Origin of the sequence: Nonomuraea rhodomycinica (assembly GCF_013363995.1) — a bacterium.
Taxonomy (GTDB): domain Bacteria; phylum Actinomycetota; class Actinomycetes; order Streptosporangiales; family Streptosporangiaceae; genus Nonomuraea; species Nonomuraea rhodomycinica.
In genome coordinates this window covers 226858-283031 of record NZ_JABWGO010000002.1, presented here as the reverse complement: position 1 = coordinate 283031, position 56174 = coordinate 226858, and the positions used below count along the sequence as shown (strand labels likewise).

At 72.5% G+C, this 56174-nt stretch carries 50 protein-coding genes (2 of these 50 only partly in view); 15 read left to right on the top strand and 35 right to left on the bottom strand.

Annotated features, from left to right (window positions below; genetic code table 11):
• Together HT134_RS12415 and HT134_RS12410 are read left to right on the top strand one after the other, a co-directional pair.
• Window positions 1–822, top strand: partial view of a sensor histidine kinase gene (locus HT134_RS12415; protein WP_175600516.1) — the 3' portion only. It extends 207 nt beyond the left edge of the window; the window shows 822 of its 1029 coding nt (coding positions 208–1029); its start codon lies beyond the left edge, outside the window; its stop codon occupies window positions 820–822.
• Window positions 819–1457: a response regulator gene (locus HT134_RS12410; protein WP_175600515.1), complete on the top strand. Its 639-nt coding sequence runs from the start codon at window positions 819–821 to the stop codon at window positions 1455–1457. The genes HT134_RS12415 and HT134_RS12410 overlap by 4 nt, the downstream gene beginning before the upstream one ends.
• 129 nt (window positions 1458–1586) lie before the next feature.
• Here the strand turns inward: HT134_RS12410 and HT134_RS12405 are convergent, their stop codons facing one another.
• The 9 genes from HT134_RS12405 to HT134_RS12365 all read right to left on the bottom strand — a co-directional run bounded on the left by HT134_RS12405 (window position 1587) and on the right by HT134_RS12365 (window position 11796).
• The gene (locus HT134_RS12405; protein WP_175600514.1) at window positions 1587–2888 is read right to left on the bottom strand and encodes a hypothetical protein; all 1302 of its coding nucleotides are present in this window, start codon (window positions 2886–2888) and stop codon (window positions 1587–1589) included.
• 119 nt (window positions 2889–3007) lie between these two features.
• A complete protein-coding gene (locus HT134_RS12400) occupies window positions 3008–3640 on the bottom strand; it encodes a response regulator (protein WP_175600513.1) in 633 nt (210 codons plus the stop codon).
• Window positions 3637–4749, bottom strand: coding sequence for a sensor histidine kinase (locus HT134_RS12395; protein ID WP_175600512.1), 1113 nt, complete (start codon window positions 4747–4749; stop codon window positions 3637–3639). The genes HT134_RS12400 and HT134_RS12395 overlap by 4 nt, the downstream gene beginning before the upstream one ends.
• A gap of 3 nt (window positions 4750–4752) precedes the next feature.
• Window positions 4753–4947 carry a hypothetical protein gene (locus tag HT134_RS12390; RefSeq protein ID WP_175600511.1) on the bottom strand — a complete coding sequence of 65 codons (195 nt, stop codon included), beginning with the start codon at window positions 4945–4947 and terminating at the stop codon, window positions 4753–4755.
• 92 nt (window positions 4948–5039) lie between these two features.
• On the bottom strand, window positions 5040–5837 hold the full coding sequence (locus tag HT134_RS12385) for an alpha/beta fold hydrolase (RefSeq protein ID WP_175600510.1): 798 nt from the start codon (window positions 5835–5837) through the stop codon (window positions 5040–5042).
• The gene (locus tag HT134_RS12380; protein ID WP_175600509.1) at window positions 5834–6442 is read right to left on the bottom strand and encodes a PadR family transcriptional regulator; all 609 of its coding nucleotides are present in this window, start codon (window positions 6440–6442) and stop codon (window positions 5834–5836) included. Before HT134_RS12380 ends, HT134_RS12385 begins: the two co-directional genes overlap by 4 nt.
• Before the next feature lie 67 nt (window positions 6443–6509).
• Window positions 6510–7514 (bottom strand): LacI family DNA-binding transcriptional regulator, encoded by a 1005-nt coding sequence (locus tag HT134_RS12375; RefSeq protein ID WP_175600508.1) that lies wholly within the window; start codon window positions 7512–7514, stop codon window positions 6510–6512.
• Complete coding sequence (locus HT134_RS12370) at window positions 7511–10468, bottom strand: glycoside hydrolase family 3 C-terminal domain-containing protein (protein ID WP_376768086.1); 2958 nt, start codon at window positions 10466–10468, stop codon at window positions 7511–7513. The genes HT134_RS12375 and HT134_RS12370 overlap by 4 nt, the downstream gene beginning before the upstream one ends.
• 116 nt (window positions 10469–10584) lie before the next feature.
• Window positions 10585–11796, bottom strand: a complete 1212-nt coding sequence (locus tag HT134_RS12365) for an ROK family transcriptional regulator (RefSeq protein WP_175600506.1) — start codon at window positions 11794–11796, stop codon at window positions 10585–10587.
• A 268-nt stretch (window positions 11797–12064) separates the two neighbouring features.
• Here HT134_RS12365 and HT134_RS12360 point away from each other — a divergent pair, with 268 nt between their 5' ends.
• The 3 genes from HT134_RS12360 to HT134_RS12350 are packed head-to-tail and all read left to right on the top strand — an operon-like array spanning window position 12065 to window position 15583.
• Window positions 12065–13693, top strand: coding sequence for a type 2 periplasmic-binding domain-containing protein (locus tag HT134_RS12360; protein WP_312888093.1), 1629 nt, complete (start codon window positions 12065–12067; stop codon window positions 13691–13693).
• On the top strand, window positions 13686–14690 hold the full coding sequence (locus HT134_RS12355; protein WP_175600504.1) for an ABC transporter permease: 1005 nt from the start codon (window positions 13686–13688) through the stop codon (window positions 14688–14690). Before HT134_RS12360 ends, HT134_RS12355 begins: the two co-directional genes overlap by 8 nt.
• Window positions 14687–15583: a carbohydrate ABC transporter permease gene (locus tag HT134_RS12350; RefSeq protein ID WP_175600503.1), complete on the top strand. Its 897-nt coding sequence runs from the start codon at window positions 14687–14689 to the stop codon at window positions 15581–15583. The genes HT134_RS12355 and HT134_RS12350 overlap by 4 nt, the downstream gene beginning before the upstream one ends.
• Before the next feature lie 29 nt (window positions 15584–15612).
• Here the strand turns inward: HT134_RS12350 and HT134_RS12345 are convergent, their stop codons facing one another.
• The 6 genes from HT134_RS12345 to HT134_RS12320 form a co-directional block, all read right to left on the bottom strand.
• Window positions 15613–18267 carry a cellulose-binding domain-containing protein gene (locus HT134_RS12345; protein WP_175600502.1) on the bottom strand — a complete coding sequence of 885 codons (2655 nt, stop codon included), beginning with the start codon at window positions 18265–18267 and terminating at the stop codon, window positions 15613–15615.
• A 172-nt stretch (window positions 18268–18439) separates the two neighbouring features.
• Window positions 18440–21331 carry a glycoside hydrolase family 3 C-terminal domain-containing protein gene (locus HT134_RS12340; protein WP_175600501.1) on the bottom strand — a complete coding sequence of 964 codons (2892 nt, stop codon included), beginning with the start codon at window positions 21329–21331 and terminating at the stop codon, window positions 18440–18442.
• A 21-nt stretch (window positions 21332–21352) separates the two neighbouring features.
• The gene (locus HT134_RS12335) at window positions 21353–22177 is read right to left on the bottom strand and encodes a carbohydrate ABC transporter permease (RefSeq protein WP_175600500.1); all 825 of its coding nucleotides are present in this window, start codon (window positions 22175–22177) and stop codon (window positions 21353–21355) included.
• Window positions 22174–23037 carry a carbohydrate ABC transporter permease gene (locus tag HT134_RS12330; RefSeq protein ID WP_175600499.1) on the bottom strand — a complete coding sequence of 288 codons (864 nt, stop codon included), beginning with the start codon at window positions 23035–23037 and terminating at the stop codon, window positions 22174–22176. Before HT134_RS12330 ends, HT134_RS12335 begins: the two co-directional genes overlap by 4 nt.
• Window positions 23038–24357 (bottom strand): extracellular solute-binding protein, encoded by a 1320-nt coding sequence (locus HT134_RS12325; RefSeq protein ID WP_175600498.1) that lies wholly within the window; start codon window positions 24355–24357, stop codon window positions 23038–23040.
• Window positions 24354–26651, bottom strand: a complete 2298-nt coding sequence (locus HT134_RS12320; RefSeq protein ID WP_175600497.1) for a TIM-barrel domain-containing protein — start codon at window positions 26649–26651, stop codon at window positions 24354–24356. The genes HT134_RS12325 and HT134_RS12320 overlap by 4 nt, the downstream gene beginning before the upstream one ends.
• A 377-nt stretch (window positions 26652–27028) precedes the next feature.
• Here HT134_RS12320 and HT134_RS12315 point away from each other — a divergent pair, with 377 nt between their 5' ends.
• Complete coding sequence (locus tag HT134_RS12315) at window positions 27029–27364, top strand: hypothetical protein (RefSeq protein ID WP_175600496.1); 336 nt, start codon at window positions 27029–27031, stop codon at window positions 27362–27364.
• On the opposite strand, the gene HT134_RS45455 is transcribed toward HT134_RS12315, so the two are convergent.
• Entirely contained in the window at window positions 27319–27876 is a 558-nt protein-coding gene (locus tag HT134_RS45455; RefSeq protein WP_175600495.1) for a CGNR zinc finger domain-containing protein, read from the bottom strand. The genes HT134_RS12315 and HT134_RS45455 overlap by 46 nt on opposite strands.
• 93 nt (window positions 27877–27969) lie before the next feature.
• Between HT134_RS45455 and HT134_RS12305 the strand changes: the two genes are divergently transcribed.
• Both HT134_RS12305 and HT134_RS12300 read left to right on the top strand, forming a co-directional pair.
• The gene (locus HT134_RS12305) at window positions 27970–28458 is read left to right on the top strand and encodes a DinB family protein (RefSeq protein WP_175600494.1); all 489 of its coding nucleotides are present in this window, start codon (window positions 27970–27972) and stop codon (window positions 28456–28458) included.
• Window positions 28455–29645 carry a MalY/PatB family protein gene (locus HT134_RS12300; protein WP_312888092.1) on the top strand — a complete coding sequence of 397 codons (1191 nt, stop codon included), beginning with the start codon at window positions 28455–28457 and terminating at the stop codon, window positions 29643–29645. The genes HT134_RS12305 and HT134_RS12300 overlap by 4 nt, the downstream gene beginning before the upstream one ends.
• Here the strand turns inward: HT134_RS12300 and HT134_RS12295 are convergent.
• A complete protein-coding gene (locus HT134_RS12295; protein WP_175600493.1) occupies window positions 29642–31036 on the bottom strand; it encodes an NAD(P)H-quinone dehydrogenase in 1395 nt (464 codons plus the stop codon). The genes HT134_RS12300 and HT134_RS12295 overlap by 4 nt on opposite strands.
• Before the next feature lie 72 nt (window positions 31037–31108).
• Between HT134_RS12295 and HT134_RS12290 the strand changes: the two genes are divergently transcribed.
• Complete coding sequence (locus HT134_RS12290) at window positions 31109–31561, top strand: gamma-glutamylcyclotransferase family protein (protein WP_175600492.1); 453 nt, start codon at window positions 31109–31111, stop codon at window positions 31559–31561.
• Window positions 31562–31571: 10 nt separating this feature from the next.
• Here the strand turns inward: HT134_RS12290 and HT134_RS12285 are convergent, their stop codons facing one another.
• A complete protein-coding gene (locus HT134_RS12285; RefSeq protein WP_312888091.1) occupies window positions 31572–32873 on the bottom strand; it encodes an MFS transporter in 1302 nt (433 codons plus the stop codon).
• A gap of 109 nt (window positions 32874–32982) precedes the next feature.
• Here HT134_RS12285 and HT134_RS12280 point away from each other — a divergent pair, with 109 nt between their 5' ends.
• From HT134_RS12280 to HT134_RS12265, 4 genes are read left to right on the top strand one after another with little or no spacing between them, the layout of a single operon-like run.
• A complete protein-coding gene (locus HT134_RS12280; RefSeq protein WP_175600491.1) occupies window positions 32983–33963 on the top strand; it encodes an Lrp/AsnC family transcriptional regulator in 981 nt (326 codons plus the stop codon).
• Window positions 33960–35288 carry a M20/M25/M40 family metallo-hydrolase gene (locus HT134_RS12275; RefSeq protein ID WP_175600490.1) on the top strand — a complete coding sequence of 443 codons (1329 nt, stop codon included), beginning with the start codon at window positions 33960–33962 and terminating at the stop codon, window positions 35286–35288. Before HT134_RS12280 ends, HT134_RS12275 begins: the two co-directional genes overlap by 4 nt.
• 1 nt (window position 35289) lies before the next feature.
• Window positions 35290–36093, top strand: a complete 804-nt coding sequence (locus tag HT134_RS12270; protein ID WP_175600489.1) for a purine-nucleoside phosphorylase — start codon at window positions 35290–35292, stop codon at window positions 36091–36093.
• Window positions 36090–37742: a phospho-sugar mutase gene (locus tag HT134_RS12265; RefSeq protein WP_175600488.1), complete on the top strand. Its 1653-nt coding sequence runs from the start codon at window positions 36090–36092 to the stop codon at window positions 37740–37742. The genes HT134_RS12270 and HT134_RS12265 overlap by 4 nt, the downstream gene beginning before the upstream one ends.
• Window positions 37743–37895: 153 nt before the next feature.
• Here the strand turns inward: HT134_RS12265 and HT134_RS12260 are convergent, their stop codons facing one another.
• The 11 genes from HT134_RS12260 to HT134_RS12210 form a co-directional block, all read right to left on the bottom strand.
• Window positions 37896–38735 (bottom strand): NAD(P)H-binding protein, encoded by an 840-nt coding sequence (locus tag HT134_RS12260; RefSeq protein WP_175600487.1) that lies wholly within the window; start codon window positions 38733–38735, stop codon window positions 37896–37898.
• A 22-nt stretch (window positions 38736–38757) separates the two neighbouring features.
• On the bottom strand, window positions 38758–39681 hold the full coding sequence (locus tag HT134_RS12255; RefSeq protein ID WP_175600486.1) for an RNA polymerase sigma-70 factor: 924 nt from the start codon (window positions 39679–39681) through the stop codon (window positions 38758–38760).
• Window positions 39678–40589: an NAD-dependent epimerase/dehydratase family protein gene (locus HT134_RS12250; RefSeq protein WP_175600485.1), complete on the bottom strand. Its 912-nt coding sequence runs from the start codon at window positions 40587–40589 to the stop codon at window positions 39678–39680. Before HT134_RS12250 ends, HT134_RS12255 begins: the two co-directional genes overlap by 4 nt.
• 306 nt (window positions 40590–40895) lie before the next feature.
• Complete coding sequence (locus HT134_RS12245) at window positions 40896–41399, bottom strand: GyrI-like domain-containing protein (RefSeq protein WP_175600484.1); 504 nt, start codon at window positions 41397–41399, stop codon at window positions 40896–40898.
• Between the two features lie 14 nt (window positions 41400–41413).
• Entirely contained in the window at window positions 41414–42421 is a 1008-nt protein-coding gene (locus HT134_RS12240) for an RNA polymerase subunit sigma-70 (protein ID WP_175600483.1), read from the bottom strand.
• Window positions 42370–43200, bottom strand: a complete 831-nt coding sequence (locus tag HT134_RS12235) for a MerR family transcriptional regulator (RefSeq protein ID WP_175600482.1) — start codon at window positions 43198–43200, stop codon at window positions 42370–42372. Before HT134_RS12235 ends, HT134_RS12240 begins: the two co-directional genes overlap by 52 nt.
• Before the next feature lie 81 nt (window positions 43201–43281).
• Window positions 43282–43893 (bottom strand): hypothetical protein, encoded by a 612-nt coding sequence (locus HT134_RS12230; RefSeq protein ID WP_175600481.1) that lies wholly within the window; start codon window positions 43891–43893, stop codon window positions 43282–43284.
• Entirely contained in the window at window positions 43890–44963 is a 1074-nt protein-coding gene (locus tag HT134_RS12225) for an adenosine deaminase (RefSeq protein ID WP_175600480.1), read from the bottom strand. The genes HT134_RS12230 and HT134_RS12225 overlap by 4 nt, the downstream gene beginning before the upstream one ends.
• A 59-nt stretch (window positions 44964–45022) precedes the next feature.
• The gene (locus tag HT134_RS12220) at window positions 45023–45373 is read right to left on the bottom strand and encodes a cupin domain-containing protein (RefSeq protein WP_175600479.1); all 351 of its coding nucleotides are present in this window, start codon (window positions 45371–45373) and stop codon (window positions 45023–45025) included.
• A gap of 4 nt (window positions 45374–45377) precedes the next feature.
• Window positions 45378–46073 carry an AMIN-like domain-containing (lipo)protein gene (locus tag HT134_RS12215; RefSeq protein ID WP_175600478.1) on the bottom strand — a complete coding sequence of 232 codons (696 nt, stop codon included), beginning with the start codon at window positions 46071–46073 and terminating at the stop codon, window positions 45378–45380.
• Between the two features lie 169 nt (window positions 46074–46242).
• Window positions 46243–47652: an MFS transporter gene (locus HT134_RS12210; RefSeq protein ID WP_246364370.1), complete on the bottom strand. Its 1410-nt coding sequence runs from the start codon at window positions 47650–47652 to the stop codon at window positions 46243–46245.
• A gap of 87 nt (window positions 47653–47739) precedes the next feature.
• On the opposite strand from HT134_RS12210, the gene HT134_RS12205 reads away from it, so the two are divergent.
• Entirely contained in the window at window positions 47740–48123 is a 384-nt protein-coding gene (locus HT134_RS12205; protein ID WP_175600477.1) for a MarR family winged helix-turn-helix transcriptional regulator, read from the top strand.
• Between the two features lie 69 nt (window positions 48124–48192).
• Here HT134_RS12205 and HT134_RS12200 read toward each other — a convergent pair whose 3' ends face one another.
• From HT134_RS12200 to HT134_RS12175, 6 genes are all read right to left on the bottom strand, one after another.
• A complete protein-coding gene (locus HT134_RS12200) occupies window positions 48193–49467 on the bottom strand; it encodes a thymidine phosphorylase (protein ID WP_175600476.1) in 1275 nt (424 codons plus the stop codon).
• Window positions 49467–49874, bottom strand: coding sequence for a cytidine deaminase (locus HT134_RS12195; protein ID WP_175600475.1), 408 nt, complete (start codon window positions 49872–49874; stop codon window positions 49467–49469). Before HT134_RS12195 ends, HT134_RS12200 begins: the two co-directional genes overlap by 1 nt.
• Window positions 49874–51181 (bottom strand): ABC transporter permease, encoded by a 1308-nt coding sequence (locus HT134_RS12190; RefSeq protein ID WP_175600474.1) that lies wholly within the window; start codon window positions 51179–51181, stop codon window positions 49874–49876. The genes HT134_RS12195 and HT134_RS12190 overlap by 1 nt, the downstream gene beginning before the upstream one ends.
• Entirely contained in the window at window positions 51178–52317 is a 1140-nt protein-coding gene (locus HT134_RS12185) for an ABC transporter permease (protein ID WP_175600473.1), read from the bottom strand. Before HT134_RS12185 ends, HT134_RS12190 begins: the two co-directional genes overlap by 4 nt.
• Window positions 52317–53942 (bottom strand): ABC transporter ATP-binding protein, encoded by a 1626-nt coding sequence (locus HT134_RS12180; RefSeq protein WP_175600472.1) that lies wholly within the window; start codon window positions 53940–53942, stop codon window positions 52317–52319. Before HT134_RS12180 ends, HT134_RS12185 begins: the two co-directional genes overlap by 1 nt.
• Window positions 53943–54081: 139 nt before the next feature.
• Window positions 54082–55155: a BMP family lipoprotein gene (locus tag HT134_RS12175; RefSeq protein ID WP_175600471.1), complete on the bottom strand. Its 1074-nt coding sequence runs from the start codon at window positions 55153–55155 to the stop codon at window positions 54082–54084.
• Window positions 55156–55444: 289 nt separating this feature from the next.
• On the opposite strand from HT134_RS12175, the gene HT134_RS12170 reads away from it, so the two are divergent.
• Window positions 55445–56174: the 5' portion of a Xaa-Pro dipeptidyl-peptidase gene (locus tag HT134_RS12170; RefSeq protein WP_175600470.1), read on the top strand. Its footprint extends 1190 nt past the window's final position; only the first 730 of its 1920 coding nucleotides appear in the window; it begins with the start codon at window positions 55445–55447; its stop codon lies beyond the right edge, outside the window.

The following is a 56174-nucleotide window of genomic DNA, read 5'->3' as shown; positions in this document are numbered from 1 at the left end:
CCGTTGACGCTTCTCGCCATCGCCAACGTGGCGTTCGTCTTCGGCATGCGCATGGCCGCCGCCATCCTCGCGGGGCAGGCGGCGCTGATGAGCGCGATTCCCCTGGCCGTGGGCAGGCCGATGGCCGATGTGCTGAGGGAGGTGGGGTTCCTCGTGGTGTTCGCCGCGTTCGTGCTGGGCATGGTGGCGTCCGTCCTGAGGGCCCGGCAGCTCGCCGAGCGGGTCAGGGAGCTGACCGTCGCCCAGGAGCGCGGGCGGATGGCCGCCGAGATGCACGACTCGATCGGCCATCACCTCACCGTCATCAAGATGGGCCTGGAGAACGCCGAGCGCTTCCGCGACCGCCGTCCTGAAGCCGCCTGGGACGAGGTGCGCCAGGCCAAGGAGCTCACGGCGGCGGCGCTCGCCGACGCCCGCCGTTGGGTGCGCGCCCTGCGGCCCCTCGCGCTCGACGGGCACCTCGGGAGCGCCGCGCTCGAACGGCTCGCCGACTCCTTCAGCGGCACCGGGGTCGCGGTCAGCTTCGACGTGACGGGCACCGAACGCCTGCTCGGGCCCGACACCGAACTGGTCCTGTACCGCGTGTTGCAGGAAGGGCTCACCAACGCGCTCCGCCATGCCGGGGCCCGGTTCGTGCGCGGCTCGCTGGCGTTCGAGAAGGGAAAGGTGGTGCTCGTGGTCGCCGACGACGGCAAGGGCCACGGCCAGGGCCGGGGATTCGGGCTGAGCTCGCTGGCCGAGCGGGTCGAGGCCCTCGGCGGCACGCTGTCCAGCGGCAACGCGGCCAGGGGCTTCGAGCTGCGCGCGGAGCTGCCGGCATGATCCGCGTCCTGCTGGTGGACGACCAGGAGCTGATGCGGCGGGGGCTGCGCAAGATGCTGGAGGTCGAGGAGGGCATCGAGGTCGTCGGCGAGGCCGCCGACGGGGTGGCCGCCCTGGCGCAGGTGCCCGTGACGCGTCCCGACGTGGCGCTCGTGGACGCCCGGATGCCGCGCATGGACGGGGTCGAGCTGATCACGCGCCTGTCGGCCGAGCACCCGTCGGTGGCGGCGATCGTGCTCACCACCTTCGACGAGGACGCGTACATCTTCGGCGCCCTGCGCGGCGGCGCCGTCGGGTACCTGCTCAAGGACTGCTCGCCCGACGACGTGGTCGAGGCCATCCGCCGGACGAGCCGCGGCGAGACCGTGCTGGGGAGTCCCGCCGCCGCCCGGCTGGTCGCCCATGTGCGCCGCACGCCCGTGCCGTACGGGACCGGTGGCGTCCGCGAGGCGGAGTCGCTGTCGGCGCGGGAGCTCGACGTGGCCCGGATGGTGGCCGCCGGCGCCAGCAACCGGGAGATCGCCACGCGGCTGGTCATCTCCGAGGGCACGGTGCGGAACCACGTCTCCAGCGTCCTGCGCAAGCTGGGCCTGCGCGACCGCATCCAGCTCGCGCTGTACCTGACGAGACGGTAGCGCCGGCGGGCGGACCGTCGCCCGCCGATCGCCGGTGCCGGGTCCGGCGGGTCCGGCCGGTGTCGGGTCCGGCGGGTCCGGCCGGTGTCGGGTCCGGCCGGTCCGGCCGGTGCCGGGCCGGTCGTCGTGTCACTGCTGCCGTGCGGTGTATCCGAGCTGGAAGTTCGCGTGGTCCCACAGCGTCCCGGTGACGCGGTCGCCGCAGACGAACCGGACCTTCCGCGCCGGCACGCCGGTCAGCGGGTCGGTCGCGTCGACGTCGTCGGCCACGCCGCACACCTTGTTCGCCGAGCCGTTGCCCAGCGGGACCACCGACACGGCGCCGAGGCGGCCGCGCTGGAGGTTCTGGTTCTCCAGGAAGACCTGGAAGTGCCCCTTGGCGAGCTTCTCGAAGGTCACGCGCCCGGACACGCCCCTGAACACGTCGCGCTGCTGCGCGGCCGGGACGGCCACCGGTGTGTCGGCGCCGTCACCCGCGCTGAACGGGGGCGGGGTCAGGTAGGCGTACGAGAGGGCGCCGCCCTTGCCGAGGGTGCCGACCTCCTCGGCGTACGAGAGGTTCAGCGGGGTGTCCACCGCGGTGCCGTTGCTGTTGTGGCACGCGACCCGCACCTTCTCGACCTTGTCGTCCTGCGGGTCGGGGGCCGCGCCGGTGACGTTGCAGAGCACGCCCGGGGTGCCGCCCGCGGCGCTGACGTCGACGACGTGCGGCCGGGCGCCGGTGTCGCGCGGGATCGCGAAGTTGAAGAACCCGGGGTTCGCGTTCGGCAGCGGGTCCCGCTTGACCGTGATCGCCGTGCCGGCGCTGAACTGCTCGGCGGGCGTGACCGTGGCGGTCGGCGTGGTGGCGAGCTGGGTGACGTCGTCCTGGGACAGGCGTACGGTGCCGAGCCGGCCGGTCTCGGTGCCGCCGCGCGTGTACGTGACGGTGAACGAGAACGGGTCGGCGAGTTTGCCCGTACCGTCGAAGCACTTGACGGTCAGCCACAACACTCCGCTGAGCAGGTTCGACGGCGCGCCCGAGGGCACGCAGGCGGTGAGCCCGGACAGGGTGGAGTGGGCGTGGACGACGCCGGGCACCACCGCCCCAGGGCTGGCGCCGGTGCCGAGGCCGGGGAACTGCACCGCGTAGAGGCCCTGTCCGGATCGCATGGCGGAGACGCCCTGTCCCGCGCTGGTGTAGACGTCGCCGGCGGCGAGCGGGGTCCACGACCCGGTGGGCAGGGTGCCGTTGACGTTGGCGTAGCCGGCGGCGACGGGCGCGGCGAAGGTCGCCGGCGCCGGTCCGGGGGCCGCCGCGGGGGCGGGAGCCAGGGTGGGAACGGGAACCGCGGTCCGCGCGGCGGCCGGTGCGGTGATCGCGGCTAACGAGCAGACGACGCCGGCGAAGGCCGTCGCGGCGGCCGCGAGCCCTCCTTTTTCGAATCGCATGACCTCTCCTCTGTGATGGGTGCGATGTCCGACTGGTGGACGTGCACCATGATGAGAGTCACGCGACGTGCGCACCGCGTCCTTTTACGTGATCACGAGAAGCGGTCGGGGCGGCCGGCTCAGAGCAGCTTGTCGCGGGCGTAGGCGGCGGCCTCGGTGCGGTTGCGGACGCCGATCTTGGCGAAGGCGTTGTTGATGTGCGTCTTGACCGTCGTCTCCGCGATGAAGAGCGCCGAGCCGATCTCGGCGTTGCTCAGCCCCCCGGCGACCAGCCGCAGCACCTCGACCTCGCGTACCGTCAGCCCGTCGGGACAGGCCGAGACCGGCGGCGGGGCGGCCCGGGACAGCGCCTCGACCAGCCGGCGCGACACCGCGGCCGAGAACGTCGACTGACCGGCGGCGGCCGAGCGCAGGGCGGCGGCGATCTCGGCGCGCCCGGCGTCCTTGGTGAGGTAGCCGCAGGCTCCGGCCAGCAGGGCCGAGTCCACGGACCGGTCGTCGTCGTAGGTCGTCAGCACCACGACCGCCACGTCCGGATGGTCGCGGGCGATGCGCCGGGTGGCCTCGACGCCGTCCATGACGGGCATGCGCAGGTCCATGAGCACGACGTCCGGACGCAGCTCGGCCACCAGGCGCAGGGCCTGCTCGCCGTCGCCGGCGTCGCCCGCCACCTCCACGCCGTCGACCAGGTCGAGCAGCGCCACCAGGCCCTCGCGCATGAGCTGCTGGTCGTCCACGACCACGACCCTCATTCCGGCACCTCCGCCCGCACCTGCCAGCAGCCGCCGACCGGCCCGGCGCTCAGGGTCCCGCCCGCGAGCGCCAGCCGCTCGCGCATGCCCTGCAGGCCGTGCCCGGACGGGATCTCCGCCGGCCCGCCTCCCGTCGCGTACGGGTTGCGCACCAGCAGCCGCACCCCGGCGTCACCGTAGCCGATCTCGACCGTGACCGGCTCGCCCGGAGCGTGCCTGGCGGCGTTGGTGAGCGCCTCGCGCGCCGTGCGCAGCAGGCAGACCTCCGCCGCCGGGGTGATCGGCCGCCGCGTGCCCGTGGTGCGCAGCTCGGCGGCCACGTCATGGTCCCTGCGGTGCTCGGCGACCATCAGGCTCAGCGCGTCCGGCAGCGGCGGCACGTCCTCGCGCAAGGCCGCGACCGCCGAGCGCGCCTCGACCAGCCCTTCCCTGGCCAGAGCCCGCGACCTGCGGATGCGCGCCACGGCCTGCTCCACGTCGCCCCGCTCGGTGAGCATCGCCTCGGCGACCTCCAGCTGCACGCCGAGCGCGCCGAGGGAGTGCGCGAGCACGTCGTGGAGCTCCCTGGCGATGCGGGCCCGCTCGTCGAGCGCCATGGCCCTGGCCCGGTCCTGCTGGGCCCGGCGGTACTGGCGCCGGTGCAGCGCGAACAGCACCGTGCACACCACGACCGCCCCGCGGACCACGATGGCCGAGCGCGGCTGCCCCCACCACACCATGCCGGCGGCCATGGCCGCCATGTCGGCCGCCGTGACCGCGACGATCGCCCCCATGCCCGGCGTCCCGTGCGCCGCGAACAGCAGCAGCATCGCGAACACGAACACCGGAGGCCCCGCCTCGCCCGACCCCGACACCAGCGCCGCGATCACCGAACCGGCCGCGAGCAGGGCCACGGCCACGCGCGGGAACCGGCCGTCGAGCACGACGAAGGCGAGCCAGCAGGCCATCGACGCGCCGAGCGCCGCCCACACCAGGGCGGGTGCGCGCTCAGGCGACGTGGTGGCGAGCGACCAGGCGAGGACCAGGGTGATCAGCAGCCTGACCAGGCGGCCGGTCTCCGGGTCGTCGGCCGCCAGCAGCCGCACGACCCGTCCCCATACCTCCCGCATCGCCTAGTGCGAGTCCCGCAAGGACAGAATCATGTCCACCAAGATAAGCCGGAAGGCCACGAAGCCGGCGACCACCAGCAGTGCCACGACCACGACCGCGAGCAGGAACTTGCCGTTCATCTTCCCCCCGTTGGCGTCCAGGAGCCGGTGCAGCACGTCGAGCCAGAGCCGGCCCGACGGTCCAGAGCGTTTGTCCATGGCTTGGACGGTAGGGATCGGGCGGGGTGGAACGGCACCTCCGAAGGGTGGAGCGCGGGGTGGAGCCGCGGGAGGACCGGCGCGTCGGCCGGTCAGTCCAGGACGTCGCGGAGCCGGCGGGCGAAGGCCGTCGGGTGGGTGACGAAGCCCGCGTGCCCGCCCGGCACCGTGAGCGGTTCGACGCCCAGCCGTGCGGCCAGCGCCAGGGCCGCGTCGTGGGCCAGCTGCCCGCGCGACTGCTCGCCGACCGCGACCACGACCCGGGTGGAGGGAGGCACGACCGGCTCGTACGCCAGGTACGCCGACGCCGCCTGCCCGAAGAAGAAGTCCAGGTTGGTGTGCATCCGGGCGAGCTTGGCCTGCATCTGCGCCATCGCCTCCGGCGACTCGGCGATCCCGCCGGGCGGGTCGGGGTCCCACGTGTCGAGACCGGCGCCGGCCGCGAAGACCTTCATCGCCGCCTCCACCCCGCCGCTCCGGTACGCCTCGTCCACCTCGCGGCCCAGCGCGCGGCGGGGATCGCCGGCGGGGAGCAGGCGGACGGCGGGCGGTTCGTGGGTGACGACCGTACGCACCAGGTCGGGATGGCCGGCGGCCAGGGCGAGGGCGGTCAGGCCGCCGCTGCTGGTGCCGAAGACGTGCGCCGGTCCGCCGCCGGCGGCTTCCAGGACCCGGCGGGCGTCCTCCACCTGCGTCTCCATCGACACGTCCGCGGGCGGGCCGGCGAACCGGCTGCGGGAGACGCCGCGGCAGTCGTAGGCGACCACCGTGTGGTCGCCGGACAGCAGCGGGATCATCCCGGTGAAGTCCCTGGCGTCGTCGGTGCCGCCGGCGATCAGCAGCAGTAACGGGCCCGATCCCGTCACCTCGTGGTACAGCTCCTCGCTCATGTCTCTTCCTCCGGTGGTTCGTGGGCGGCGGCGATCGCGCGCCGCCAGGGTTCGTCCCAGGTCAGCCGGCCCTGCCGCAGGTCCTCGACCACGCCGCGGACCCACTCCAGCTCGGCGGTGAGCACGGCGCGGCGGTACTCCTCCTCCAGCAGGAACAGCCGGGGCGCCGTGCCCGAGGACCGCAGCGTCGACTCCACCTCCGCCAGCGACGCGGCCAGCGCGCGGGCGCGGGTCTCCAGCTCCTCCCGCGCGGCGTCCGGCGGCAGCCCGACCAGCACGGAGACGGCCGCGACGAACTCGGGGAACTCGCCGCCCGTGGTGCGCAGCATCTCGCGCAGCCAGCGCTCGGCGGTCTCGCGGCCCAGGTCGGTGATGGCGTAGACGGTGCGGTCCGGGTGGTTGTCGGTGCTCTCCCGCTGCCGGACCTCCACCAGGCCGAGGCGGGTGAGCCGGTCGATGGCCTGGTAGAGGCTCGCCCGGCGCCTGACGTTCACCACGCGGTCCTTGCCGTACCGCTCGATGAGCTTCTGCATGCGGTAGACGTGCATGGGCTCCTCGGTGAGCAGCCCCAGCACGATGAGCCCGAGGGGAGAACGTTGCGCCATAGTCATACTCTAACTAGTCATATTATGACTAGCAAGGCCGGCGGCCCTCGGACCTCTCCACGTGTCTCTACGTGCTGGCGCGGACGGCCAGGTGGGGCGTGAGCAAGGTGGCGTCCGGGACGTCCAGGCCCTCCAGCTTCCGCATCACCAGCCGGACCGCCTCCCGGCCCACCTCCTCCGCCGGGATCAGCACCGACGTGAGCGGCGGGCCCGCGCGTTCGGCCACGTCGTCCGGGCAGATGGCCACCACCGCGACGTCCCGCGGCACCCGGCGGCCGAGCTGGCGCAGCGAGCCGAGGACGTGGTTGACGGCCGCCTCGTTGTGCACGACCAGGCCCGACAGCGCCGGGCGGGCGGCGAGCAGGCCGGCGACCGTCGCGTGGACCTCGTCGAAGGTCTCCTCGCACGGCAGCGCCACCCCCTCCAGCCCGTGCTCGGCGACCGCCGCCGTGAAGCCTTCCCGGGTACGGCGGGCGAAGCCGGTCCCCCGCTCGTACACCACGGCCGGGGCGCCCAGCAGGGCGACCTGCCGGTGCCCGCGCTCGGCGAGGTGGGCGACGCAGCGCGCGCCGGCGGCGGCGAAGTCCAGGTCGACGCAGGTGAGGCCGGCGGGCTCGGCGGGGAAGCCGATGAGCACGCTCGGCTCGGCGAGCTCGCGCAGCAGGGGTACGCGGCGGTCGTGCAGTTCGACGTCCATGAGGACGAGAGCGTCCACGAGCGCGCTGGCCGCCACCCGCCGGATGCCCTCGGGGCCCTCGTCGGCCGTCAGCAGCAGCACGTCGTGGTCGAAGCGGCGCGCGGCGGTCACCACGGCGGTGGCGAAGCGCATGAGCACCGGCACGTGCATGCCGGCCCGCAGGGGCAGCACCAGGGCGATCACGTTGGACCGCTTGCTGGCCAGCGAGCGGGCCCCGGCGTGCGGGTGGTAGCCGAGCGCGCTGATGCTGTCGAGCACGCGCCTGCGGGTGTCGGCCGAGATCGTCCGCTTGCCGCTGAGCACGTACGAGACCGTGCTGACCGCGACGCCGGCGTGGCGGGCGACCTCGGCGATGGTGACCGCGCGCCCGCTCAAGCGCCCGCTCCCCCGGTGGAGGAGGTCGGGGCGCCCCAGGTGAGGTCGGCGAGCGTGACGCCGTCGTTCTCGAACACGACATAAACATCGTGGACCCCGCCGGCGCGCGCAAGCCGGCCGGTGACGTCCCGCGTGAGGGTCTGCAGGGCGTGGCGGCCGGTGCGGGGCACGGGGAAGGCGGCCAGGACCTCGCCGTGGAGCGGGTCGCCGAGCCGCAGGGTGATCATCCCGCCGTCGGCCGAGCCGGCCGTGACCGCGCACGAGCCGACGCCCGACAGGTCCACCTGCCGGAACGCGATCCACGCGCCCTCGGCCTCCGACCGGACGGCCTCGCCCGCCACCGGGTCGGCGTCCACGAACGCGACCGCGTCGTACTCGTCGTGGTCCATGGCCCGCAGCGGCCCGGCGCGCGGCGGGATCGTCTCGCCGGGCACGTCGAAGCGGGCGCACAGCCGCAGGTCGGCGGCGCTGCGGCCGACCATGAGCTGGTGCGGCGCGCTCTCCACGACGAACCTGCCGCGCGTCACGTCCCAGAACGCCAGCTCCTCCACCGGCAGCCGGAGCGTGACGACGCGGCTCTGGCCGGGCGCGAGCCGCACCTTCTCGAAGCCGCGCAGCCGGCGCAGCGGCTGCTTGACGCGGGAGCGCCGCTGGCGCGTGTAGAACTGGACGACCTCGACACCCTCGCGGGCGCCGGTGTTGGTGACCGTGACCTCGGCCGTCACCACCCCGTCCGCGAGCCCGACGCGCAGCCCGGCGAAGTCGAACGTGGTGTAGCTGAGCCCGTGCCCGAACGGGAAGAGCGGCGTGCCGCGGAAGTACAGGTACGTGGCGTCGGCGGTGATGATGTCGTAGTCGAGCAGGTCGGGCAGCTCCTGGGCCGAGCGGTACCACGTCTGGGTGAGCCGCCCCTCGGGGTCGGCGTCGCCGAACAGCACCTCGGCCAGCGCGTGGCCGTACTCCTGGCCGCCGTGCGCCGACCAGAGGACGGCGGGCACGTCCGGGGTGCTCCAGGTGAGGGGGTAGCCGCTGGTGATCACCATGACGGTACGCGGGTTGGCGGCGAGCACGGCGGCCACGACCGCGTCCTGGGCGGGGGCCAGGGCCAGGCTCGTGCGGTCCTCGGTCTCGCGGCCGTTGACGAGCGGGTGGTCGCCGACCACGACCACGGCGACGTCCGCGTCGGCGGCCAGCTCGGCCGCCCGCGCGGCGCCGCTCCTGACGACGTCCATGGCCAGCCAGACGGCCCGGTCGGCGTCGTCCACGAGACGCAGGACGCCGTCGTCGCCGCGGCCGACGTAGCAGCCGGTGGAGATGTGCCGCAGGACGGTCAGGCCGCGGGGCCGCTCCTCGACGCGGAACGTCTGGCGCACCTCCCAGCCGTTCGGGCCGGGCTGGTCGTTGACGAGCACCCCGTCGTCCACGGACACGAAGCGACCGGTGGCGGCGGCCCGCAGCGCGTAGGCGCCGCCGCCCCAGTCGAAGAGGTCGAACAGGTCAGGGGAGCCCGCCGCGCCGTCACCGCGTGGGACGGATGGGCCCTCACGGAGCGGGCCGGCGTCCGGCGGGCCGGCGCTCAGCGGGCCGCCCGCCGGGTCGGCCGTCACGGGACCGGCCTCGGCGGTGAGCGTCACCCGGTCCACGGCCTCGCAGAACACGGTCGCGCACCGCTCGGCCAGCCCCGCGCGGGCGGTGACGGAGTACGGCAGCGTGCCGCTGTACCAGTCCTCCATGAGCGTGTCGCCGAGCTGCCCGATGACCGCGACCTTGGTGACGGGGCCGAGCGGCAGCAGCCCGTCGTTGGCCAGCAGCACGACGGAGCGCCGCGCGGCCTCCCGGGCGAGGTCCTGGTGCGCGGGGCAGTTGACGACCTCCTCGGTGACGTCGTCGTACGGCGTGGCGGGGTCGAACTCCCCGAGCCGGAACCGGATCGACAGCACGTGCCGGACGGCCCGGTCCACGTCGGCCTCGGCGAGCAGCCCGAGCCGCAGCGCCTCGCGCAGGTGGCCGAGCGTGGCGTCGGGCCGGTCGTCGTCCTGGGTGAAGCTGTCGAGCCCGGTCTTGAGGGCGTGCGCGTACGCCTCCGGCAGGGTGTCGTGGTAGCCCTGGACGCCGGTCAGGTTGGCGGGGGCGTAGGCGTCGCTGACGACGAGGAGCTCACCGGGGGCCCAGGCGCGCAGCGCGCTCTCGATCAGCGGGCTGAGGTGCGCGGGCCGGCCGTTGACCAGGTTGTACGAGGGCATGACGGCGACGGCCGCGCCGCTCTCGACGGCGGGCCGGAAGGCGGGCAGCTCGTACTCGTGCAGGACGCGCGGCGGCAGGTTGCTGGAGGTGGTGCAGCGGTCGGTCTCGTTGTTGTAGGCGAGGAAGTGCTTGAGCGTGGGGGCCGTGCGCAACACTGTGGGATCGCTCCCACGAAGCCCGCGGGCGTACGCCTCGCCCATGACGCCGGTCAGCCACGGGTCCTCGGAGTAGCCTTCCTCGTTGCGTCCCCAGCGGGGGTCGCGCAGCGGGTTGACCACCGGCGCCCAGACGTTGCGGCCGGCGCCGGCCGGGTCCTTGTGGTGGAAGGCGAGCACCTCGTCGCCGGTGGCCGCGCCGACCCGGCGCACCAGCTCGGGGTCCCAGGTGGAGGCGAGGCCGACGGCCTGGGGGAAGACGGTGGCGGGGCCGAGCCAGGCGAGCCCGTGCAGCGCCTCGGTGCCGGTGCGGAACGGGCCGACGCCGAGCCGTCCGACCGGCGCCTGGTACTGGTGCAGCAGCCCGAGCTTCTCGTCGAGGGTGAGCCTGCCCAGCAGGTCGGCCACCCGGCCGGCGAGCGGCGCGCCCGGGTCGAGGTAGGAGTCCCGAGAGGGGTTGGGGTCCCGAGAGGGGTTGGGATCCCGCGAGGGGAGCGGCTCGGGAGAGGGGGCGAGGTCCTGGAGCGGGGCGCGGAACGGGTCGGGCATGGCCATCCCTCTGAGACTCTGAGACTGTCGAAGCGCTTCGACGACCGGCCGGGAGGTTACGCGGGGATTTCGGTGGGTTCCCTGAAGGGTGCCCGTCCCGGTGACCGAGGTCAAGAGCTAAGTCAGGAGATTCGCGATATTCCCCCCGGGAGCCGGCCCGAGTCGACCGAGTCGAGCACCCGGGCCGCCCCTCCCAGCGCCGCCGCGTCGAGGCCGAGGGTCGAGGCCACGACCTCGCAGCCGCCCCCCTCCGGCGCGATCGCCCGGCCCGACACCTCCTCCCGCACCGCCGGCAGCAGCCACGGCGCGAGCGGCACGTAGTAGCCGCCCAGCACGACGACCTCCGGGTTGAGCAGGTTGGCCAGCACCGACACGCCCCGGCCGAGGCTGCGGCCCGCCGCGTCGAGGGCGGCCAGGACGGCCGCGTCGCCGGCGCGGGCGGCGCGCACGGTGTCCTCGATCTCGACCGGGATCTCGGCCGGCGACAGGTCGCGCCCCAGGACGGCGCCGATGCCGGCCACGGCCTCCAGGCAGCCGCGCCGCCCGCAGCGGCACGCGGGCCCGTCGGGGTCGAGCTGCACGTGGCCGATCTCCCCGCTGTAGCCGAGCGCGCCGCGCCGCAGCCGCCCGTCGAGGATGATGCCCGCGCCCACCCCGATCTCCCCGGTCAGGTAGACGAGGTCGGCGGCCCCGGCCCGGGCGCCGAAGCGCTGCTCGGCCAGGGCCGCGAGGTTGGCGTCGTTGTCCACCTGGACGGTGAAGCCGGGGTCGCGCAGCGCCTTGGCCAGGTCGCCGCCGATGTCGGCGTCGCGCCAGCCGAGGTTCGGCGCGAGGCGCACCACGCCCTGCACGTCGACCAGGCCGGGCACGGCCACGGCCAGTCCGAGCACCTGCCGCTCGTCGCGGGCCATGCGGCCGACGACGCGCCGGACGATGGCGGCGACGGCGGCCACGTCCTGGCCGGCCGACCCGCCGGCGGAGAAGGCGCGCCGCCAGGTGAGCAGCCGCTCCCCCGCCAGTCCCGTGGCGACGGCGGAGACGTGGTCCACGTTGATCTCCACGCCGATGGCCGCGTACGGGGAGCCGTCGAGGACGAGCATCGTGGCCGGGCGGCCGACGCGGTTCTCGGTGAGGCCGGTCTCGCGCACCAGCCGGCGGTCGATGAGGTCGGCGACGAGGCTGGAGACGGTCGCCTTGTTCAGCCCCGTCGAGGCCGCGATGTCGGCGCGCGAGCACGGCGCGTGCTCGCGCACGAAGCGCAGCACCACCGCGAGGTTGGTGGCGCGCACATCGGCGAAGTCGGCCGGCTGCGGGCCGGTCGTGGATGTGATCAATGAAGCCCCGTTCCCGCCAAGGAGGTGTCCCCAGCATGCCGCATCGCGGGCGCCCTTCACCAACCTGTGACCCGGGCGCTCCCTTGTGGCCGCGGTCACCCTCCATTAATTTGTTTGGTTGGAAGACGAACTAATTGTACCCGCGATGTCACCTGCCTCGACAACCCCCGAACAGGCGAAGGAGCGCGCCGTGACACCTCCCCCTCAAGGCGCTTCGACCGCTCGGCCTTCCACCCAGGCGACCACCCGGCGCGGATTCCTCGGGCTCGTGGGACTCACCGCGGCGGCCGGCGTGCTGTCGGCCTGCAGCCCGCCCGGCACCCCCCGGCCCGGCACGGGCGGCGCCACCGCCGCCGCCGGCGACAAGCTCAAGGCCCTCACGCCGGCGTTCGTCCCGTTCGACGCGATCAAGCCCGACCTGCCCGGCACCAGGTCCACCCTCCCCGGCGTCCCCGACATCAGCGGCGGGTTCAGCTCCTACCCGGCCGACCCCGTCCCCGCGCTCACGCGGAAGGCCGGCAGGGGCGGCAGCTACAAGGCCATGACCCCGCTCTGGGGCCCGCCGCCGCCCGGCCTGGCGAGCAACTCCTACTTCCAGGCCGTCAACGCCGACATCGGCGCCACCCTGGAGTTCCAGATCACCGACGGCGTCACGTACGTCGACAAGGCCATCGCCCGGCTCGCGGCCCGCGACATCCCGGACCTCATGTGCATCCCGAACTGGGAGATCGACAAGATGGCCGACTTCAACAAGGCCGTCGACCAGGCGTTCGAGGACCTCACCCCGTACCTGCAGGGCGACCGGGTCAAGGCGTACCCGCTGCTCGCCAACCTCCCCACAGCCGCCTGGCAGTGGTCGATCTGGAACGGCAAGCTCATGGGCGTCCCGTACCCCACCGAGCCGTTCCCGTACGCGCTGCTCTACCGCAAGGACCTGTTCGACGAGAACGGCTGGAACCAGAACCCCAGGACCGCCGACGAGCTCTACCGGCTCGGCAAGGAGATCACCGACGCCAAGGCCAAGCGGTGGGCGTTCGGCGACATCCACGAGATGGCCTGGCCGATCTTCAAGGTCCCGCAGGAGTGGCGCTACGAGGGCGGCAAGCTGATCCACAAGTACGAGACCCCCGAGTGGGAGCTCATGCTGGAGTGGATGCGCAAGCTCTTCGCCGAGGGGCTCATCCACCCGAGCGTCGCCGGCAGCAAGGGCGCCAACGAGAAGGAGCTGATCGGCGCCGGGCAGATCCTCGTCTACCGGGACGGCCTGGGCGGCTGGAAGGAACTGCTCCAGCAGCACCGGCCGAAGAACCCCGGCTTCGCGCTGGGCGTCCTCCCGGTCTTCGCCCACGACGGCGGCACGCCGATCATGTACCACAACACCGCCGCCGGCCTGTTCACCTTCATCCGCAAGGGCACGCCCAAGGCCCAGGTGGAGGAGCTGCTGTCGATCCTCGACTGGTGCGCGGCGCCGTACGGCACCAAGGAGTACGAGCTGGCCAACTACGGCGTCAAGGGCAAGCACTTCACGCTCGGCTCCGACGGCGTGCCCAAGCTCACCGACCTCGGCACCAAGGAGGTCGCCTACACCTACGGCTTCCTCGGCGGCCGGCCGCTGTACGTGGACTGGCCGTTCCCCGACGCCGCCAAGGCCAACCTGGCCTGGCAGAACGCCACGTTCCCGTACATCGAGAAGACGCCGTTCGACGGGATCAGGATCCAGCGGCCGGGCAAGTACGCGGGGCTCCAGGTGCCGACGGAGGACAAGTTCACCGACATCATGCGCGGGCGGCGGCCCGTGAGCGACGCCAAGCAGATCGCGGCGGAGTGGCGGCGCGACGGCGGTGACGAGGCCCGCGCGTTCTACCTGAAGGTCCTGCGGGACAACGGCCGTGCTTGAGCGCTCCGCGGACTCCGGGGCGGCGGGTGACCTGACCGCGCCCGCCGTCCCGGACACCACCCGGGGCGCGGGCGGACGGGTCCGGCGCGTGAGCTTGCGGGCCAGGCTGCGGCGCGACTGGCAGCTCCTGCTGATGACGGTCCCGGCGATCGGGCTGCTGCTGGTCTTCCACTACGTGCCGCTGCTCGGCAACGTGATCGCCTTCCAGGACTACTCGCCGTACGTGGGGATCAAGGACAGCCCGTGGGTGGGCTTGGCGAACTTCCAGTGGCTCGTGCTGGACGAGAGCTTCTGGGACGCGACGCTGAACACGCTGACCATCACCGCGTTCCAGCTCGTCTTCTACTTCCCGGTGCCGATCGTGCTCGCGATCCTGCTGGACAGCGTGGTCCGGCCCCGGCTGCGGCTGCTGATCCAGAGCGTCGTCTACATGCCGCACTTCTTCTCGTGGGTGCTGGTCGTGACGCTGTTCCAGCAGATGTTCGGCGGGGCGGGCCTGCTGTCGCAGACCCTGCGCGACCACGGCTACTCGGGCCTCGACATCATGACGAATCCGGATACGTTCTTGCTGCTCGTCACCGGCGAGACGATCTGGAAGGACGCCGGCTGGGGCGCGATCATCTTCCTGGCCGCGCTCGCCGCGATCGACCAGAACCTCTACGAGGCGGCGGCCGTGGACGGCGCGGGCCGCCGGCGCCGCCTGTGGCACGTCACGCTGCCCGGCCTGCGGCCGGTGGTCGTCCTGCTGCTCATCCTGCGGCTGGGCGACGCGCTCAACGTCGGCTTCGAGCAGTTCTTCATCCAGCGCGACGCGGTCGGCCGCGACGCCGCCGAGGTGCTCGACACGTTCGTCTACTGGCGCACGCTGCTGACCGGCGAGTGGAGCTACGGCGCGGCGGCCGGCCTGGTCAAGGGCGTGGTCGGGCTCATCCTCATCCTGGTGGCCAACAAGGTCGCCCACCGGTTCGGCGAGCAGGGGATCTACAAGAGATCATGAACGCGGCATCCTGGGCGGAACGGCCCTCGCTGATCGGGCGCACGGGCAAGGCGGTCGTGCTGACCGCGATCGTCGTCGCCGTCGTCTTCCCCGTGTACATGGTGGTGCTGACCAGCCTGTCGACGCAGGAGGCGGTCACCCGGGCGGGCGGGCTCGTCACCGTGCCCGGCGAGATGTCGTTCGCCGCCTACGAGGAGCTGTTCGCGGGCGGCGTGGTGACGCGGGCCGTGCTGGTGAGCCTGGGCGTGACCGTGGCCGGCACGTTCATCAGCCTGACCGTGACCACGCTGGCCGCGTACGGGCTGTCGCGGCCCGGCTCGCTGCTGCACCGGCCGCTGCTGTTCCTGGTGCTGCTGACGTTCCTGTTCGGGCCGGGGCTGATCCCGAAGTACCTGGTGGTGAGCGGGCTCGGGCTGATCGACTCGTACTGGTCGCTGATCCTGCCGGTGGCGGTCACCGCCTTCAACCTGGTGGTGACCCGGGCGTTCTTCCTGAGCATCCCGGGCGAGGTCACCGACAGCGCGCGCGTCGACGGGGCGAGCGAGTTCACGATCCTGCGGCGGATCGTCCTGCCGATGTCGCGGGGCGTGATCGCGGTGATCGGGCTGCTGTACGCCGTCGGGTACTGGAACGCGTTCTTCGACGCCGTGCTGTACCTGAACGACACGGCCAAGTGGCCGCTCCAGCTCGTGCTGCGGCAGTACGTCTACCAGGGCCAGTCGATGTTCGTGGGCCAGAGCGCGGACGCGGCGGCGGCCGGGCGGTCCCTGCCGCCGAACCTGGCGATCCAGATGTCGATCGTGGTGATCGCGCTGGTACCGGTGCTGTTCGTCTACCCGTTCGTGCAGCGGCACTTCACCAAGGGCGTGCTCATCGGAGCGGTCAAGGGGTGACCGGGGTCCCCCGGTCACCCCTGTTCAGGTCACGATGCCGCGCAGGTCACCGTGGGGCTGGCGTTGGTGCCGGTGAAGGAGGCGTTGAAGCCGAACGAGGTGCTCGCGTTCGGCTGGAGGGCGCCGTTGTAGCCCGCGTCGGTCACGGTGACCGCGGAGCCGGACTGGCTCAGGGTGCCGTTCCACAACTGGCTGATCTTCTGGTCGCCGCCGTACGTCCAGGTGACCTTCCAGCCGGTGGTGGCCGACGAGCCGGTGTTCCTGACCGTGACCTCGGCCCCGAAGCCGCCCGGCCACTGGTTGCCGACGGTGTAGGTCGCGGCGCACCCCTTCCCCGTCGTCGGGGTGACGGTCGGGGTGACCGTGGGCGTCACGGTCGGGGTGACCGTGGGCGTCACGGTCGGGGTCGGGCCCGTGCGGTCGCCGTAGACGATGCCGCGGCCGTTGGTGCCGAGGTAGACCCGGCCGTAGATCCGCGGGTCGCCGGTCAGCGCCTCACCCATGTTGCCGTACTGGTGCTTGTCATCGTTGATCCGCACCCAGGTGGAGCCCGCGTCGTCCGACCGGAAGAGCCCCGCGACGCCGTCGATCGTGGCCACGGCGAAGACCGCCGGGTACGTGCCGCCGGGCGCCGCCTTGCCGAAGCCGGCGTTCACCGAGGAGGTGACGCCGGGCAGCTTCGTGAACGACGCGCCGCTGTCGGTGGAGTGCCACAGGCCGCCGTCGCCGGCCAGCCACAGGTCGCCCTCCCTGCCGGGGACCGCCTTGAGCTTGCCGGTGGCCGGCAGGCCCGCGGCGGCGGTGGCGGTGAAGCTCGCGCCGCCGTTCGTGCTGACGTACAGCCTGCCGCCCCCGAAGCCGTAGAACTTCGCGGCGTCGACCCGGTCCGACTCCACGATCGCCCCGGTGGGCAGGCCGGAGACCTGCTGCCAGGAGTTGCCGTAGCCGACCGCGTGGACGGGCGTGACCGCCTTGGGCGCCCACACGAAGCGGGAGCCGTCGGCCGCGGCGGCCACGGTGCCGCCCTCGTCGATCCCGCCGGGCTCGGTGCCCTGGAACCAGGTGGCGCCGCCGTCGGTGGAGAAGGCCACGTGGCTGTCGTTCGGACGGTCGGAGTCCGTGAAGTTCCCCGCCCGCACCATGACCGACGGCGCCTTCTCCGCGTAGTCCAGGCTGGTGGTCGAGGTGAAGACCGGGGCCGTGAACATCATCGACGGCACGGCGTCCAGGTTCGTGTGGCGGAAGCCGCCGACGTCGCCCAGGGCGCTGACCAGCGGCGCGCCGCTCGGCGGGCTGATCAGGTCGAGCACGGCCGTCTCCTCCAGGCCCCTGGCCATGGGCTTGATCGTGAACTGGGCGCCCGAGTCCCACTTGGTGAGGTCCTCGGTGCCGTAGATCGTGGCGCCGGTGCCGTACATCATCCGGTTCGAGTCGAACGGGTCGATCTCCAGCGACTCCGTCATCCAGCCGAGCTTGGGCGTGACCTCAGGCGGCTGCGGGTTCGTGCCGAACGTCAGCCACGGGTTCTCCGAGATGTCCTGCTTGTAGCGGAAGCTGCGGTTGGGGTAGGAGGTCCAGTCCCACACGCGGGTCCAGGTGGCGCCGGAGTCGGTGGACCGGAAGAAGATCACGTCCGGCCACCAGGAGATCTGCGTCGCGACCATGATCGTGCCCGGCTTCTGCCGGTCGACGGTCAGGCCGCTGTAGCCGAAGTAGTCGTCGGAGCCGGCCGACGGGACGGGGCTGATCCGGGTCCAGGCGCCGGTCGCGGTGGCGTAGCGCCACACGTCGCCCTTGGCCCCGTCGTACGGGCCGCCGGTGTCGCTCGTGGCGATGTAGAGGTAGCCGTTGACGGTGTCCAGCACGCCCTTGTGGGCCAGGTGGCCGGTCGGCTGGCCGGCCACGCGCGACCAGGTGACGCCCGCGTCGGTGGTGCGGTAGACGCTGTTGTCCTTGTCGGCGACGCCCACGTAGACGGTCCTGGTCGCGGTGCCCTTGGCCGACGAGCGCGGGTCGTAGGTCACCCAGATCACGCCCGGCTGGTGGCTCAGGTAGCCGTTGGGGTCGCTCGGGTCCTGGGCGTAGTTGCCGGCGTTGGGGAAGCTCGTCACCTTGGCCCAGGTGACGCCGTAGTCGGTGCTGCGCCACAGGCCGTTGCCGTTGGGGGCGCCGAGGTAGAGGACGCTGTTCTTGTTCGGGTCGACGGCCAGCGCCTCCCCCATGCCGCGGCCCGGCATGTTGCCGCCGAGCTTGAACGGCAGCGCGGTCGCCTGCCAGGTCGCGCCCTTGTCGCCGGAGCGCAGGACGGCGCCGTTGTTGGGGTCCCAGGAGTTGGTGTACATGCCGGCCGCGACGTACACGCGGTTGGTCTCCACGGGGTCGGTGGCGAGGCTGATCACGCCGTTGTAGCCCCACTTGTCCCAGCCGAACCCGTCGAGCAGCGGGGTCCAGGACCTGGTGGACTGGTTCCAGCGGTAGGCGCCGCCGATGTCGGTGCGCGCGTAGACGAGGTTGCGCTCGGTGGGGTTGAAGACGATGCCGGGGACGAAGCCGCCGCCGTCGATCCTGACGTTCTTGAACGCGTAGGGATCGGCGGCGACGGCGGACACCGGCGCCATCCTGACGACGACCGCCGCGAGAGCGACGGCGGCGATCAGGAGCGTGCTGAACAACCGTCTCGACATGTGGGGTAACCCTTTCCGGGCATGCGTGCCCAAAGGTGCCGCCCGCCCGGATGGCCTCCATGCACGACCAGGTCTCGGGGACCCTGACCGTCGCCTCGCCCTCGCGCATGAGCCTCGCCCTTGAGGCTCACACACGTCTCACGTCAGGTCAATAGTTTGGACTCGCAACCAATCACGGGGTGAGCCGCAGGTCCCTGAGCCGCAGGTCCCCCTTGAAGACGACGTACAGGTCGCCCTTCCCGGGCTTCACCGTGGCGCTCGCCGTCCCGTACGCGTAGACGCCGCCGGTCGCCGGCGCCTGGGCGGTGCCGAGGAGCGGGCCGGTGGGCGAGCCGAGCCGCAGCTCGATCGAGCCGCCGCCGGCCGAGGCGACGCCCGCCGTGAGGCGGGAGCCCCACGACGCGCCCGTGAACGAGATCCAGTCGCCCGCCGAGCCGGCCACGACGTCGCCGCGGACCTTGGACTCGTCGGCGAAGTCCACCCCGGAGTAGCCGTCGAAGTCCATGGCGCGGGTGACCTTGGTGAGGTCGCGCGCCGGGACGCTCTCGCCGTTGACCTGGAGGGTCGTCCGGGCCCGGATCCGGTCGGAGGAGGAGCCCACGAGCACGTCGTGCGTGGCCGCCTCCACGACCCACCTGTTCCGGGTGTGGTCCCACACCGCCAGGTCCGAGCGCTTCAGCGGCAACGTCACGGTCCTGCTCTCGCCGGGGTCCAGCGCGATCCGCTGGAAGCCGCGCAGTTGCCTGACCGGCTGCTGGAAGCGGGAGCGCTGCTGGTGGGTGTAGAGCTGGACGACCTCCTCGCCCCTCACCTCGCCGGTGTTGGTGACCTTGACGCTGACCCGCTCGCCCTGGACGCGCAGGCCCTGGTAGCCGAACGTCGTGTAGCTGAGGCCGTGGCCGAAGGCGTAGAGCGGCGCGCCCCGGTGGTACAGGTACGTCATGCCGGTCTTGACCAGGTCGTAGTCGAAGCGGCTCGGCAGGTCGTCCGTGGCGTACCACGTCTGGGTGAGCCGCCCGGCCGGGTTGACGTCGCCGAAGAGCACGTCGGCGACCGCGTGGCCGGTCTCGGCGCCGGCGTGGGTGGTCCACAGCAGCGTCGGCGCGTCCACGATGACCGGGTAGCTGGTCTCCAGCACGACCACGGTCCTCGGGTTGGCCTTGCGCACGGCGTCGATCAGCCGCCGCTGCCCCTCGCCGAGCTGGAGGTTGTCACGGTCGTGGAACTCGCGGGCCGCCACGAACGGGTGGCTGCCGACCACCACGACCGCCACCTCCGCCTTGCGGGCCTGCTCGGCCGCCGCCGCGACGCCGTCGGAGACGACCTCCTTGGCGAAGCGGGCCGCCTGCGCCTTGGGGGCCAGGCCGAGCGTGCCGTCGGCGCCCACGCTCACGTACGGGTCGGACAGCCCGTACCAGCCCTCGACGCTCTCGTAGCCGGCGTAGCGGACCAGGTAGGAGCCGTCGCCCTGCCGCTCCATCGCGAACTGCTGCTGGACGTACCAGCCGTCGGGCTCGGCGTCGTCGGTGTCGAGCGAGCGCCAGTCGCCGCCGAGCAGCTTGCCGTTGCCGGCGTTGCGCAGCGTGGAGACCCCGCCGGTCCAGTCGGTCAGGTCCCACTCGGAGGCGGCGGTGGGGGCGGTGTCCACGAGCGCGGCGTTGTCGTCGGGGCCGGTGCCGGTGGCCGTGAGGTACTTGCCGGTGCTGAGGTGCTTGAGCGCGATCCGCTCCAGGCCGGCGCCGCTGCTGACGTCGGCGACGCGCTCCTTGATCCCGTCGAGCGGGGTGACCTGGTAGGGCGGCTGCCCGCCGTACCAGTCGCGGTACAGGCGGTCGGCCAGCGGGCCGACGACGGCGGCGCTCTTCGGCTCGGCGAGCGGGAGCACGCCGGAGTTGCGCAGCAGCACGGCCGCCTTGCCCGCGGTCTCGCGGTTCAGCTTCCGGTGCGCCGGGCTGTCGATCACCTCCTTGGTGATCTTCTTGTACGGCCCGCCGTCGGGGTCGAAGTGGCCGAGCCGGAACCGGATCGACAGCACGTGCCGGACGGCGTCGTCCACGTCGGCCTGGCTGACGAGACCGCGGTCCAGGGCGCTCTGGAGGAGCTGCGCGGTCGGCCCGGAGTTGCTGTCGTCCACGGTGTAGCCGTCGAGCCCGGCCTTGAGCACCGCGGCGAACGCCTCGGCCTTGTCGTCGTAGTACTTCTCCAGCTCGGTCAGCGCGTACGGGCCCCAGGCGTCGCTGACGTTGTACAGCGTTCTGCCCGTCCACGAGCGGACGACGTCGTCCAGGTCGGGGTTGACGTGGTTGGGCCGGCCGTTGACCAGGTTGTAGGAGGCCATGACGCCGGTCGCGGCGTCGGCGGAGATCGCCGCCCGGAACGCCTTCTCGTAGTACTCGTGCTTGAGCTTCGGCGTCAGGTTGGAGGACGTCACGCCGCGGTCGGTCTCGTTGTTGTAGGCGAGGTAGTGCTTGAGCACCGGCGCCGTCTTCAGGTAGAAGGGGTCGTCGCCCTGCAGGCCCCTGCCGTACGCGGTGGAGATGGCGCCGGTCAGCAGCGGGTCCTCGGAGTAGCCCTCCTCGTTGCGCCCGGCCCGGGGGTCGCGCAGGAGGTCCACGACCGGCGCCCACACCTGGAGCCCCCACAGGGTGGGGTTGACGGCGTTGTAGCCGCGCGCCTCGTCGCCCACGGCCGAGCCGACCCGTTTGATCAGCTCGGGGTCCCAGGTGCTGGCCAGCCCGACGGCCTGCGGGAAGATCGTGCCGCTCGCGAACTTCTGCTTCCAGCCGTCGTCGAGGTCGTTGGACCAGCCGACGCCGTGCAGAGCCTCGGTGCCGTTCTTGTGGTACGGGACGCCGAGGCGCGGGATGGCCTGCTGCGACTGGTGCAGCAGGCCCAGCTTCTCGGGCAGCGTGAGCCGGCCGAGCAGGTCGTCGATCCGCTGCTCCAGCGGCAGGGCCGGATCACGGAAGGGCGGCTCCTCGGCCGCCTGCGCGGGCGCGGCGAGGAACGCGGCCGCCAGCGCGAGGACGGCCAGGACGGGGGTGCGGCGTAAGCGTGGGGGCATGGATGCTCCAGAGCGGGAGGCTCACTTGACGGCGCCGACCGTGACGCCTCGGGTGAGCGTGCGTTGGAAGATCAGGAAGAACGCGACCGCCGGGACGATGCCGAGCAGCGCCGAGGCGCTGGACATGGTGGCGTCCATGTACTTCTCGCCCTGCAGGACCCCGAGGGCGACGGGCACCGTCTGGTTGTCGTTGGAGATGAGGAAGATCAGCGGCAGGAAGAACTCGTTCCACGTCCAGATGAAGAAGAAGATCAGCAGGACGTTGATCGTGGGCCGGCTGATCGGCACCACGATCCGCCACAGGGCGCGGAAGCGGCCCGCGCCGTCGATGGCCGCCGCCTCCAGGATCTCCCGGGGGAACTGGCCGAGGACGGCGCTGAGCAGGTAGGTGCCGAACGCGGCCTGGATCGCGGTGAACACGATGATCACCGAGAGCTTGGAGTCGTAGAGGCCCACCTCCTTCGACAGGTAGTACAGGGGGTAGGCCAGCGCCTCCTGCGGCAGCGTGTTGCCCACGAGGAACAGCACGAGGATCCACAGCCGGCCGCGCACCCGCCCGATGCCCAGCGCGTACGCGTTGAGCACCGACAGCACGACCGCCAGCACCGCCACCGAGCCGCTGATGACGAGGCTGTTCCACAGCTTGCCGCCGAAGTCGACACGCTTCCAGAAGTCGGCGATGCCCTGCAGGTACAGCTCGCCCGGCAGGCTCAGCGGCCCTTCGGCGCCGTACTCCGCCGGCGACTTCACCGCGTTGACCGCCACGATCAGGAACGGGAACAGCATCACCGCGGCCAGCACGACCAGCGCCGCCAGCACGGCCCACCGGCCCGGTCCCGCCCTCATGACTCACGCTCCTGCACGCGCAGGAACAGGAACGTCACCACGATGATGATCAGGGCGAGCACCGTGGCGATGGCCGAGCCGTAGCCGACGTTGCTCTTCTGGAAGAAGCTCAGGTAGGAGAAGTACGACGGCACCATCGTGGCGTTGCCGGGCCCGCCGCGCGTGAGCACGTAGATCGGCCCGAACACCTTGAGCGCCGCGATCGTGCAGGTCAGCAGCACCACGAACGTCTCCGGCCGGATCTGCGGGATCGTGATGTGCCAGAACCTGCGCCACCACGACGCCCCGTCGATCTCGGCCGCCTCGTGCAGCGCCGGGTCCACCCGCTGGAGCCCGGCCATGAAGATGACCACCGGGTAGCCGAGCTGGAACCACACCATGATCGCCATGACCGTGGCCAGCGCGAGGTCGGGGTCGCCGAGCCAGTTCAGCCTGAGACCGAAGATCTGGTTGACCGCGCCGTACGACGGGTGCAGCATCCAGCCCCACACGACGCCGGCCACCGCCACGGGCAGCACCTGCGGCAGGTAGTACGTCGCCCGCAGCGCGGCGGCCGTGCGGGCGCCGAACCGGCGGCCGATGTAGTCGAACAGGACGGCCGCGAGGAGCAGGCCGAGCGCGGTGGGCACGATCGCCATGGCCACGATGAGGCCGACGTTGTGCTGGAAGGACTGCCAGAAGCGCTCGTCGTCGAGCAGCCGGGTGTAGTTGTCCAGCCCCACCCAGCGCGGCGTGCCCACGCCCGACCAGCGGGTGAAGCTCGTGGCGACGTTCATGAGGAACGGCGCCACGATCACGGCGAGGAACAGGACCAGGCTGGGGGCCAGATACCACCAGTAGCCCTTGGTGCGAGCCCTCATCTAGTTGCCGATGTCGGCGAGGTTGTCCTCGTACGGCTTGGCGAGCTCGTCCAGCACCTGGGCCGGCTGCTTGCTGCCGTTGATGAGGTTCTGCACGCCCGCCACCATCACGTCGTAGTAGCCGGGCGCCGGCCAGTCGGGGTAGAAGGCCAGGCCGTCGGCGGCGGTGAGCTTGTTGAAGCTCTCGATCAGCTCCTTGCTCCTCGGGTCGGTGATCGCGGCCGGGTCGGCGGCCACGGGGACGCCGCCGGAGTTGCCCAGCAGGTTCTGGATGTCCTTGCTCATCGTGATGTCGATGAAGTCGTAGGCGAGGTCCTTGTTCTCCGACTTCTCGGGGACGACCCACACGTTGCCGCTGGAGCCGGGCGACATGGCGGCGCCGGGGAACAGGAAGTGGCCCCACTCGAACTTCTTGATCTCGGAGGCGAACCGGCCGTACCACCAGCTCCCGCTGATCATCATGGGGTACGTGCCCTTCATGAAGGCCACGCCCATGTCCTCGGCCTTGATCCCGGCCGAGTTCTTGTCGAGGTAGCCCTTCTTCACCCAGTCGGCCAGGGTCTGCGCGCCGTAGGTGAACTCGGGCCCGTGGAAGTCGACCTTGCCCTTGTACGACTGGAAGGCGTCCACCCACGGCCGCTGCGCCTTGGTGAGGGCGAGCTGGTAGAAGATCTGCTGGGCGGGGTACTCGGCGCCGGCCGTGGCGATGGGCGTCACCCCGGCCTTGACGAACGTGTCGAGGGCCGCCGTGAGCTCGTCGAACGTGGTCGGCACCTTGACGCCGTGCTTGTCGAACAGCTCTTTGTTGTAATAGACCATCACGAACTCGCCGTAGTTGGGCACGCCGTACCACTTGCCGGAGCCCATGACGCCCCGGTCGTCGTACTTGGCGGTCACCTGGAGGCCGCCGGGCAGCAGCTTGTCCCAGCCGCGCTTGGTGGCCTGCTCGCTGAGGTCGGCCAGCAGCCCCTGCTTGGACAGCAGGCCGGCGGTGGCGTTGCCCTTGTTGTACTCCATGACGTCGGGCGCCTCGTCGGAGTTGAGCACCATGCTCGCGGTCTTCTGGATCTGCTCGAAGCCCTTCTCCTCGAACTTCACGGTCACGCCGGGGTGCGACGCCTCGAACCGCTTGACCGCCTCGGCCCACGCCTTGCCCATGGCGCTGTCGGCGGTCTCGTAGTGCCAGAGCTTGAGCACGCGCGGCTGTCCGCTCGCGGCGGTCCTGCCGCCGTCGCCCGCGTCGCCCGGACCGCCGGACCCGCAGGCCGCCAGCGCCAGCGTCACGGCGGCCAGCACCGCGACGCCCATCGACTTGTTCATGCGTTCTCCTGAGTGATGACGGCCCGGCCGGGGGCGCCCGCCACCGGGGCGAACTCGACCGTGGTGATCCGTTTCGGTCCGGTGACGGCCACGCGCAGGGTGTCGCCGTCCCGGGTGGCCACGACGACGGTCTCGCCATCGGTGTCGTGGATCTCTGTACGGCTGTCGCCGCCCCCGAAGGCGACCAGCGTGAGCCCGGCCGGCGTGGTCACCGTGTCGCCGGGGTCGGTGACCGGCAGCAGCGCGCCGTGCCGGACGAACAGCGGGATCTGCTCCAGCGGCTTGGCCACCCGTACGTAGCCGGGTCCGGCCAGCACCTCGCCGGTCCAGTAGTCGACCCACTCGCCGCGCGGCAGGTAGACCTGGCGCGCGCCGTCCGGTGAGGTCATGGGGGCGACGAGCAGGTCGCGCCCCAGCAGGTACTCCAGGTCGGCCTGCCAGGCGACCGGGTCGTCCGGATGGTCCACGCACAGGGCGCGCATCATGGGGGCGCCGGTCCTGGCCGCCTCGACGGCCGCCGAGTAGAGGTACGGCATGAGCCGGTAGCGCAGCCGCAGCGCCTCGACGGCCTGCTCCTCGACGGCCGGGAACTGCCACGGCTCGCGGCTGGTCGTGCCGTGCAGGCGCAGCAGCGGCGACAGGGCGCCGAACTGGGTCCAGCGCACGTACAGGTCGTCGGTGGGCCGGCCGGTGAAGCCGCCCGCGTCGTGGCTCCAGAACGGCACGCCCGACAGGCCGTGCGCGAGGCCGCCGCGCAGCGTGCTGCCCATGGCCGCGTAGCTGGTGTAGGTGTCGCCGCCCCACTGGGCGCTGTGCCGCTGGCCGCCGAGGTACGACGAGCGCGCCCAGACCAGGGTGTGGCCGTGGACCTCGCGGGTGACCTCGGCGACGGCGTCGTTGAACAGCAGCGTGTAGACGTTGTGCAGGTCGGTGCCGGTCATGCCGTTGGCGGCGACGGCGTCGTGGGGCACGCCCTCGGCGAAGTCGGTCTTGAACGCCTGGACGCCCTGGCGCAGCAGCGGGCGCAGCAGGCCCTGGAACCAGGCGACGGCCTCGGGGTTGGTGAAGTCGACGATGCCGCAGGGCGGGAACGAGCCGTGCCAGCAGTCGGCGACGTACGCCTCCCCACCCTCCGTTTTCAGGAAATATCCGGCTTCGGCGGCTTCGAGGAAGGTGGGGCTGAGGTGTGAGATGTATGGGTTCATCCAGAGGCAGACCTTGAACCCCATCCCGTCCAGCTCGGTCAGCATCCCCTCCGGGTCCGGGAAGGTCTCCGGGTCCCAGCGCAGGTCCGACCAGCGCCCCTCCTTCTGCCAGTACGTGTCGAGATGCAGCACGTCGCACGGGATGCCCTTGTCCCTGATCGTGCGCGCGCGGGCCAGCACCCGCTCCTGGCTGTCCACGAAGAACCCCGACGAGATCCACGTGCCGAACGCCCACTTCGGCGGCAACGCCGGGCGGCAGGTCAGCCGGTCGTAGCGGTCGAGCACCTCGGCCGGGGTCGGCCCGGCCAGCACGTAGTAGTCGAGGACGTCGTCGGGCACGAGGATCTGCACGACGCTGTGGGTGGACTGGCAGACGTCGAACTCCGCCGGCGCGCCGCTGTCGAGGAGCACGCCGTACCCCCTGCTCGACAGGTACAGGGGCACGTTCTTGTAGGCGCGCTGCGACTCGGCGCCGAAGGCGTCGAAGTTCCACATGACCGGCCGCTGCCCGCGCTTGTCCAGCGGCGTGAACGACTCCCCGAACCCGGTGAACGCCTCGTCGGGGGCGGCGGCGAAGCTCTCGTGGTAGGCGACGGCCGTCCCGCCGGCGCTCGACCGGCCGAACGGGAGCGTGCGCAGCCGGCCGCTGATGTCGGTGTGCCCGCGATCCTGCTCGACCAGGGTCCGGCCCGAGGCGTCGACGAAGCGCAGGTGCCATGGCGCGAGGCTGATCTCGGCCCGGATCGAGCCCGCGTCGATCACGATCGGCTCTCCGGGGGTGATCCCGGCACGGGCCCCTGAGTACGTGCCGGGGGTCACCAGCGAGACGGCCCGCTCCGAACGGGGCCGGGCCGACGCGTCCTCCGACAACCGCACCCGGATAACGCCCTCACCGGCCACGCCCACCTGGACGACCAGCGCCTCCTCCGCCGTGGTGACCGCCTTCAGCATCACCTCGGCGCCGTCGGCCGCCACCAGTTCGGCGGCGGCCACCGCCGACAGGCCGCCCTCGCCGCGCGTACGCACCGGGAGCTCGGGCGGGTCCGCGACAAAGTACTCGTGCGCGACCAGCGGGGGGCGGTAGGGCATGGAGGCTCCTTCCAAGGGCTTGCGCCAGCTCGTGGATTAGTTTGGTCTCCATACCAACAAACGTCAACGATTCGGCGCGCCCGAACCCTCCCTTCGGCCGGAGGTGTCAACGTCCCGGTCAAGGGGGACGGGCGGCGCGGCGGAGCGGCGGAGCGGGCGCCCGGGAGATGCGGTGGTGCCGGGCGGCGCGGGACGCCCACACTGTGCGGCGGTGCCCGCGACGCGAAAGGCGCCGCCCACGGCGACGTCACCGGCCACGGGATCGACGGGGGCCGGATCCGCGAGCTCGCCCTGCGCTACGCCGACGCCCCGCCGGCCCGCGCCGCCGGGCTGCGGGAAGGCTCGCCGCTCGACCGGCGCTCCCGGCCGAGCGGGTGGTGGGCCGCCGCCGCGACCACACGGTGATCTTCCTGGCCATCGCGCGGCACCCCGGCATCGCGGCCCGGGCCCGGTACGGCTCCACCGGCCACCTCGTACCCGGCTGGTGGCCGGCCCACCTGATCCCCGAGGTGTGGGACCCGGCGGAGGGCCGCCGGCGGCTGGTGGAGCCCGCGTTCGAGGAGGGCCGGACGCCACCGGGCGAGACGGCGCTCCCCCTCGCCGACGAGTTGGCGACCCTGCCGGAGGATCCGGCGACCCTGCCGGAGGATCCGGCGCGTGCCCGAGGTCACGGGGTGCCGGGGGGCGACGCCTTGCTCTTGCGGGCGCGGTAGGCCGCCGCCTTGACCCGGTTGCCGCACTCCTCCATGCCGCACCACTGCCGGTTGCCGGCGCGGGAGCGGTCGACGAAGATCCGCGTGCACGCGGCGCGCCCGCACTCGCGGACCCGCGACCTTTCCACCCCGCCCAGCAGCCCGACCGCCGAGCGCGCCACCTCGGCGGCGACCGCCTCCGCCCCGCCGGTGCGCACGACACCGGCGGGCGTCAGCGACATCCGGGCCGGGGCGCCGCCCGTCTCCTCGTTCACCAGGCGCAGGTCCTCCTCGGGCCAGGCGAGCTTCCGCATGCCGTGGAGCGCGAGCCGGTAGACCGCCTCGCGCAGTGCGCGCACCCGCGTCAGGTCGGCGGCGCCGAGGGCGGGCTCCTCGGTGAGCAGGCCCGCCTCGACCGCCCATCGCGCCAGGTCGGCGGGGGTCTCCAGCAGTTCCTGCGGCTCGCTGCGCCGCCACTTCAGCGTGCCGGCGAGGTCCAGCGCCAGGTTGCCGCTGACGAAGACGAAACTCACGTCACCATCTTGACAGGTGACGGTTCACGGCCGCAATGTTGGCGTCACCTGTTCAACAGGTGACGCCAACGCACCGACGGCCGAGGAGCCGCATTGATCACCGAAGACGACTACCTGTACTTCGCCTGCCGGGCCCTCGACGGGATGAGCGGCATCGTGGAGGGACTGGGCGACGAGCTGGCCAACCGCAGGCCGTCGATCCCCGGGGCGAACTCGCCGTACGCGCTGCTCACCCACTGCCTGGGCGTGGTCTCGTACTGGGCCGGGGCGCTGGTCGCGGGACGGGAGGTCGTCCGCGACCGGGACGCCGAGTTCACCAGCGCGGGCCCCGTGCGACCGCTCCTCGACCGGGCCGCGGCCGTGCGCGACCGGCTGGCCGAGGACGTGCGGGCCGCCGAGCCGGGCGGCCCGCTGCGCGCCGCCCCGCCAGCCGCCTACCTCGGCCCCGGCCGCGAGCTCACCCAGGGCGCCGCCCTGCTCCACGTCTACGAGGAACTGGCGCAGCACCACGGCCAGATGGAGGTCCTGCGCGACGCCATCCTGGCGGAGAGCGCCGTTCGGGACGGCGAGGGGTCCCGGTGAGCGGGGCGTTCGAGGCCGTGGACGTCGCCCGGCTGCGCTCCGGCCACGGCGTCAAGTGGGGGTCCCTCCCGCCCGGCACCATCGGCGCCTGGGTGGCCGACATGGACTTCGGGGTGCCGCCGGCCGTCCGCGAGAGCATCGTCCGCGTCGCCGAGCGCGAGGACTTCGGGTATCCGTACTGGCCCGGCGAGGACCCGGTGGTCGAGGCGTTCGAGGAGCGCATGGCCGGCCGTCACGGCTGGCGGCCGAGCCCCGGGCGGACCCGCGTGTTCACCGACCTCATCCAGATCCTCCAGGTCATGATCGAGCACGCCACCGCGCCGGGCGACGGCGTCGCGATCCACGTCCCGTCGTACCCGCCGTTCCTGGCCGCCGTCGCCCGCTCGGGACGCCGGATCGTGCCCCTGCCGATGCTGTGGGACGAGACGGGCTGGGGCTTCTCGGCCGAGGGCCTCACCGACCGGCTGCGCGCGCAGGGGTGCCGCATGGTCGTCCTGGTCAATCCGCACAACCCGACCGGCCGCGTCCTCACCCGCGCGGAGCTCTCCGCCGTGGCCGCGGCGGCCGAGGAGCTGGACCTGGTGGTCCTCGCCGACGAGATCCACGCCGATCTCGTCTACTCCCCGCATCGGCACGTGCCGTTCGCCTCGCTCGGCGCGGACGCCGCCGCGCGGACGATCACCGCGACCTCGGCCACCAAGGCGTTCAACATCGCCGGTCTGCGGTGCGCCGTCGCCCACGTCGGGCCGGAGCACGTCCTGGAGTCGCTGGCCGCGGCCCCGCTGGACTACTTCGGCACCCCGAGCGTCCTCAGCCGGGTGGCGACCGTGGCCGCCTGGCGCGAGGGCGGCGCCTGGCTGGACGACCTCCTGCGCACCCTCGACGACAACCGGCGCACGCTGGCGGACTGGGCGGCGGCCTCGCCGTGGGACCTGCGCCACCACACCCCGCAGGCCACGTACCTCGGCTGGCTCGACTTCGCCGGCACGCCGCTGGGGGACCGCTCCCCCGCCGCTCACCTGGAGCGCCACGCGGGGGTGAAGCTCAGCGAGGGGGCCGAGTTCTCGCAGCACACCGACGTCGCGACCGCCTCGTTCGCCCGCGTCAACTTCGCGACCAGCCCGGCCAACCTGCGTGAGATCCTCTCCCGCGTCTCGGCCGGGCTGCGGGCGGCGCCCGCCGCCTAGATGCCGATGGCGGCCTCGGGCTGCATGAGCCGGCGGGCCGCCTCGGTGATCGAGCCCGACAGCGACGGGTAGACCGCGAACGTGTGCGCGAGCTGGTCCACGGTCAGCCGCTGCTGGACCGCCACCGACACGGCGAGGATCAGCTCGGACGCGCGCGGCGCCACCACCACGCCGCCCAGCACGATGCCGGTGTGCGGCCGGCAGAACAGCTTGACGAAGCCGTCGTTGAAGCCCTGCATCTTGGCCCGCGCGTTGGTGGCGAGCGGCAGCTTGACCACGTTGGCCTCGATCTCGCCGGCCTCGATGGCCCGCTGCGCCACGCCCACGGCGGCGATCTCGGGGTCGGTGAAGATGTTGGAGGCCACCGTCGCCAGCCGCAGCGGCTGGACGGCCTCGCCGAGCGCGTGCCACACGGCGATGCGGCCCTGCATGGCCGCCACCGAGGCCAGCATGAGCACGCCGGTGCAGTCGCCCGCCGCGTAGACGCCGGGCGCGGAGGTGCGCGAGACCTTGTCGACCTTGACGAACCCGCCCCGGTCGAGCTGGACCCCGGCCTCCTCCAGGCCCATGCCGCCGGTGTTGGGCACCATGCCGACCGTCATCAGCGCGTGCGAGCCCTCCGCGGTGCGGCCGTCCTCCAGCGTCACCACGACACCGTCGGCGGTGCGCTTGACGGAGGCGGCGCGCGAGCGGCCCATGACGTTCATGCCGCGGCGCCGGTAGACCTCTTCGAGCACCTCGGCGCCGTCGGCGTCCTCGTTGGGCATCATGCGGTCGCGGCTGGAGACGAGCGTGACCTCCGCGCCGAGCGAGCGGTAGGCGCCCGCGAACTCGGCGCCGGTGACGCCCGAGCCGACCACGATGAGGTGCTCGGGCAGCTCCTCCAGGTCGTAGAGCTGGCGCCAGGTGAGGATGCGCTCGCCGTCGGGCTCGGCGCCGGGCAGGACGCGCGGGGTCGCGCCGGTGGCGACGAGCACCACGTCGGCGCGGATCGTGCGGTCGCCGGCCTTGACCACCTGCGGGTCGACCAGCCGGCCGCGCGCCTTGATGATCTCCACGCCCTCGGCGGCGACCCGCGCCTCGATGTCGGCCGACTGGGCCTGGGCCAGCTCCTTGACCCGCTTGTTGACCAGCGGGAGATCCACGGTCGCCGCGCCGATGTCGCCGTCGCCTCCGCCCGAGAAGCCGACGCCCAGCGACGGGGCGTCGAGCAGCGCCTGCTTGCGCACGGAGGTCGCGATCAGCGTCTTGGACGGCACGCAGTCGGTCAGGACGCACGCCCCGCCGGGCCCGTCCTGCTCGACCATCGTGACCTGCGCGCCCAACTGCGCGGCCACCAGAGCTGCCTCGTATCCGCCGGGTCCGCCGCCGATGATCACGATCCTTGTCACGTGTACCATTCTCCCGCATCGTCCGGCCTGCCGACGAACGGGGCGGCCATCGTCGCGCTACCCTTGTGAGCTGTGCCTGTCTACGCCGCCTACGGCAGCAACATGGACCCAGAGCAGATGGCCATGCGCGCCCCGCACTCCCCCGTGCGCGGCGTCGGCTGGCTCCAGGGATGGCGCCTGACGTTCGGCGGTGAGGACATCGGCTGGGAGGGCGCGCTGTCCACCATCGTCGAGGACCCGGACGAGCACGTCTTCGTGGTCCTGTACGACGTGCCCGAGTGGGACGAGAACTCGCTCGACCAGTGGGAGGGCGCGGCCCGCGGCCTCTACCACAAGGTCCGGCTGCGGGTGCAGACCCTGGAGGGCGAGCAGGTGGCCTGGTTCTACGTGCTCGACGGTTACGAGGGCGGCCTGCCCTCCGCCCGCTACCTCGGCATCCTGGCCGACGCGGCGGAGCGGGCGGGGGCGCCCGACGACTACGTCAAGGAGCTGCGCGGGCGCCCCTGCAAGTCCCTCGGCACGTGACCGGGTCCGCCTAGCTCAGCGGCTGGTCCTTGGTCTCCTTCAGCGCGAACGCGTAGACGCAGGTGGAGATCAGCGCCAGCGCCGAGACGTACCACGGGAACAGGTGCATGTTGCCGGCCTCCTGCAGCGCGGTGCCGATCAGCGGCGCCGTGCCGCCGAAGATCGCCACAGTCAGCGAGTACGGGAAGCCCGCGCCCGCCGCGCGCACCCGGGTCGGGAACAGCTCGGAGTTGACCGCGGCCGAGATCGAGGTGAAGCAGCCGAGGAAGACCATGCCGAGGCACTGGACGAACAGCAGGCTGGCGAAGGAGTTCGACAGCATGCCGAGCAGCGGCACCGGCAGGATCAGGAAGCCCAGACCGAAGACGATGAGCATCGGCTTGCGGCCGATCCGGTCCGACAGCATGCCGAGCAGCGGCTGCAGGACCATGAAGAACAGCAGCGAGATGGTCCCGACCGTGAGCGCGTCGGCCTTGTCGAACTTCACCGTGAGCTGGGCGTAGGTCGGCAGGAACGTCGTCCAGGTGTAGTAGGACACGGTGCCGGCGACCGTGATGCCGACGATGAGCGCGGCCTTGGTCGGGTAGCGCACGAGGAACTCGAACAGGGCCGGCCGCTCGGCCTTGCCCTCGCGGATCTCCTCGGCGACCGTGCTGGTCTCCTCGGCGCCCTTGCGGATCCACAGGCCGACGAGGCTGATGACGGCGCCGACCACGAACGGGATGCGCCAGCCGTACGAGCTCATGTCGGCCTCGCTGAGGCTCTTGGCGAGGATCGCGGCCAGGCCGGAGGCGAGGAGCTGGCCGATCGTGGTGCTGACGTACTGGAAGCTGGAGAACAGGCCGCGACGCCCCGGCGGGGCCGACTCCACGAGGAACGTGGTGGCGGCGGCGAACTCGCCGCCGACCGACAGGCCCTGGATGAGCCGCGCGAGCGTCAGCACGATCGGCGCGAGCACCCCGGCGGCGGCGTACGTCGGCGTGACCGCGAGCAGCAGCGACCCGCCGCCCATCAGGATGATGGTGAACGTCATGGCCGCCTTGCGGCCGAACCGGTCGGCGAAGGCGCCCACGAGCAGCCCGCCCAGGGGCCGCATGAAGAAGCCGACGGCGAAGACGGCGAACCCGCTGAGCAGCGGGACGAGGCTGTTGTCGGTCTCGGGGAAGATCTGCTTGGAGAAGTAGATCGCCAGGAAGCTGTAGGTGTACCAGTCGAACCACTCGACGACGTTCCCGACGCTGGCCGCCATGAGCTGGCGGACGCGACTGCGGGGGATGCCGACGGTGGACGGCGCAACGGGGGAGGTCGCCACGGGGGCTCCTTTGCTGAAAGGTGCGGTATGGCCTACTGTGCAAGTGGACGACCGAAACAGTCAAATATCACGGCACATATTTACAAACCCGACATAGAAACGGCTCTCAGTGGACGTTCTGGACCGCCGGCTGGTCGCCGCCCTCCAGGTCAGCCCGCGCGCGGCGTGGGGTGAGATCGGAAGGGCGGTCGGCGAACACGAGCGCACGGTCGCCCGCCGGTTGCAGCGCCTGGTCGCCGAGGGGGCGGTGCGCGTCACCGCGATCTACGACGACCTCCGCTCCGGTCACGGACGCCCCGTCCACCTGCACGTCCAGGTCCGGCCCGGCACCGCCGCCGCGGTCGCCAAGGCCCTGTCCGACCGGCCCGACACCCGCTCGGTCTACGCCCTGACCGGCGTCGCCGACATCGGCTGCGAGCTGGTGTCCCCCTCGCGCGAGGCGCTGCACGACATCATCACCGCGCAGGTGCCCGCGATCGACGGGGTCCTGCAGACACAGACCCAGGTCGTGCTGCACACGTTCCGGACCGTGGCCGAATGGCACGCGCCGTACCTGACCGAGCAGGAGGTGGCGGAGCTGCGCCCGGCCGAGGCCGCCGGCCCGCTGCCCGACGAGGACGGCATGTCGCCGCTGGAGCAGGAGATCGCCGAACTGCTCGTCGCCGACGGCCGCATCGCCTTCACCGCCATCGCCGAGCGGCTCGACGTCTCCGTGCCCACCGCCCGGCGGCGCGTCACCTCGCTCCTCGAACGCCGGGTGCTGCTGCTGCGGGCCGAGGTCGAGCCCGCCCTGCTCGGCCTGGAGGTGGAGGCCCAGCTCTGGCTCAAGGTGCGCCCGGACGGGCTCGACACGGTCGGCCGCACCCTGGCCGCCCATCCCCACGTGCGTTACTGCGCCGCCACGGCGGGCACCCACTCCCTCATCGTGCAGGTCGCGGTGGCCCACGAGGCCGCCCTGTACCGCCTGCTCACCGAGGTCGTCGGCGACCTGCACGAGGTCACCGGCACCGACGTCACCCTGATCACCCGCGCCTACAAGCGCGGCCATCTCCGCAAGTCCGGCCTTCTCACCCTGGAAAGGACACCATGACTTCCGCCGAGACCCCTGCCACGACCCCCGCCGAGAACGAGGTCGCCGAGCTCTGCACCGAGCTGATCAGCGTCGACAGCAGCAACTACGGCGACGGCAGCGGTCCGGGCGAGCGCGCGGCCGCCGAGGTCGTCATGGCCCGGCTCGCCGAGGTCGGCATCGAGGCCACCTACATCGAGAGCGCGCCCGGCCGCGGCAACGTGGTCACCCGCGTGGAGGGCACCGACCCGTCGCTGCCGGCGCTGCTCGTCCACGGCCACCTCGACGTGGTGCCCGCCAACGCGGCCGACTGGTCCGTGGACCCCTTCGCCGGCGAGATCCGCGACGGCTACATCTGGGGCCGCGGCGCCGTCGACATGAAGGACATGGACGCGATGATGCTCGCCGTCCTGCGCCAGCTCACCCGCGACGGCCGCCGGCCGCGCCGTGACCTCGTCTTCGCCTGGGTCGCCGACGAGGAGGCGGGCGGCGTGTACGGGGCCAAGCACCTGACCAAGCACCACCCCGAGCTGTTCGAGGGCGTCACCGAGTCGATCAGCGAGGTCGGCGGCTACTCCCTGGAGGTGGACCCGTCGCTGCGGCTCTACCTCATCGAGACCGCGCAGAAGGGCCTGGCCTGGATGCGCCTCATCGCCGACGGCACCGCCGGGCACGGCTCCATGCTCAACTCCGACAACGCCGTCACCGAGATCGCCAAGGCCGTCGCCCGGATCGGCGCCCACGAGTGGCCCATCACCCTCACGCCGACGGTCCGCACGTTCCTCACCGAGGTCGCCGCCGCGTTCGGCATCCCCTTCGACGAGAACGACCCGGCGCCGGTCCTGGACAAGATCGGGCCGCTGGTCCGGTTCGTCGGCGCCACCCTGAGCCACACCACCAACCCCACCCAGCTCGACGCCGGCTACAAGTCCAACGTGATCCCCGGCCGGGCGAGCGCCGTCGTGGACGGCCGGTTCCTGCCCGGGCACGAGGACGAGTTCTTCAAGACCGTGGACGAGCTGCTCGGGCCGAACGTGCGCCGCGAGTTCGTCCACCACGACATCGCGCTGGAGACCTCGTTCGACGGCGCCCTGGTCGAGTCGATGATCGCCGCGCTCAAGGCGGAGGACCCGACGGCGCGGGCGGTCCCGTACTGCATGTCGGGCGGCACCGACAACAAGACCTTCTTCGCCGACCTCGGCGTGCGCGGCTTCGGCTTCGTGCCGCTGCGGCTGCCCGGGGACATGGACTTCGCGTCGATGTTCCACGGCGTGGACGAGCGGGTGCCGGTCGAGGCGCTCCAGTTCGGCGTGCGGGTGCTCGACAGGCTCCTCCTAAACTACTGAGGTGACCAACGACCCGTACAAACTGGCCGGTGAGGCCGCCGCGGCGCTGAAGGCCGCGACCGGCCTCGACACCTTCGACGTCGCCCTCGTGATGGGCTCCGGCTGGGTCCCGGCCGCTGACGCGCTCGGGGAGGTCGTGACCGAGATCCCGCTCACCGACCTTCCCGGCTTCGCGGCCCCCGCCGTCGCCGGGCACGGCGGCAAGCTCCGCGTCGTCCGCACCGGCGGCGGCCGGCACGCGCTCGTCCTGCTCGGCCGCAGCCACCTCTACGAGGGCCGGGGCGTCGACGCGGTGGTCCACGGCGTGCGCACCGTCGCCGCCGCCGGGGTCCGCACGCTCGTCCTGACCAACGCCGCCGGCGGCCTGCGCCCCGAGACGCAGCGGGTCGGCGACCCGGTGCTGATCAGCGACCACATCAACATGACCGGCGCCAACCCGATCACCGGCACCACGTTCATCGACCTGTCCGAGGTCTACTCCAAGCGGCTGCGGGCGCTCGTCCACGAGGTCGACCCCTCTATCGCGGAGGGCGTCTACGTCGCCTTCCGCGGGCCCACCTACGAGACGCCGGCCGAGATCCGCATGCTGCGCACGCTCGGCGGCGACCTCATCGGCATGTCCACGGTGCTGGAGGCCGTCGCCGCCCGCGAGGCCGGGCTGGAGGTGCTCGGCGTCTCGCTGGTCACCAACCCCGGGGCGGGCCTGTCGGACCAGCCGCTCGACCACACCGAGGTCCTGGAGGTCGGCCGCGCCACGGCCGCCCGCATGGGCATCCTCCTGGCCAAGGTCATCGAGCGCGTATGACCGGCGACACGTCCGCCACGGACCTGGTCGAGGCCGCCCGCGCCTGGCTGGCCCAGGACCCCGACCCGGAGACCCGGGCCGAGCTCACGGCGATCCTCGACGCGGGCGACACCGAGGCGCTGCTCGACCGGTTCGGGAGCCGGCTGGAGTTCGGCACGGCCGGGCTGCGCGGCGAGCTGGGCGCCGGACCCAACCGCATGAACCGGGTCACCGTCATGCGCGCCGCCGCCGGCCTGGCCGCGGTGCTCGGCCCCGGCAGGCACGTGGTCATCGGCTACGACGCCCGGCGCAACTCCGACGTGTTCGCCCGCGACACGGCCGCCGTGCTGACCGGCGCCGGGCTGCACGCCTCGATCCTGCCGTGCCCGCTGCCCACGCCGGTGCTCGCGTTCGCCGTGCTCCACCTGGAGGCCGACGCCGGCGTCATGGTCACGGCCAGCCACAACCCGCCCCGCGACAACGGCTACAAGGTCTACTGGGGCGACGGCTCCCAGATCACGCCCCCGATCGACGGCCGCATCTCGGCCGCGATCGACGCCGTGGGCCGCGTCGACGAGCTGCCGCTCGGCGCTCCCGGCACGCTGACCGAGCTGAGCGAGGACCTCGTCGACGACTACATCGACGCCGTCACCACGCTGCCGCTGGGCGACGCCCGCGACCTGCGAGTGGCGTACACGCCGCTGCACGGCGTCGGCGGCGCCACGCTGACCGACGCGTTCCTGCGGGCGGGCTTCCCGAGCCCGATGGGGGTCGAGGAGCAGCGCGACCCCGACCCCGCCTTCCCGACGGTGGCCTTCCCCAACCCCGAGGAACCCGGGGCCATGGACCTCGCCGCCGCGCTGGCCGCCCGCACGGGGGCCGACCTCGTGCTGGCCAACGACCCCGACGCCGACCGGTGCGCGGTGGGCGTGCCGCTGCCCGGCGGGCAGGTGCGCATGCTGACGGGCGACGAGGTGGGCGGGCTGCTCGCCGAGCACGTGATCACCCACACCACGGGCGACCGCATGGTGGCCACCACGATCGTCTCCTCCACCCTGCTCGGCAAGATCGCCCGCGCCCACGGCGTCCGCTACGGCGAGACGCTGACCGGGTTCAAGTGGATCATCAAGGCGGGTCCGGGCCTGGTGTTCGGCTACGAGGAGGCCATCGGCTACAGCGTCGGGTCCGACGCCGGGCTGCCGGTGCGCGACAAGGACGGCATCGGCGCCGCCCTCACGGTCGCGGCCATCGCCGCCGCCGCCAAGCGCGACGGCCGCACGCTGCTCGACCTGCTGGACGACCAGGCGCGCCGTTACGGCCTGCACGCCACCTCGCAGCTCTCGGTCCGGGTCGAGGACCTGTCGCTGATCGCGGACGCCATGGCCCGCCTGCGGGCGACTCCCCCGGCCGGGCTGGGCGGCCGCACGGTGGAACGGGCCGACGACCTGAGCCGCGGCGACGGCGGCCTGCCGCCGACCGACGGCCTGCGCTACACGCTGTCGGGCGGCGCCCGCGTCGTGGTCCGGCCCTCGGGCACGGAGCCCAAGCTCAAGTGCTACCTGGAGGTGGTGGTCCCGGTCACGGACGACGTGCCGGCGGCCCGCGCCGAGGCCGCCCGCGCCCTCGACGCCCTCAGGGCCGACCTGACGAAGGCCCTCGACCTGCACTGACACCACTGGGTTCGCGCCGGGCGGCCCGACGTCCCTGAATCCGCCGGGGGCCGTCACTCGGGGGCGGCCGTCACGCCCGACCGGATGTCCCGCCCACCGGAGGCCCCGGACGCGCTCTCCGAGGCGCGGCCGGGGCGGCCGGGGCGGGCGGCGTCAGGCCGGTGTCGCGCCGAACGCCGCCGCGCGGTGGGCCACCCACTGGGCGTAGGTGAACGCCGGCCGCCCGGTGACCTCCTCGACCGTCGGCACCACCTCCTCCGGCGCGCCGATTCTCGCGGCGAACCCGTCGATGAGCTCGTCGATCACCGGTGCGGGCGTCCCGTGGCGCAGCATCCGCTCCCGGAACTCCTCCGGCGGCTGCTCCTCGAACCGCAGCGGCCGGCCGATCGTCTCCGCGATGATCCGCACCCGTTCGACCTGGGTCAGCGCCTCGGGTCCGGTCAGCAGGAACGCCTCACCGGTACGCCGGTCGAGAAGGGCGCGTACGGCGACCGCGGCGATGTCGCGCGGATCGACGGGCGCCAGGGCGGACGCGCCGTGCACTCCGCGGACGACCCCGTCGCCGCGGATCTGGGGCGCCCAGGCGAGGTCGTTGGTCATGAACGCGCCGGGGCGCACGAACGTCCACGGCAGCCCGGACGCCTCGACGTCCCGTTCCAGCCGCAGGTGCCGCTCCCCGACCCACCCCGGCGTGGCGAACGTGACGGTCTGCGACGACAGCAGCACGACGTGCCGCAGGCCGGCGTCCCGTGCCGCGTCGAGGAACCCGCCGACCCCGGTGAGGACCGGGAACAGGAACGCCCGCTCGACGCCGGACAGCGCCTTCGTCAGCGTCTCCGGCCGGGTCAGGTCGCCGGGCAGCACCTCGACGCCGCCGGGGAAGGAATGGGCGGCGGGGTCGCGGCTGATGACGCGCACCCTCTCGCCCGCGTCGAGCAGCCGGCCGACGACCTCGGCGCCGACGTTCCCGGTGGCGCCGGTCACGAGAATCATGGTGAGGATCTCCTGTCGTCCGTCAGGTCGTGGGCCGGCGGGCCTGGTTGGCCTCGCGGACGACCGCCCAGGCGTCCGCCACCGGCCCCAGGTGCCGCAGCTTGTCCGGGTTGATCACCGCGCGGATCGTCTGGACCTGCCCGTCCAGGACGTCGAGCAGCAGGGTGTTGACGATCCTGCCGTCCCGGTCGCGGAAGATCGCGCCCGGCTGGCCGTTCATCTCGTGCGGCTCCACCGTGCCGCCGATCCGCAGGAACGGCGCGATGATCGAGGCCAGCGTCCGGGCCACGTTGTCGGCGCCGAAGACGCCCTTGCCCCACAGCGGGGCCTTGCCACCGCTGTCGCCGACCATCCGCACGTCGGCGGCGAGCAGCTCCCGCAGCCCGGCGACGTCCCCCTCCCGGAAGGCGTCGAAGAACCGTCCGGCGAGTTCCTCCCGCTCCCGGCGATCCGCCTCGAACCGGGCGCGTCCGGCGTCCATGTGGCGGCGTGCCCGCACCGCGAGCTGGCGGCACGCCGCCTCCGAGCGGCCCACCGCCGAGGCGACCTCGGCGAAGCCGAACCCGAACACCTCCCGCAGCACGAAGACCGCCCGCTCCAGCGGGCTGAGCCGCTCCAGCAGCAGCAGGGCCGCCATCGACACCGAGTCGGCCAGCTCCGCCGACCGCTCCGGGTCCTCGTACGGGTCGGCCAGCAGCGGCTCGGGGAACCACTGCCCGGCGTACTCCTCCCGCCGCACGCGCGCCGAGCGCAGCACGTCGATCGCGATCCGCGACACCGTGGCCGACAGGTACGCCTTGACCGAGGCGGGCCGGGTCGGGGAGGAGGCGTACCGCAGCCAGGTCTCCTGCACCGCGTCCTCGGCCTCGCTCACGCTGCCGAGAAGCCGGTAGGCGATCGAGAACAGCAGCGGCCGCAGCTCCTGGAACTCCTGCGCCCTGCTCATGCCAGCTCCTCCTCGAACCCCTGCCGCCACGACGGGTGGCGCGGCTCCCAGCCGAGCTCCCGCTTGGCCTTGGCGTTGGAGAACGCGCGCCCCTCGGTCATCATCGCGACCGCCGCCCCGCCCGCCAGCGGCCGGGCCAGCCAGACGGGAATGCGCATGGGCGGCTTCGCCCCGGCGCACGCCGCCAGGTGGGGCAGCCACTCGCGCGCCGGGGCCGGGTCGTCGTCCACGATGTTGAACACGCCCCTGGCCCGCAGCTCCACGGCGAGCACGGTGGCGTCCGCCGCGTCGTCCAGGTGGACCCAGGAGCTGTGGCCGCCGCCGTCGCCGATCACCGGGTACTGGCGCTTGCGCACCAGCTCGACCTGGTCGTCGGTGGCGCCCGGGCCGTAGAACGCGCCGTAGCGCAGGACCGCGCCGCCGGCCTTGACCACCACGTCCTCCAGGTGCCGGATCGCCTGAGCGCCCTGGCCGGTGCTGGTCGGGTCCAGCGGGTCCTCCTCGGTCTTGACCCATCCGCCCTTGCGGATGCCGTTCCACGAGGCGTAGCTCTGCGCGACGACGTGCGACACCCCGGTCGCCTCGGCGGCGGCCAGCAGGTGGTCCGTCCCCTCGGTGCGCAGCCGGTTGGTGACGGCGAACCAGCGGTCGAAGTGCTTGATATCAGGCTTGCCGGAAATAGCCGTCATCTGGTGCACGATCACATCCGGCCGGGCGTGGGCCACGGCCTCACCGACCGAGCGCGCGTCCAGCCCGTCCATCACGACCGCCTCGGCGCCCCACTGCTCCAGCAGGCCCAGCTTGGCCGTGCTCGTCGTGGTCGCCGTCACCTCGTGGCCGCGCTCCACGAGCCGCGGCACCAGCCGCCGCCCCAACACCCCGGCCCCGCCGGCCACGAACACCCGCATGACCATCACCTTCCCGACGCACGTGTCCTGTCTCCGCCACCCGAGACGAGACAGCCCGCCCGCCTGTGACATGGCGGACGTCTTCCATGCCACAGAACTCGCCGTACTGCGCGGGGCGGCCGACGACAGGCCGGGGCGGCGGGTGGGTGACGGGCGACGACAACGGGCTTCGGGCGGTCGGCGGTGGGGCGGTGTGGCGGTGTGGCCGGCGGGTTGCGGGCGGCAGGCGGGTCATGGGCGGCGGGTGATCGCCTGGTGACGGCCCTGGTGACAGCCGTGGCCACGGGTGGGGCGCCCTGGTTGCGGTCAGGCGAGGCGGAACTCCAGCCTGATGTCCCAGTTCGCCGGGTCGGGCTCGACGCGCGGGTCGGTCTCGTAGAGCTCCAGGCGGCAGCCCCAGCGCTCGGCGCCGTCGCGCTCCGTGAGGTCCCACGTCAGGCCCTCCTTGTCCGCCCAGCCCAGCAGGTCGCCGATGACGCCGGCCAGACGGTCGGGGTGCCCGTGGTGGGTGACCGTGGCGTAGCGCCCGGCCGGGAGCGCGGCGGCGAAGAAGCCGGCCTCCTCCGCCAGGGTCCCGTCCAGGGGCCGGGGGACCGGCACTCCCGCCTCCACCTCCAGGCGGTCGGCGGCCGTCTCGATCACCCGGTACCTGAGGAAGGGGGCGCCGGCCAGGGCGACGCCCTGCCGTCCCAGCCAGGCGATCAGCTCGGGGATGCGGTCGGCGACCTCGCCGAAGGTCGTCATGGTGATGGTCCTGAGCACGCCGACGTAGGGGCGGTCGGGATGTTCGACGATGCGGGGCATGGTCATGGTTCCTCCTTCTCTCACCCCCTGGTACGGAGCCGGGGCGCCGAACTCATCGGCAGACCGAACATCGGGAACAGCCGGTCCCCGAGATACGTGGTCTGGCCCGTGACCAGCCCGCCGGACGTCTCGAACAGCACCAGCGCGAACGGCCGCCCCTCCCGGTACTGGCCGAAGGCCGCGGCGCCGTTCGCCCGCCCGGCGGGCACCAGCCGGGACCCCGCGCAGGGTGCCCCGGCCGCCCGCAGGACCGCGCCGATGACGTCCCGGCCGCGCAGCCACCAGGTGTAGGGCGGCATCGCCATCGTGGCGTCCGCGTGCAGCAGCGCGACCAGGGTCTCGACGTCGTACCGCTCGAAGGCGTCCACGTACCGGCCGAGCAGCTCCTCGTCCACCTCCTCGTACGGCGGCTCCGGCGCGGCCGGGAGGGCGGCCCTGGCGCGCTGGAGGGCGCTGTTGACCGCGGCGACGCTCACGCCGAGCAGGCCGGCGACCTCGGCGGCGCTCCAGCGCAGCACCTCGCGCAGGATGAGCACGGCCCGCTGGCGCGCCGGCAGCCGCTGCAGGGCCGCCACGAACGCCAGCCGCACCGACTCCCTGACCACCGCCAGCTCGGCCGGGTCGGCAGGCGGCAGGCGGCCGTCGGGCAGCGGCAGGACCCAGCGCTCCTCGGGCAGCGGCGCGCCCAGTGCCGCGCCGGGGGTGGCGGCCGGGGCCAGGTCCATGGCGCGGGCCCGCCGCTGGGGGCCGCGCAGCATGTCCAGGCAGACGTTCGTGGCGATGGCGAACAGCCAGGACCGGACGGAGGCGCGGCCCGGGTCGTAGCGGTCGAGGCCGCGCCACGCCTTGACCAGGGTCTCCTGCACCGCGTCCTCGGCCTCGAACCCGGAGCCGAGCATGCGGTAGCAGTAGCCGGTCAGCTCGGCGCGGTGCCGTTCGAGCTCCGCGAGCCCGTGACCGCCGAGATCGCCGGGGTCTACGGAGCCGTGCCGGGCCGGGCCACCTCGATCTGGAGCTCTGTCACCCACGCGTCCTCCTCCTCCGGGCAGTGCAGGTACACCTCCCTGCCGAGCGAGAGCGAACGGTACCCGTTCTCCTCGATCCAGTGCGCCAGCGCCTGGAACGTCGACCCCACCCCGTCCATGGACCCGTGGTGGAGGAGCGTCGCCGCTGTCTCGATGGCCGGCAGCGTGACGACCCGCAGCCCCCCGCCGGCGGGCGGCTCGGCGGAGAGCGGGAACGCGGCGTGCACCCGCACCGGCCCGTCGCCCTCCGGCAGGTAGTACGCGACGGACGGACCGGCCGGCGTCACTCCCGCCGCGTCCAGCCGCGCGCACAGCTCGCCGAAGAGCGGCCCGATGACCGGGCTGATGCTCTCCGGCTCGTAGCTCGGGGCGAGCGCGCTCAGCTCGGCCACCCTCATCGGCGCCACCTTCTTGACCACCACGTCCGCGGTTCCCATGCCGCCCTCTCTCTCGATCGCGCGGAGCCTCGCCTCGACGCCGCGCAGCCGGGCCAGGTCGGCGCTGATGCGCGCCTCCAGCTCGGCGCGGCGCAGCCGCACCATGCCGTGCAGTTCCTCGGTGCTCACCTCGTCGTCGACGATCGCCCTGACCTGCTCCAGGGTGAAGCCGAGGTCCTTGAGCGCGACGACGCGGTTGAGCCGGGAGAGCTGGTCCGCCCGGTAGGAGCGGTAGCCGGTGACGGGGTCCACGTGCGCGGGGCGTAGCAGGCCGATGGCGTCGTAGTGGCGCAGCATGCGCACCGACACGAGCCCGAGCCTGGCGAAGTCTCCGATGCCGAACATGACCGCTCCAGGTGTAGGACCTCACACGGTGTCAGGGTCAACCGGGCTCCGGAGCCGCCGCACGGACGGCGACGACGGGCGTCAGCTCGCGGCGAAGGCGACGACCACCATCACCACGGCGAGCGCGATCGCCGCGAACGAGTCGTACGCCCACGACACCCGCGCCGGACCCGCCTCCTTGCCGCGGTGCCGGGCCGTCTCGGCGCGCTCGGTGATCTGCTCCCCCACCCAGTCGGCGTGGGTCTTGCCCGCCAGCGCGTCGGCCGCGTTCTGCTCGCCCCTGGTCAGCGTGGGCTCGGTGCGGAAGCGGCCCCGCTGCGGCGGCGCGGCGCCCCGGCGCCGCGCCCTTGCCCGCTCGCGGGCGCTGCTGACCGGCGTCCACAGCCGCAGCAGCTCGCCCGCGCCGTGGCGGACGTTGATGGAGTGGGAGACGGTGACCTCCTCGACCGACGCCCACGGCACGGCGGTCGTGCGCAGGGGGTTGCGGCCGATCAGCGCGTCCTCGGTGAAGCGCGTGACCGGCCTGAGCGCGACCACGTACACGAGCGCGGTCAGGACGGCCAGCACGGCCAGCGCCACGAGCGCCGGCTTGCCGTTGTAGCGCGCGATCAGGTCGAAGACGTTGAGCGCGGTGAACGCCACCCACACCCATCCGAGGACGAACGCGAACCGCGACCGGTAGGACTGTTTCACGGCTGCCACTTCAGCCGCGCGTAGCCCGGCTTGATGACGCCGTTGATCAGCGCCAGCCGCTCGTCGAACGGCAGGAACGCCGACTTCATCGCGTTGACCGTGAACCACTGCAGGTCGTCCCAGCCGTAGCCGAACGCCTCGACCAGTTTGGCGAACTCCTCCGACACGCTGGTCGAGCTCATCAGCCGGTTGTCGGTGTTGACCGTGACCCGGAAGTACAGGCGGCGCAGCAGCCCGATGGGGTGCTCGGCGATCGAGCGGGCGGCGCCGGTCTGCAGGTTGGAGGTGGGGCACATCTCCAGCGGGATGCGCTTGTCGCGCACGTACGCGGCCAGGCGGCCGAGCTTGGCGGTGCCGTCCTCGGCCACGGAGATGTCGTCGATGATGCGCACGCCGTGCCCCAGCCGGTCGGCGCCGCACCACTGGATGGCCTGCCAGATCGAGGGCAGCCCGAACGCCTCGCCGGCGTGGATGGTGAAGTGGGCGTTCTCCCGCTGGAGGTACTCGAAGGCGTCGAGGTGGCGGGTGGGCGGGTAGCCGGCCTCGGCGCCGGCGATGTCGAAGCCGACCACGCCGACGTCGCGGTAGCGCACGGCCAGCTCGGCGATCTCCATCGAGCGGGCGGCGTGGCGCATCGCGGTCAGCAGCGTGCCGACCCGGATGCCGCGCCCCTCCGACCCCTGGCGGAAGCCGTCCAGGACGGCCTCGACCACCTGGTCGAGGGTGAGGCCGGCGGTCGTGTGCTGCTCGGGCGCGAAGCGGACCTCGGCGTAGACGACGCCGTCGGCGGCGAGGTCCTCGGCGCACTCGGCGGCCACCCGGACCAGCGCCTCGCGGGTCTGCATGACGCCCACCGTGTGGTCGAACGTCGTGAGGTAGCGCTCCAGCGACCCGGAGTCGGACGCCTCCTCGAACCACTGCCGCAGCTCGCCGGGGTCGGTCGTGGGCAGGCCGCCGTAACCCGCCTCACGGGCCAGCTCCACGATCGTCTCGGCGCGCAGGCCGCCGTCGAGGTGGTCGTGGAGCAGCACCTTGGGCGCCCGGCGGATCTCGTCAAGCGTGGGGCTCATCAGGCCATGATATGTGGCCTCTCCCCCGCCTCAGGGAACGCGTACGACACGCCCGCCCGTCACTCGCGGCCGGCGGTCTCGGGGCTGAAGGCGGGCAGGCAGACCGCGACGTACTCCGCGCCCTCCGGCCCGGCGCTGTAGCGGATCTTCTCCCCCGGCTCGGACACGACGCTCTGGCCCGCCGACACCTCGGTGACGCCCCCGGCGTGCTCGACGAGGACCGTGCCGCGCAGCACCACGGTGTACTCGGTGAACGACGGCGTCTGCGCGGGCTCCTCCCAGCCGGGCGGCGCGACCATGTGCGCGATGGAGATCGCCTCGTCACCGCTGTTGACCCGGCCGATGTGCTCGTCGATGAGCTTGCCGCCGGGAACCGGGATCCGCGTGGGTCCTTCGATCCTTCTCACCACCGTGTCAGTGTGCCACGTCGATGACCAGCCGGTCGGGCCGGGTGTATTCGCGGACCCGGAACGGCGTCCTGGAGCCGGCGACGATCCCGGCGCTCACCCGGCCCTCGAAGTCGCCCGCCCGGAGGATCCGGCTGACGTTGCCGAGCGGCTGGGTGAGCGGGGTGCCGGTCCAGGTCGGGGTGCCGTCGTCGGTGTGCGCCTGGGCGGGGGTGAGCAGGACGTACAGGCAGGGGTGCCCGCGCAGGTCGAGCGGCTTGCCGGAGCCGTCCTGCTCCAGCTCGTCCACCCAGCGGACGGTGTAGCCGGGCATGCCGCCCTTGAGGTCCACGACGACGCGGTCGAAGCCCTCGTGGCGGCCGGCGCGCACCCCGGTCACGACGGCGGGCTCGCCGCGGTCGCGCTCGACCCGGACCGGCGCGGTGCTGGTCGGGAGGGGCGTGGGGGCGAGCTCGTCGGGGCGGGCGCTTCCGGTGGCCGCGGGCGTGCCGGACGCGGAGGGGGCGGGGGTGGCCGGGCCGGAGGCGGTGTCCTCGCCGGGCCGTACGGGGGCGGTCGGCTCCGGGGAGATGGTGGCGGTCGCGGTGCCGCCCGAGCCGGCCCCGCAGGCCGCCAGGGGCGCCACGGCGGCCAGGACGGCGAGCCCGGTGAGATGGCGTAGCCGCGCCGCCGGGCGTGCCGGGGCCGGGGATGACGTGCTCATACCGGGGAGATGCCCGGCCGAGGCCGCCGCGAAGCCCGACCGGCGCGGTCCGTGATGCCGGAGGGCTAGGTCGTCGCGGGTGCCCGCACATGGCGAAGGGCCCCGCCGCGGTCGCGGGGCCCTTCGCGCGTGGATCGCGCCTTCCGGCCGGACGTACGCCGGTACGGGGTCAGACGGTCTCGTACGCCTTGACCTCGGGCTCCTCCGCCAGGGCGGGCTTGGCGGGACGCAGCCCGAAGGCCGAGATCCCGAGCCCCACGACCGCGAGGATCAGCGACACCACGATCGCCGAGCGCAGCGCGCCGACGGACAGGCCGCCCGCCGGGCCGGAGGTGAGGACCGCGGTGACCACGGCCAGCACGATCGCGCCGCCGACCTGGCCGGAGGTGTTGAGCAGGCCGGAGGCCAGGCCCTGCTCGTCGTCGTCCACGCCGTTGGTGGCCTGGATGTTCAGCGACGGGAACGACAGCGCGAACGCCACGCCGAGCAGGAGCATGCCCGGGATGACCAGGCCGCCCAGGCTGGGCCGCTCGTCGATGCCGAGGAACATCGCGTAACCGCCGGCCAGCGCGGCGGCGCCGATGACGATGAGCTTGCCGGTGCCGAACCGGTCGGCGAAGTCGCCCATCTTCGTGGACGTCACCGCGACCAGCAGGCCGGCGGGCAGGAAGGCGAGGGCCGTGCCGAGGGCGGACCAGCCGAGCAGGTTCTGGAAGTACTGCATGGCGACGAACTGGAAGGCCACGTACGAGCCCATGAGGATGAGCAGGCCGAGGTTGGCGCGGACGAGCGAGCCGGAGCGCAGGATGCCGAGCCGCACCAGCGGGTGGCGCATCCGCAGTTCGGCGAGGACGAACAGGCCGAGCAGCGCGGCGCTGGCCACCAGGGAGCCGATGGTGCGCACCGAGCCCCAGCCGGCCTCGGGCGCCTGCACGACGGTGTAGACCAGCAGCAGCATCGAGGCGGTGATCAGCACGGCGCCCAGCAGGTCGTGGCCGCCCTCGGCGCGGTCCTCGGCGACCCGGGGCAGCACCTTCAGCGCGGCGACGAGCGCGATGATGGCGATCGGCACGGGCATCAGCAGGGTCCACCGCCAGCCGATCTCGGTGAGCAGACCGGAGATCACCAGGCCGAGCGAGTAGCCGCTGGCGCCACAGGCGGTGAAGATGCTCAACGCCCTGTTGCGCTCCGGGCCCTCGGGGAACGTGGTCGTGATGATCGACAAGGCGGCCGGGGCGGTGAAGGCGGCGGCCACACCCTTGACGAAACGGGCGGCGATCAGCAGCGTCCCGTCGTCCACGATGCCGCCGAGCAGCGAGGCGACGGCGAAGACGCCCAGAGCGACCAGGAACACCCTGCGCCGCCCGAGCAGGTCGGCGGTCCGGCCGCCGAGAAGGAGCAGACCGCCGTAACCGAGCACGTAGCCACTGACGACCCACTGCAGGGACGACGTGGTCAACCCCAGATCGTGCTGGATGGAAGGCAACGCCACACCGACCATCGACACGTCAAGGGCGTCAAGGAAGATCACAGCACAGAGCACGGCGAGCGCGCCCCAACGAGATGAGGAAGACGACATGGGTCCGTACATTACATGCATCCGCATCTAATGCAAACGCATTTAATTCCGTTGCATGGGATTTCGCGGAGTGGTAACCTCCGCGTCATGGACGAGGCGTTCGTCGTTGTGTGGCACGACGTCCTGGCCAAGCACGCCAGGACCATGTGCATGCTGGAGCGTGAGCTGGGCGACAAGCACGGGCTCGGCGCCAGCGAGTTCGAGGTGCTCGACCGGCTCGCCGGCCACGAGCGCAAGCTGCGGCTCCAGGAGCTGTGCGACGAGGTCCACCTCAGCCAGAGCGCGCTGTCCCGCGTGGTCGCCCGGCTGGAGAAGGCCGGGCTCGTCGTGCGCGGCGCCTGCGACGTCGACCGGCGCGGCGTGTTCGTGTGCCTGACCGACGACGGGCGCGCCCGCCACACGGCGGCGCTGCCGACCCACCGCGCGGTCCTCGCCGAGGTCTTCGCCGACGCGCCCGTCCCCGTCGCCTGACCCTCAGGGGCCCGACACGACGGAGCCCGTGCGAGAGGTCCCGCACGGGCTCGTGAGCGTCTCGGAGCGCTACGCCGTGATGCGGTCGATGACCAGCGGCAGGTGCTCCCCCGCCGCCGGGCCGACCGCGTAGCCGCCCTCCAGGGCCTCCAGGGCCCGCTCGAAGCGGGCGCTCTCGTCCGCGTGCAGGGTCATGAGCGGCTGCCCCTCACGGACCACGTCACCCGGCTTGGCGTGCAGCGTGACGCCGGCGCCGGCCGACACCGGGTCCTCCTTGCGGGCCCGGCCCGCCCCGAGCCGCCAGGCGGCCAGGCCGACCGCGTACGCGTCGAGGCCGGTCAGCACGCCCGACGCGGGGGCCGCGACGGTCATGGTCTCGGCCGCCCGGGGCAGCGGCGCGTCGGGGTCGCCGCCCTGGGCGGCGATCATGCGGCGCCAGTGGTCCATCGCCGAGCCGTCCTTGAGCGCCTGCTCGGGGTCCTTGCCGGCGATCCCGGCGGCCTCCAGCATCTCCCGCGCCAGCCGTACGGTGAGCTCCACCACGTCGGACGGCCCGCCGCCGGCGAGCACCTCGACCGACTCCTCGACCTCCAGGGCGTTGCCGACGGCCAGCCCGAGCGGCCGGTCCATGGCCGTGAGCAGCGCCACCGTGCGCACGCCCGCGTCGGTGCCGAGCGCGACCATCGTCTCGGCCAGCTCGCGGGCCTGCTCCACGGTCTTCATGAACGCCCCGGAGCCGACCTTGACGTCGAGCACCAGCGAGCCCGTGCCCTCGGCGATCTTCTTCGACATGATGGACGAGGCGATGAGCGGGATCGACTCGACCGTGCCGGTGACGTCGCGCAGCGCGTACAGCTTCTTGTCGGCGGGCGCCAGGCCGGAGCCGGCCGCGCACACCACCGCGCCCGCCGAGCGCAGGACGTCCAGCATCTCGTCGTTGGACAGCGAGGCCCGCCAGCCGGGGATCGACTCCAGCTTGTCGAGCGTGCCGCCGGTGTGGCCGAGGCCGCGGCCCGAGAGCTGCGGCACGTACGCGCCGCACGCGGCCACGAGCGGGGCCAGCGGCAGCGTGATCTTGTCGCCGACGCCGCCGGTCGAGTGCTTGTCGGCGGTCGGCCGGTCGAGGCCGGACCAGTCCATGCGCTCGCCCGAGCGGATCATGGCCTGGGTCCAGGCCGCGATCTCCCCGCGGTTCATGCCGTTGAGCAGGATCGCCATGGCCAGGGCCGACATCTGCTCGTCGGCGACCTCGCCGCGGGTGTAGGCGTCGATCACCCAGTCGATCCGGTCGGTGGTCAGCTCGTGGCCGTCGCGCTTGGCGACGATGACCTCGATGGCGTCCATCAGGAGCTCCGGGAAAGGTCGTCGGGGCCGAAGGCGTAGGGCAGGATCACGGCCATCGGCTTCGGCCCGTCCACGGTCTCCACCAGCAGGTCCTCGCCGCCGAACTCGAACAGCAACTGCCGGCAGCGCCCGCACGGCATCAGCAGCTCGCCGTGGCCGTCCACGCAGGTGAAGGCCACCAGCCGGCCGCCGCCCGTGGCGTGCAGCGCCGACACCAGGCCGCACTCGGCGCACAGGCCGAGCCCGTAGGAGGCGTTCTCCACGTTGCAGCCCGTCACGACGCGGCCGTCCTCGACCAGCGCGGCGGCCCCGACGGGGAACTTCGAGTACGGCGCGTACGCCCGGTGCATGGCCTCCGTGGCGGCGGCCCGCAGCCCGTCCCAGTCGACGCTCGTGTCGGTGCCCATCAGTGTTGCTCCCCTCGGCGGTAGCGCACACCGTCGGCCTTGGGCATCCGCAGCCGCTGCGAGGCGACCAGGAGCACGAGCAGCGTGAGCACGTATGGTGTGACGCGGACGAGCTCGTCCGACAGCTTGTCGACCGTCAACCAGAGCCACAGGAGCGCGATCGCGCCCAGTACGGCGCCGGCCAGCAGCGTGTAGTCCTTGGGTGTCCGGGTGACGGCCACCTCGGCCTGGACCGGCGCGAGCATGGCCTTGATCCGCACGCCGACGTAGATCAGCAGCAGGATGGCGCCGAACAGCAGGATCGACGTGACCGCCCCACCGCCCCCGCTGCTGCGCAGCTGGAGGCCGTCGGCGAAGCCGAACAGCGCGGCGCCGGACGCGAGGCCGCCAGGCCGCCAGTTGCCGAAGATCATGGCGGCCAGGCCGATGAAGCCGCGGCCCTGGGTCTGGCCCTCGACGTACTTGGTGGTGATGAAGACCAGGAACACGCCGCCGAGCCCGGCGAAGGCGCCGGAGATGACGACCGCGGCGTACTTGATGCGGTAGACGTTGACGCCCAGCGACTCGGCGGCCCACGGGTTCTCGCCCGCCGAGCGCAGCCGCAGGCCGAACGCCGTGCGCCAGAGCACGAAGAACGTCAGCGGCATCAGCAGGACGGCCAGGATGACCAGCACGTTCACATTGTGCGTCAGCCCGCGCAGGATCCCCGCCACGTCCGACACGAGGAACCAGTGGGTGCGCTCCAGGCTGCCCAGCCAGTCGGGGCCGGACGACAGCAGCGGCAGGCTGGGAGTGGGCGCCTCCCACTTCAGCGGCGGCGAGGTGGTGATGCCGGCGCCCGCCGCGGCGGCCGGGGTGCCCTCCTTGTAGAGGACCTCCGACAGGAAGCGGGTGATGCCGGGGCCGAGCAGGTTGATGGCGACGCCGCTGATGATGTGGTCGACGCCGAAGGTCACGGTCGCGACCGCGTGGATGAGCCCGCCGAGCGCGCCCGCGAGCAGGCCGGCGACGACCGCCGCCCACGGCCCCCACTGGAAGCCGGCCCAGCCGGCGAACCAGGTGCCGAGCACCATCATGCCTTCGAGGCCGATGTTGACCACGCCGGCCCGCTCGGCCCACAGGCCGCCGAGACCGGCCAGGCCGATCGGCACCGCCAGCATCAGCGCGGCGGAGAACGTCCCCGAGGAGGTGATGTCGTTCTGCCCGGAGATGATCCGGACGAGCGACATGAGCAGGAGGAGCACGGCGACGCCGATGAGCACCAGGTGGTACTTGCGGATCCGGGTCGAGCCCGCGACGGTCGTCATGCTGCCACCTCAACCGGAGTGTGCCTGCCGAGCTGCCGTGCGGCCCGGCGTTCCTCGCGCCGCAGCGCCATCCTGCTGGTGATCTCGTTGGCGACGACCACGAGGAGCACGATCGCGCCCTGCATGATCGCGATGACCGAGGGCGGCACGTTGGCGAACTGCAGCGGCCCCTGCGCCCGGTCGAGGAAGCCGAACAGCAGCGCGGCCACCGCGATGCCCGCCGGCCGGTTGCGGCCGAGCAGGGCGACGGCGATGCCCAGGAAGCCCAGACCGGGCGTGAAGTTCGAGCCGAAGTTGTGCTTGTCACCGAGGATCTCCGGCAGCCCGATCAGCCCCGCGATCGCACCCGACAGCACCATCGCGGCGATCACCATCTTCTTCGGCTTGACGCCCGCGGCCAGCGCGGCCATCGGGTTGAGGCCGCTCGCCTTGACCTCGAAGCCGAACTTGGTCCGCTCCAGCAGCACCCAGACGGCCACGCCGAGCAGGACCGCGACGGCGAGGAAGCCCCACAGGCCGCCACCGCGCGGCGCGGGCAGCCCGAACATCTCGAACAGGCCGTTGAGGTTGGGGAACCAGGCCGACTCGGGCAGCGTGGGCGTGCTCGTGGTGAGCTGTCCCTTGGCGCGCTCGCCGGTGAACGGGCCGCGCACGAGGAACGCCGCCAGCTGGATGGCGATGTAGTTGAGCATGATGGTCGAGATGACCTCGTTCACGCCCCGGGTGACCTTCATCACGGCCGGGATCAGCGCGTACAGGCCGCCGACGGCCGCCGCGACCACGATGATCAGCAGGATCTGGATCGGGGCGGGCAGCGAGAACTGGGCGCCGACGAACGCGGCGCAGAGGGCCGCGATCCGGTACTGCCCCTCGACGCCGATGTTGAAGAGGTTCATCCGGAAGCCGACGGCCACGGCCAGGCCGGCGATGAACAGCGGGACCGAGCGGTTGATCATGCTGGTGATGCCGTTCACCACCGCGCGCTCGCTCTCGCCGAAGTTGAACAGCGCCGCGAACGCCGCCTCCGGGCTGGCGCCCGCCACGCTGATGGCGACGCTGGAGATGGCCACCGCCAGCACGATCGCGACGGCGGCGCCCGCCACGGTGAGCAGCGCCCGGTAGAGACCCGCGGGCATCACGCCTCCTCTTCGGCAGGCTCGGCGGTGGAGCCGCTGATCGCGCCGGTCATGTAGCCGCCCAGCCGTTCGGGGGTCACGTCGGACGGGTCGAGCCGGGCGACGAGCCGTCCCCGGTAGATCACGTGCAGGGTGTCGGACAGGCCGATCAGCTCGTCCAGGTCGGCCGAGATGAGCAGCACCGCCAGCCCGGCGGCGCGGGCGGCGCGCAGGTGGTCCCAGATGGCGGCCTGGGCGCCCACGTCGACGCCTCGCGTGGGGTGGGCGGCGATGAGGAACACCGGCTCGCCGCTCATCTCCCGGCCGACGATGAGCTTCTGCTGGTTGCCGCCCGACAGGGCCAGGGCGAGGGTGTCGACGCCCGGGGTGCGGACGTCGTACTCGTCGATGATGCGCCGGGTGTCGGCCTTGGCGGCGCGCCGGTCGATCCAGACGCCGCGGCGGGACGGCTTGCGGGTCTGGTGGCCGAGGACGCGGTTCTCCCACAGCGACGCCTCCAGCAGGAGCCCCTGCCGGTGGCGGTCCTCGGGGATGTAGCCGATGCCGGCCTCGCGCCGCTTCAGCGTGCTCCAGGAGCTGATGTCGGCACCGGCGAGTTCCACGGTGCCGTGCGCGGGCCGCATGCCCATGATCGCCTCGATGAGCTCGGACTGGCCGTTGCCCTCGACGCCGGCGATGCCGAGGATCTCGCCCCGGTGGATGTCGAACGACACGTCGTCGAGCAGCAGCCGCCGTCCCTCGGCCCGCAGGCCCGCCGTGTACTCGGCGACCGGGGTGCCCTTGGGCAGCGGCCGGAAGCCGTCGGCCTCCATGGTCAGACCCGACACGCTCAGGGCCACCGTGTCGGTCACCGTGGACTCGCGGGTCTCGGGCGTGGGCAGCTCGCTGCCGACCATCAGTTCGGCCAGTTGCCGGGCGGTGACCTCGCGCGGGTCGACGCTGGCGACCGTGGTGCCGCGCCGGATCACGGTGATCGCGTCGGCGATGCTGAGCACCTCGTCCAGCTTGTGCGAGATGAAGATGACGGTCAGGCCGCCCGCCTTGAGCTCGCGCAGGTTCTCGAAGAGCTCGTCCACCTCCTGCGGCACGAGGACCGCGGTGGGCTCGTCGAGGATGAGGATGCGGGCGCCCCGGTAGAGGACCTTGAGGATCTCCACGCGCTGCCGGTCGCCGACGCCGAGGTCCTCGACCAGCCGGTCGGGGTCCACGTGCAGGCCGTGGTTGGACGACAGCTCCTCGATGCGGGCGCGCGCCCGGGCGGTGTCGAGGGCGCCGGCCTTCTTCGGCTCGGCGCCGAGGACGACGTTCTCCAGCACGGTGAAGTTGTCGGCCAGCATGAAGTGCTGGTGCACCATGCCGATGCCCGCCGCGATCGCGTCGCTGGGGGTGCGGAACGACACCTCCGTGCCGTTGATCTTGATGGTGCCCTCGTCCGGCTTCTGCATGCCGTAGAGGATCTTCATCAGGGTCGACTTGCCCGCGCCGTTCTCCCCCACGATCGCATGCACCGTGCCGGGATCGACGGTGATGCGGATGTCGTGGTTGGCGACGACGCCGGGAAATCGCTTGGTGATGCCCTCCAGCTCGACGGCGGGTCGCGCCGTGGCGGGGGCGTCGGCGTTCATTGGTCGCTCACCGTTCCTCATTCGCTCCGCTCCGGATCGCTGGTCCGCTCCCGCGCCTCCGGGCGGGGTGGAGCGGGCGCAATAGACCGAAGGCCCGGGGTACGGACTCCGGGCCCTCGGTCGTTGTCCCTGTCACCCGTTACGGCTTGGCCGGAACGGTGATCTTGCCGTCGACGATGTCCTTCTTGGCGGCGTCGAGCTTGTCCTTGATGTCGTCGATCTCGCCACCGGTGGTGGCCAGGCCCACGCCGTCGACCTTGAGGTCGTAGACGGTGTTGCTGCCGCCCTTGGCGCCACCCTGGAACGCCTTGATGAACTCGAACACGCCGACGTCCACGCGCTTGAGCATCGAGGTCATGATGACCGGCTGGAGGTCGGCCTCCTTGATGGTCTGGCGCTGGTCGGAGTCGACGCCGATGGCCAGCTTCTTGGCCGCGGCGGCCGCCTGGAACACGCCGAGGCCGGAGTCGCCGGCGGCGTGGTAGACGATGTCGGCGCCGTCCTGGTACATCTTCTCGGCCGCGACCTTGCCCTTGTCGGGGGCCTTGAAGCCGCTGAAGTCGCCGTCGGGCGTGAGGTACTTGACGTCGATCTTGGCGTCCTTCTTGACCGACTTCACGCCGGCCACGAAGCCCGCCTCGAACTTCTTGATCAGGTCGTTCTCGACGCCGCCGACGAAGCCGACGTGGCCGCTCTTGGCCTTCAGCGCCGCGGCGACGCCCGCCAGGTAGGAGCCCTGCTCCTCGGCGAACTGCAGACCCGTCACGTTCGGGGCGTTGGAGGCGGAGTCGACCACCGCGAACTGGATGTCGGGGTACTCCTCGGCGGTCTTCTTGATGTCCTCGCCGTAGGCGAAGCCGACCCCGATGATCGGGTTGTAGCCGGCGTCCGCGAGCTGGCGCAGCAGCTCACCGCGGTTGGAGCCGTCGGAGGCCGGGCTCAGGTCCTTGATGTCCGCGCCGAGTTCGGCCTTCGCCTTCTCCAGGCCCGCGTACGCGGCGTCGTTGAAGGACTTGTCGCCGCGCCCGCCGACGTCGAACGCGAGACCCACCTTGAGCGCGCCCGCCTTGGGCGCGTCGCTGCTGGCGCCCGCGCTGGGCTGGGCGCTGGCCGAGCTGTCCCCGCCGCTGTTGCCGCCGCAGGCCGCCGCCGCCATGAGCATGGCGCCGGCCACCGTGCCGACCGCCATCCTGCCGAATCGCTTGCCGAGCAAGTCGACTCCCTTCCAATTACCCGCCGTCAGACTTCATCGCAGGCGCGAAGAAAAGTACGGCAACTCAAACGGAAGATAGTTGCTCGGTCAGGAGGGTCCAAACCGGCACCCGGGTCCGCAACCGCTCCGTTATCGACATCTCTCGCGTCCGTGACCTGATCTGCGAAGACAGGGACGCCGAAGGAGGTCTCGGCAATCTTTGCCGGACTTTGACCAGGGAGGGGCCCTTGCCCTCACTCCGATCATGGCAGAGATTCGATCAAAGGTGGAATGGTCGTCTGGAGAGCTGATGCGCCCTCGCAAGGTCCTCGCCGTGCCTCTGTCCGTGCTGCTCGCGCTCCCGCTCGCGCTCGCGTGGGGCCCGCCGGCCACCGCCGCCGGCGCCGGCGCGCCGGCGGCGGTGGACGCCCCGCAGCCGCTGGTGACGGGCGGCGCCACGCAGCCGGTCTTCTCCCGGGCCGAGGCGATCAAGCAGACCGTGTACGTCGAGGTGGCGGGCACCGACAGCGACGGCGACGGCGCGCCGGACCGCGTCGCCGTGGACGTCCTGCGCCCCAAGGAGACCGACCAGGGGCTCAAGGTCCCCGTCATCATGGAGTCGAGCCCGTACTACGCGGGCGGCAACGACGTGGCCAACCACGTCGTGGACGTCGACGCCGACGGCAACCCCCTGCCCACGCTGCGCGCCCGCGGCGCGGACAAGCTGCTCGCCGAGCCGTTCGACGGCTACTACGACAACTACTTCCTGCCCCGCGGCTACGCGATCGCGCTGGTGGAGAACCTCGGCAGCGGGCGCGCCACCGGCTGCCCGACCACCGGCGACCGCAACGAGACCGCCGGGCCCAAGGCCGCGATCGACTGGCTGAACGGCCGGGCCAGGGGCTTCACCGCCGACGGCGAGCCCGTCGCCGCCTCCTGGGCCACCGGCAAGGTCGGCATGATCGGCGTCTCGTACAACGGCACGCTGGCCAACGCGGTGGCCTCCACCGGCGTCGAGGGCCTGGAGACGATCGTGCCGA

What these genes read in the sequence shown, in the direction of transcription:
- HT134_RS12410 (WP_175600515.1), top strand. Translation starts at nt 819, where the DNA reads ATGATCCGCGTCCTGCTGGTGGACGACCAGGAGCTGATGCGGCGGGGG.
- HT134_RS12405 (WP_175600514.1), bottom strand. Translation starts at nt 2,888, where the DNA reads ATGCGATTCGAAAAAGGAGGGCTCGCGGCCGCCGCGACGGCCTTCGCC.
- HT134_RS12400 (WP_175600513.1), bottom strand. Translation starts at nt 3,640, where the DNA reads ATGAGGGTCGTGGTCGTGGACGACCAGCAGCTCATGCGCGAGGGCCTG.
- HT134_RS12395 (WP_175600512.1), bottom strand. Translation starts at nt 4,749, where the DNA reads ATGCGGGAGGTATGGGGACGGGTCGTGCGGCTGCTGGCGGCCGACGAC.
- HT134_RS12390 (WP_175600511.1), bottom strand. Translation starts at nt 4,947, where the DNA reads ATGGACAAACGCTCTGGACCGTCGGGCCGGCTCTGGCTCGACGTGCTG.
- HT134_RS12385 (WP_175600510.1), bottom strand. Translation starts at nt 5,837, where the DNA reads ATGAGCGAGGAGCTGTACCACGAGGTGACGGGATCGGGCCCGTTACTG.
- HT134_RS12380 (WP_175600509.1), bottom strand. Translation starts at nt 6,442, where the DNA reads ATGGCGCAACGTTCTCCCCTCGGGCTCATCGTGCTGGGGCTGCTCACC.
- HT134_RS12370 (WP_376768086.1), bottom strand. Translation starts at nt 10,468, where the DNA reads ATGGCCATGCCCGACCCGTTCCGCGCCCCGCTCCAGGACCTCGCCCCC.
- HT134_RS12350 (WP_175600503.1), top strand. Translation starts at nt 14,687, where the DNA reads ATGAACGCGGCATCCTGGGCGGAACGGCCCTCGCTGATCGGGCGCACG.
- HT134_RS12345 (WP_175600502.1), bottom strand. Translation starts at nt 18,267, where the DNA reads ATGTCGAGACGGTTGTTCAGCACGCTCCTGATCGCCGCCGTCGCTCTC.
- HT134_RS12340 (WP_175600501.1), bottom strand. Translation starts at nt 21,331, where the DNA reads ATGCCCCCACGCTTACGCCGCACCCCCGTCCTGGCCGTCCTCGCGCTG.
- HT134_RS12335 (WP_175600500.1), bottom strand. Translation starts at nt 22,177, where the DNA reads ATGAGGGCGGGACCGGGCCGGTGGGCCGTGCTGGCGGCGCTGGTCGTG.
- HT134_RS12330 (WP_175600499.1), bottom strand. Translation starts at nt 23,037, where the DNA reads ATGAGGGCTCGCACCAAGGGCTACTGGTGGTATCTGGCCCCCAGCCTG.
- HT134_RS12325 (WP_175600498.1), bottom strand. Translation starts at nt 24,357, where the DNA reads ATGAACAAGTCGATGGGCGTCGCGGTGCTGGCCGCCGTGACGCTGGCG.
- HT134_RS12320 (WP_175600497.1), bottom strand. Translation starts at nt 26,651, where the DNA reads ATGCCCTACCGCCCCCCGCTGGTCGCGCACGAGTACTTTGTCGCGGAC.
- HT134_RS12275 (WP_175600490.1), top strand. Translation starts at nt 33,960, where the DNA reads ATGACTTCCGCCGAGACCCCTGCCACGACCCCCGCCGAGAACGAGGTC.
- HT134_RS12265 (WP_175600488.1), top strand. Translation starts at nt 36,090, where the DNA reads ATGACCGGCGACACGTCCGCCACGGACCTGGTCGAGGCCGCCCGCGCC.
- HT134_RS12260 (WP_175600487.1), bottom strand. Translation starts at nt 38,735, where the DNA reads ATGATTCTCGTGACCGGCGCCACCGGGAACGTCGGCGCCGAGGTCGTC.
- HT134_RS12255 (WP_175600486.1), bottom strand. Translation starts at nt 39,681, where the DNA reads ATGAGCAGGGCGCAGGAGTTCCAGGAGCTGCGGCCGCTGCTGTTCTCG.
- HT134_RS12250 (WP_175600485.1), bottom strand. Translation starts at nt 40,589, where the DNA reads ATGCGGGTGTTCGTGGCCGGCGGGGCCGGGGTGTTGGGGCGGCGGCTG.
- HT134_RS12245 (WP_175600484.1), bottom strand. Translation starts at nt 41,399, where the DNA reads ATGACCATGCCCCGCATCGTCGAACATCCCGACCGCCCCTACGTCGGC.
- HT134_RS12235 (WP_175600482.1), bottom strand. Translation starts at nt 43,200, where the DNA reads ATGTTCGGCATCGGAGACTTCGCCAGGCTCGGGCTCGTGTCGGTGCGC.
- HT134_RS12225 (WP_175600480.1), bottom strand. Translation starts at nt 44,963, where the DNA reads ATGAGCCCCACGCTTGACGAGATCCGCCGGGCGCCCAAGGTGCTGCTC.
- HT134_RS12215 (WP_175600478.1), bottom strand. Translation starts at nt 46,073, where the DNA reads ATGAGCACGTCATCCCCGGCCCCGGCACGCCCGGCGGCGCGGCTACGC.
- HT134_RS12210 (WP_246364370.1), bottom strand. Translation starts at nt 47,652, where the DNA reads ATGTCGTCTTCCTCATCTCGTTGGGGCGCGCTCGCCGTGCTCTGTGCT.
- HT134_RS12205 (WP_175600477.1), top strand. Translation starts at nt 47,740, where the DNA reads ATGGACGAGGCGTTCGTCGTTGTGTGGCACGACGTCCTGGCCAAGCAC.
- HT134_RS12200 (WP_175600476.1), bottom strand. Translation starts at nt 49,467, where the DNA reads ATGGACGCCATCGAGGTCATCGTCGCCAAGCGCGACGGCCACGAGCTG.
- HT134_RS12195 (WP_175600475.1), bottom strand. Translation starts at nt 49,874, where the DNA reads ATGGGCACCGACACGAGCGTCGACTGGGACGGGCTGCGGGCCGCCGCC.
- HT134_RS12190 (WP_175600474.1), bottom strand. Translation starts at nt 51,181, where the DNA reads ATGACGACCGTCGCGGGCTCGACCCGGATCCGCAAGTACCACCTGGTG.
- HT134_RS12185 (WP_175600473.1), bottom strand. Translation starts at nt 52,317, where the DNA reads ATGCCCGCGGGTCTCTACCGGGCGCTGCTCACCGTGGCGGGCGCCGCC.
- HT134_RS12180 (WP_175600472.1), bottom strand. Translation starts at nt 53,942, where the DNA reads ATGAACGCCGACGCCCCCGCCACGGCGCGACCCGCCGTCGAGCTGGAG.